41 protein-coding genes and 1 riboswitch are annotated in these 42,210 nt (G+C 71.9%); of the genes, 11 read left to right on the forward strand and 30 right to left on the reverse strand.

Annotated features, from left to right (window positions below; genetic code table 11):
* Positions 1-24 precede the first annotated feature (24 nt).
* Together ACFOVU_RS10640 and ACFOVU_RS10645 are read right to left on the reverse strand one after the other, a co-directional pair.
* Positions 25-363 carry a hypothetical protein gene (locus tag ACFOVU_RS10640; RefSeq protein WP_378532356.1) on the reverse strand — a complete coding sequence of 113 codons (339 nt, stop codon included), beginning with the start codon at positions 361-363 and terminating at the stop codon, positions 25-27.
* The gene (locus ACFOVU_RS10645; protein ID WP_378532358.1) at positions 360-1,082 is read right to left on the reverse strand and encodes a (Fe-S)-binding protein; all 723 of its coding nucleotides are present in this window, start codon (positions 1,080-1,082) and stop codon (positions 360-362) included. The genes ACFOVU_RS10640 and ACFOVU_RS10645 overlap by 4 nt, the downstream gene beginning before the upstream one ends.
* A 281-nt stretch (positions 1,083-1,363) precedes the next feature.
* Between ACFOVU_RS10645 and ACFOVU_RS10650 the strand changes: the two genes are divergently transcribed.
* Both ACFOVU_RS10650 and ACFOVU_RS10655 read left to right on the forward strand, forming a co-directional pair.
* Entirely contained in the window at positions 1,364-2,053 is a 690-nt protein-coding gene (locus ACFOVU_RS10650) for an endonuclease V (protein ID WP_378532360.1), read from the forward strand.
* A 243-nt stretch (positions 2,054-2,296) separates the two neighbouring features.
* Positions 2,297-2,494 (forward strand): DUF5999 family protein, encoded by a 198-nt coding sequence (locus ACFOVU_RS10655; RefSeq protein ID WP_378532362.1) that lies wholly within the window; start codon positions 2,297-2,299, stop codon positions 2,492-2,494.
* Between the two features lie 138 nt (positions 2,495-2,632).
* On the opposite strand, the gene ACFOVU_RS10660 is transcribed toward ACFOVU_RS10655, so the two are convergent.
* The 6 genes from ACFOVU_RS10660 to ACFOVU_RS10685 all read right to left on the reverse strand — a co-directional run bounded on the left by ACFOVU_RS10660 (position 2,633) and on the right by ACFOVU_RS10685 (position 11,035).
* Entirely contained in the window at positions 2,633-2,884 is a 252-nt protein-coding gene (locus tag ACFOVU_RS10660; RefSeq protein ID WP_378532364.1) for a type II toxin-antitoxin system Phd/YefM family antitoxin, read from the reverse strand.
* A gap of 30 nt (positions 2,885-2,914) precedes the next feature.
* Positions 2,915-4,171 carry a tetratricopeptide repeat protein gene (locus ACFOVU_RS10665; RefSeq protein ID WP_378532366.1) on the reverse strand — a complete coding sequence of 419 codons (1,257 nt, stop codon included), beginning with the start codon at positions 4,169-4,171 and terminating at the stop codon, positions 2,915-2,917.
* 249 nt (positions 4,172-4,420) lie between these two features.
* Positions 4,421-7,309, reverse strand: coding sequence for an aminomethyl-transferring glycine dehydrogenase (gcvP, locus tag ACFOVU_RS10670; protein ID WP_378532368.1), 2,889 nt, complete (start codon positions 7,307-7,309; stop codon positions 4,421-4,423).
* 104 nt (positions 7,310-7,413) lie between these two features.
* A riboswitch (glycine riboswitch) is annotated at positions 7,414-7,503 on the reverse strand.
* Positions 7,504-7,650: 147 nt separating this feature from the next.
* Positions 7,651-8,253, reverse strand: coding sequence for a MerR family transcriptional regulator (locus ACFOVU_RS10675; RefSeq protein ID WP_378532370.1), 603 nt, complete (start codon positions 8,251-8,253; stop codon positions 7,651-7,653).
* A 335-nt stretch (positions 8,254-8,588) separates the two neighbouring features.
* Positions 8,589-9,431, reverse strand: coding sequence for a polysaccharide lyase family protein (locus tag ACFOVU_RS10680; RefSeq protein ID WP_378532373.1), 843 nt, complete (start codon positions 9,429-9,431; stop codon positions 8,589-8,591).
* A complete protein-coding gene (locus ACFOVU_RS10685; RefSeq protein ID WP_378532375.1) occupies positions 9,428-11,035 on the reverse strand; it encodes an alkaline phosphatase D family protein in 1,608 nt (535 codons plus the stop codon). The genes ACFOVU_RS10680 and ACFOVU_RS10685 overlap by 4 nt, the downstream gene beginning before the upstream one ends.
* A gap of 382 nt (positions 11,036-11,417) precedes the next feature.
* Here ACFOVU_RS10685 and ACFOVU_RS10690 point away from each other — a divergent pair, with 382 nt between their 5' ends.
* Positions 11,418-12,833, forward strand: coding sequence for an FAD-binding oxidoreductase (locus ACFOVU_RS10690; protein ID WP_378532377.1), 1,416 nt, complete (start codon positions 11,418-11,420; stop codon positions 12,831-12,833).
* A 15-nt stretch (positions 12,834-12,848) separates the two neighbouring features.
* Here the strand turns inward: ACFOVU_RS10690 and ACFOVU_RS10695 are convergent, their stop codons facing one another.
* From ACFOVU_RS10695 to ACFOVU_RS10710, 4 genes are all read right to left on the reverse strand, one after another.
* On the reverse strand, positions 12,849-13,079 hold the full coding sequence (locus tag ACFOVU_RS10695; RefSeq protein WP_378532379.1) for a hypothetical protein: 231 nt from the start codon (positions 13,077-13,079) through the stop codon (positions 12,849-12,851).
* A 55-nt stretch (positions 13,080-13,134) separates the two neighbouring features.
* Entirely contained in the window at positions 13,135-13,302 is a 168-nt protein-coding gene (locus ACFOVU_RS10700; protein ID WP_378532381.1) for a DUF397 domain-containing protein, read from the reverse strand.
* Between the two features lie 114 nt (positions 13,303-13,416).
* Positions 13,417-13,596 carry a DUF397 domain-containing protein gene (locus ACFOVU_RS10705; protein WP_378532383.1) on the reverse strand — a complete coding sequence of 60 codons (180 nt, stop codon included), beginning with the start codon at positions 13,594-13,596 and terminating at the stop codon, positions 13,417-13,419.
* Positions 13,590-14,252, reverse strand: a complete 663-nt coding sequence (locus ACFOVU_RS10710; protein WP_378532385.1) for a DUF5753 domain-containing protein — start codon at positions 14,250-14,252, stop codon at positions 13,590-13,592. The genes ACFOVU_RS10705 and ACFOVU_RS10710 overlap by 7 nt, the downstream gene beginning before the upstream one ends.
* A 62-nt stretch (positions 14,253-14,314) precedes the next feature.
* Between ACFOVU_RS10710 and ACFOVU_RS10715 the strand changes: the two genes are divergently transcribed.
* On the forward strand, positions 14,315-14,764 hold the full coding sequence (locus ACFOVU_RS10715; RefSeq protein ID WP_378532387.1) for an ATP-binding protein: 450 nt from the start codon (positions 14,315-14,317) through the stop codon (positions 14,762-14,764).
* Between the two features lie 49 nt (positions 14,765-14,813).
* Here the strand turns inward: ACFOVU_RS10715 and ACFOVU_RS10720 are convergent, their stop codons facing one another.
* The 4 genes from ACFOVU_RS10720 to ACFOVU_RS10735 all read right to left on the reverse strand — a co-directional run bounded on the left by ACFOVU_RS10720 (position 14,814) and on the right by ACFOVU_RS10735 (position 18,519).
* A complete protein-coding gene (locus tag ACFOVU_RS10720) occupies positions 14,814-15,770 on the reverse strand; it encodes a hypothetical protein (RefSeq protein WP_378532389.1) in 957 nt (318 codons plus the stop codon).
* 337 nt (positions 15,771-16,107) lie between these two features.
* Positions 16,108-16,965 (reverse strand): SDR family NAD(P)-dependent oxidoreductase, encoded by an 858-nt coding sequence (locus ACFOVU_RS10725; protein WP_378532390.1) that lies wholly within the window; start codon positions 16,963-16,965, stop codon positions 16,108-16,110.
* A 37-nt stretch (positions 16,966-17,002) separates the two neighbouring features.
* On the reverse strand, positions 17,003-17,764 hold the full coding sequence (locus ACFOVU_RS10730) for an NADPH-dependent F420 reductase (RefSeq protein ID WP_378532392.1): 762 nt from the start codon (positions 17,762-17,764) through the stop codon (positions 17,003-17,005).
* Between the two features lie 134 nt (positions 17,765-17,898).
* Positions 17,899-18,519, reverse strand: a complete 621-nt coding sequence (locus tag ACFOVU_RS10735; protein WP_378532394.1) for a TetR/AcrR family transcriptional regulator — start codon at positions 18,517-18,519, stop codon at positions 17,899-17,901.
* A 217-nt stretch (positions 18,520-18,736) separates the two neighbouring features.
* On the opposite strand from ACFOVU_RS10735, the gene ACFOVU_RS10740 reads away from it, so the two are divergent.
* Together ACFOVU_RS10740 and ACFOVU_RS10745 are read left to right on the forward strand one after the other, a co-directional pair.
* Positions 18,737-19,936, forward strand: coding sequence for a cytochrome P450 (locus tag ACFOVU_RS10740; protein ID WP_378532396.1), 1,200 nt, complete (start codon positions 18,737-18,739; stop codon positions 19,934-19,936).
* A gap of 38 nt (positions 19,937-19,974) precedes the next feature.
* Positions 19,975-20,172 carry a ferredoxin gene (locus ACFOVU_RS10745; protein WP_378532398.1) on the forward strand — a complete coding sequence of 66 codons (198 nt, stop codon included), beginning with the start codon at positions 19,975-19,977 and terminating at the stop codon, positions 20,170-20,172.
* Positions 20,173-20,247: 75 nt separating this feature from the next.
* Here ACFOVU_RS10745 and ACFOVU_RS10750 read toward each other — a convergent pair whose 3' ends face one another.
* Together ACFOVU_RS10750 and ACFOVU_RS10755 are read right to left on the reverse strand one after the other, a co-directional pair.
* The gene (locus tag ACFOVU_RS10750) at positions 20,248-21,915 is read right to left on the reverse strand and encodes a SulP family inorganic anion transporter (RefSeq protein ID WP_378532820.1); all 1,668 of its coding nucleotides are present in this window, start codon (positions 21,913-21,915) and stop codon (positions 20,248-20,250) included.
* A 68-nt stretch (positions 21,916-21,983) separates the two neighbouring features.
* A complete protein-coding gene (locus tag ACFOVU_RS10755; protein ID WP_378532400.1) occupies positions 21,984-22,331 on the reverse strand; it encodes an ArsR/SmtB family transcription factor in 348 nt (115 codons plus the stop codon).
* A 173-nt stretch (positions 22,332-22,504) separates the two neighbouring features.
* Between ACFOVU_RS10755 and ACFOVU_RS10760 the strand changes: the two genes are divergently transcribed.
* Positions 22,505-23,134: a TetR/AcrR family transcriptional regulator gene (locus tag ACFOVU_RS10760; protein ID WP_378532402.1), complete on the forward strand. Its 630-nt coding sequence runs from the start codon at positions 22,505-22,507 to the stop codon at positions 23,132-23,134.
* Positions 23,135-23,215: 81 nt separating this feature from the next.
* Here ACFOVU_RS10760 and ACFOVU_RS10765 read toward each other — a convergent pair whose 3' ends face one another.
* The 4 genes from ACFOVU_RS10765 to ACFOVU_RS10780 form a co-directional block, all read right to left on the reverse strand.
* A complete protein-coding gene (locus ACFOVU_RS10765) occupies positions 23,216-23,983 on the reverse strand; it encodes an SDR family NAD(P)-dependent oxidoreductase (protein WP_378532403.1) in 768 nt (255 codons plus the stop codon).
* A gap of 1 nt (position 23,984) precedes the next feature.
* On the reverse strand, positions 23,985-25,682 hold the full coding sequence (locus ACFOVU_RS10770; protein ID WP_378532405.1) for a hypothetical protein: 1,698 nt from the start codon (positions 25,680-25,682) through the stop codon (positions 23,985-23,987).
* The gene (locus ACFOVU_RS10775) at positions 25,679-27,505 is read right to left on the reverse strand and encodes a flavin-containing monooxygenase (RefSeq protein ID WP_378532407.1); all 1,827 of its coding nucleotides are present in this window, start codon (positions 27,503-27,505) and stop codon (positions 25,679-25,681) included. Before ACFOVU_RS10775 ends, ACFOVU_RS10770 begins: the two co-directional genes overlap by 4 nt.
* Before the next feature lie 201 nt (positions 27,506-27,706).
* Positions 27,707-28,330, reverse strand: coding sequence for a TetR/AcrR family transcriptional regulator (locus ACFOVU_RS10780; protein ID WP_378532409.1), 624 nt, complete (start codon positions 28,328-28,330; stop codon positions 27,707-27,709).
* A gap of 177 nt (positions 28,331-28,507) precedes the next feature.
* Between ACFOVU_RS10780 and ACFOVU_RS10785 the strand changes: the two genes are divergently transcribed.
* Positions 28,508-29,803 carry an aspartate aminotransferase family protein gene (locus tag ACFOVU_RS10785; RefSeq protein ID WP_378532411.1) on the forward strand — a complete coding sequence of 432 codons (1,296 nt, stop codon included), beginning with the start codon at positions 28,508-28,510 and terminating at the stop codon, positions 29,801-29,803.
* A 77-nt stretch (positions 29,804-29,880) separates the two neighbouring features.
* Here the strand turns inward: ACFOVU_RS10785 and ACFOVU_RS10790 are convergent, their stop codons facing one another.
* Positions 29,881-32,169, reverse strand: coding sequence for a glycoside hydrolase family 2 protein (locus tag ACFOVU_RS10790; RefSeq protein WP_378532413.1), 2,289 nt, complete (start codon positions 32,167-32,169; stop codon positions 29,881-29,883).
* Between the two features lie 142 nt (positions 32,170-32,311).
* On the opposite strand from ACFOVU_RS10790, the gene ACFOVU_RS10795 reads away from it, so the two are divergent.
* On the forward strand, positions 32,312-33,529 hold the full coding sequence (locus tag ACFOVU_RS10795; RefSeq protein WP_378532415.1) for a helix-turn-helix transcriptional regulator: 1,218 nt from the start codon (positions 32,312-32,314) through the stop codon (positions 33,527-33,529).
* A gap of 64 nt (positions 33,530-33,593) precedes the next feature.
* On the opposite strand, the gene ACFOVU_RS10800 is transcribed toward ACFOVU_RS10795, so the two are convergent.
* Both ACFOVU_RS10800 and ACFOVU_RS10805 read right to left on the reverse strand, forming a co-directional pair.
* On the reverse strand, positions 33,594-35,090 hold the full coding sequence (locus ACFOVU_RS10800; RefSeq protein ID WP_378532417.1) for an MFS transporter: 1,497 nt from the start codon (positions 35,088-35,090) through the stop codon (positions 33,594-33,596).
* 181 nt (positions 35,091-35,271) lie between these two features.
* Entirely contained in the window at positions 35,272-35,523 is a 252-nt protein-coding gene (locus ACFOVU_RS10805) for a helix-turn-helix domain-containing protein (protein WP_378532419.1), read from the reverse strand.
* Positions 35,524-35,544: 21 nt separating this feature from the next.
* On the opposite strand from ACFOVU_RS10805, the gene ACFOVU_RS10810 reads away from it, so the two are divergent.
* Positions 35,545-35,847 carry a hypothetical protein gene (locus tag ACFOVU_RS10810; protein ID WP_378532421.1) on the forward strand — a complete coding sequence of 101 codons (303 nt, stop codon included), beginning with the start codon at positions 35,545-35,547 and terminating at the stop codon, positions 35,845-35,847.
* Here ACFOVU_RS10810 and ACFOVU_RS10815 read toward each other — a convergent pair.
* Entirely contained in the window at positions 35,784-35,987 is a 204-nt protein-coding gene (locus tag ACFOVU_RS10815; RefSeq protein ID WP_378532422.1) for a hypothetical protein, read from the reverse strand. The two genes, ACFOVU_RS10810 and ACFOVU_RS10815, sit on opposite strands and share 64 nt — an antisense overlap.
* Before the next feature lie 242 nt (positions 35,988-36,229).
* On the opposite strand from ACFOVU_RS10815, the gene ACFOVU_RS10820 reads away from it, so the two are divergent.
* Positions 36,230-36,613, forward strand: a complete 384-nt coding sequence (locus tag ACFOVU_RS10820) for an MmcQ/YjbR family DNA-binding protein (protein WP_378532424.1) — start codon at positions 36,230-36,232, stop codon at positions 36,611-36,613.
* A 532-nt stretch (positions 36,614-37,145) separates the two neighbouring features.
* Here the strand turns inward: ACFOVU_RS10820 and ACFOVU_RS10825 are convergent.
* The 4 genes from ACFOVU_RS10825 to ACFOVU_RS10840 all read right to left on the reverse strand — a co-directional run bounded on the left by ACFOVU_RS10825 (position 37,146) and on the right by ACFOVU_RS10840 (position 42,048).
* Positions 37,146-37,616 (reverse strand): bifunctional nuclease family protein, encoded by a 471-nt coding sequence (locus ACFOVU_RS10825; RefSeq protein ID WP_378532426.1) that lies wholly within the window; start codon positions 37,614-37,616, stop codon positions 37,146-37,148.
* Between the two features lie 285 nt (positions 37,617-37,901).
* Positions 37,902-38,441, reverse strand: coding sequence for an FHA domain-containing protein (locus ACFOVU_RS10830; RefSeq protein WP_378532428.1), 540 nt, complete (start codon positions 38,439-38,441; stop codon positions 37,902-37,904).
* Between the two features lie 360 nt (positions 38,442-38,801).
* Complete coding sequence (locus tag ACFOVU_RS10835; protein WP_378532430.1) at positions 38,802-41,300, reverse strand: sugar phosphate nucleotidyltransferase; 2,499 nt, start codon at positions 41,298-41,300, stop codon at positions 38,802-38,804.
* A gap of 55 nt (positions 41,301-41,355) precedes the next feature.
* Entirely contained in the window at positions 41,356-42,048 is a 693-nt protein-coding gene (locus tag ACFOVU_RS10840; RefSeq protein WP_378532821.1) for a CDP-alcohol phosphatidyltransferase family protein, read from the reverse strand.
* Positions 42,049-42,210: the final 162 nt, after the last annotated feature.

A 42,210-nucleotide genomic window follows, 5' to 3' on the forward strand; every position in this document is an offset into this window, starting at 1 on the left:
GCCCCTCACTCCATCCGGGGTGGCCTACTCCTCCACCTTGATGTGCGAGGTGTCGCCGTGCACGCCGGCCTCCTCGGCGCGCTTCTCGAACTCGGTCAGGTGGCGTTCGAGGCCGGCCAGGGCGCGTTCGCGCACGGCGGTGGCGTGCCGGCGCAGGGCCGCCCAGTCGGGTTCCGCCGCCCGGCCGCGTGCCCGGGAGGGGCGCAGCGGCGCCGACGCGGCCGCCCGGGAGCCGCGCACACCGGTCTCGGCGAGGGTGCGGCGGGCGGTGTCGGCAAACCGGGGCGGGCCCGGCGGCCGGGCGGCCGGCCCGCGGCCCAGCAGGTACGACCACGGGTGGGCGGCCCCCGCAGGCCGGCTCACCGGTCGCCCGCGGGGTCGCCTGCGGCCAGGATCTCGGCCAGGTGCAGGGCGCGCACCCCGCCGCGCAGCCGCGACAGCGCGCCGTCGATCTGGGTGAGGCAGGCGTCGTCCAGGGCGCAGACGACGTCGGCGCCGGTCGCGCCGATGTGGCGGATCTTGTCGGCGACGATGGCCACGGAGGTGTCGGCGTTCTTCCAGGCGAACGTGGTGCCGAAGCCGCAGCACTCGTCGGCCGCGGGCAGTTCGGCGAGCTCCAGTCCGCGGACCGCCCGCAGCAGGCGCAGGGGGCGGTCGCCGACGTCCAGCGACCGCAGCGCATGGCAGGTGGGGTGGTAGGTGACGCGGTGCGGGAAGTGGGCGCCGACATCGGTCACGCCCGCGACGTCCACCAGGAACTCGCTCAGCTCCAGCACGCGGGGGGCGTCGGCGGCTCGGGGCTCACGCGCGGCCAGCCGCGGGTAGCCGGTGCGGACCATGGCGGCGCACGACGCCGAGGGGGTCACCACCAGCTCGCACCCGGAGAAGACATCGGCGAAGCGCCCCGCGAGGGAAGCGGCCTCGCGGCGGTAACCGGAGGTGTAGTGGACCTGGCCGCAGCAGGTCTGTGCAGCGGGGTAGACGACCGTGTGGCCCAGCCGCTCCAGCACCCGGACGGTGGCACGCGCGGTGGCGGGGTAGAGGGAGTCGGTGATGCAGGCGACGAACAGTCCGATGCGCAACGCTTCCTCCGCCCGCGCGGGGCCACGGAGATCACAGCGGGACACACCGGCCCCGGAGGGCCCCGGTGCCCCATTCGCCGCCATCCTAGACACCCGCCCCGCGGGCGCGCCGCCGTTCTCCACAGACACCATGGCCGCCTGTGGCCACGGCGCGTCACCGGCGGCGGCCGTGCCGCGGGCCCGGGCGTAGGCTTCTTCGCAGGCCCGGCACGCCGCACCCGCACCCGTATCCGTGTCCGCGCCCGTGGTCCGTTCGTGCCGATCGATGTTCTGGAGCGTCCATGCCCGCCCGCCCCCTCTTTCCCTCCGCCGGTTCCTGGCCTTCCGGGCCGGAGGAGGCACGGGAGGAGCAGGTGCGGCTGGCTCCGCTGGTGCGGGCCGAACCGCTCGATGCGGAGCGGGTGGGGCTGGTCGCCGGGCTGGATGTCACCTATGCCCCGGGCGAGGACCGGCTGGTCGCCGCGGCCGTGGTGCTGGATGCGGGGACGCTGGAGGTCGTGGAGTCGGCCACCGCAGTGGCGCGGCCGGCGTTCCCCTACGTTCCGGGGCTGTTCGCCTTCCGTGAGGTGCCGCCGCTGGTGGAGGCGGTCGGGAAGCTGCGGAGCGCGCCCGACGTGTTCGTCTGCGATGGATTCGGCCTGGCCCATCCGCGGCGTTTCGGGCTCGCCTGCCACCTGGGCGTGCTGCTGGACCGGCCGGCGCTGGGCGTCGGCAAGTCGCCGTTCGTGGGGACGGCGGAGCCGCCCGGTGAGCGGCGCGGGTCGTGGGCGCCGCTCGTGGACGGCGGCGAGGTGGTGGGGCGCGCGCTGCGGACCCGTGACGGGGTCAAGCCCGTGTACGTGTCGGTGGGGCACCGCACCGATCTCGACGGCGCGACGGAGCTCGTGCTGCGGCTCGCCCCGCACTACCGGCTGCCCGAGCCGATCCGGCGGGCCGACCGGCTCTCGCGCGACGTGCTAGCGGGTCTCTAGGCGGACGTGCTCGCGGACCTGTGACGGGACGTGTTCTCGGGCCTTTGATGCACGCCGGACCGCAGGAGTTGGGCCGGCGGCCGGACCCGGCCGAATTCGCGTCCGCAGTGGGCCGACACGATGACTTCACGCGTCCTACTCGAGGAAAATGTGAAACGGTGTGACCGCCGACACGCACGCACTAGAGTACGAACGGCGCCCCACGGCCGACCCGAGTACCGACGATCGAACCGGAGGCACGGCATGTGCCAGCACCAACCCCCCTGTCCGACACCCGGCGACCCTGACCGTGAGGCCGCCCGGGTCATGGCAAGCCACCCTGAGCAGGGGTGGAGCCTTTTGTGCAACGGCGTCGTGGTCTTCGACGACACCGGTGAACTCCTTCCCGACGGAGGCGTGATCGCCCCCAACCGCTTCGGCTACATCCCCACCGCGGCCTGACCGGCCCAGCGGCGCCGCGCCCCGGCCCCGCCCGCCACTTGCCCGGCCGGCGACCCCGGAACCCCGCGGCGCCGCGCTCCCCGCGCGGCCTCCGCGCAGGGGGCTCCCGGTCCGCGCACGCACCCTGCGGGCACGGCGTCACTCGACGAGGCCGTGCACCTCTCCGCGGCCGGATTCCAGCTGTCCGATCGCCGCGATGATGCACCGCGCGTTCTCCGGCTCGCCGAGCAGGTACGCGGCCTCCTTGAGCGCCGTGTATTCGGATAGGGCAACCAGCACTACGGGCTCGTGCCCGGTGCGGGTGATGACGACCTCTTCCCGGTCGTCGGCCACGGAGTCGAGGAGCTCGGCGTAGTCGGCGGCGGACTCGGTGAAGGTCACGGTTCTCATGGTGTCTCGGCTTTCACGCCCGGTGCGGACTCAGTCCGCGTCGGGCCAGTTCGCGGGGAGGATGTCGGCGTCGGATCCGGCCGCGAGGCGGAGGCGTTCGCGGAAGTCGTCGTGGAGTGAGCGGCCCCAGACGTAGTCGCTGGGGGTGCGCACGGCCTCCTCGACCGTGCGGCGCAGTGCCGATGCGTGGGACTCGTTGCCCGCCAAGGCGACCGCAAGTCCGCTGTACATCCGGTTGAGCGCGAGGAACAGCTCGCCGGTGAGCATGGGGGCGCTGTCCTGGGCCACGGCGGCCTCGACGTAGGGGTCCCACCAGGCGGTCTCGCCGGGATCGGCGGCATCGGTGCCGCCGTCCTCGGGGCCGGGGGCCAGGAAGCCGCGGCGCAGGCGGCCGCGGACCTCCTCCCCGACCGCGTCGCCGCTGTGCAGCAGCCCCTGCTCCCAGACGCGTTCGGCGGCGTCGGCGTCGCCGCGGACGGCGAGCAGGCGGGCGAGGAGCTCGATGGCGGTGGCCGCGGTCGCCGGGTCGGCGACCGGTCCCGGGTACGCGGCCCTGTCCGCACGCCCATCGGCCCCGGCCGCGCGCCCTCCAGCCCCCACCGCACGCCCTTCGGCCCCCGCCGCGGACCCTTCCGCGACCGCCGCGAAGGCCTCGATGGCGCGCTCGACGTGCACGGCGCCCAGCAGCAGGCGCAGGCCCGGGTGCTCCCCCACGGCCAGGCCCCGTTCGACCACGCGGGCGGCGTCCTCGGCGCGGCCGCGGGCCAGCAGGCGTTCGGCGAAGTCGCGGGCGGCCTCGGGGACGGTGTCGGGGTCACCCCCCGCCAGGGCGTTCTCCCAGTGGGTGTCGGCGGTCTCGGTGTCGCCGCGCGACTCGGCGATGCGGGCCAGCCCGTATTCGGCGGCGGACGCGTAGCGCTCGTTTCCGGAGCCGAGCACTCTGTGCCAAGCCGCGGCCGCCTCCTCCAGCAGCCCCTCGCCCTCGTAGGACAGCGCCAAATGGTAGGCGGCGCGCGGGGCGAACTCGGCGTGGCCGGTGTCGATGGCGGTCTGCGCGGCGGTGCGCGAGGCGCGGATCTCGCCGAGGTCGTGGCGGACCACGGCCAGGCCGAGGGCGGCCAGCGCCCGGTACCGCTGCGACCCGCCGTCGAGCACCTGTTCGTACACTTGCGCGGCGCGTTTGGAGTGGCCGGCTTCGGCAAGGTCCCGCGCCTGGTCGCACAGGTCGGCGAACGCGGATTCATCCCCTGCGGCGTCGAAGGTGGAGGTTCCGGACGTCGCGGTCATACTCGCCACTTTCCACAACGGGGGCGGTCACCCGCCGACGGCCGACGGAGCGTCCGGCGCGGGTTTTCTCCCTGGGAGGGTAGCGCCTCCGGGCCCTTCCCCAGATGTCCCCCGCCCGGGTGTCCGCGATCGCCGCGGGGCGCCCGCACAGACCGGCGCCCTCACGCCGCGCCGGCCCTTCCCCGGAGACGGGGTCCGCCGCGCCGGCCCCTCGGCCCGTTCGGGCGGGGACCGGCGCGGCGGCGGGGCTCAGACCTCGAACGCCTCGGGCGGCGGGCAGGCGCACACGAGGTTGCGGTCGCCGTAGGCCTGGTCGATGCGGCCCACCGGCGACCAGTACTTGTGCTGCCGCAGCTCCGGCAGCGGGTAGGCGCCCTCGCTGCGCGGGTAGGCGCGCTTCCAGTCGTCGGCGGTGAGCGCCTCGGCGGTGTGCGGGGCGTTCTTCAGCGGGTTGTCCTCGCGGTCGTAGCCGCCGTCGGCGACCCGGTCGATCTCGCCGCGGATCGCGATCATCGCCTCGATGAACCGGTCCAGCTCCGCCAGGTTCTCGCTCTCGGTCGGCTCCACCATGAGCGTCCCCGCGACCGGGAACGACATGGTCGGCGCGTGGAACCCGTAGTCGATGAGCCGCTTGGCGACGTCCTCGTTGGTGATGCCGGTCTTCTTGGTCAGCGCCCGCAGGTCGATGATGCACTCGTGGGCGACCAGGCCGCCCTCGCCGGTGTAGAGCACCGGGTAGTGCGGTTCCAGCCGCTTGGCGACGTAGTTGGCCACGAGCACGGCCGCCTCGGTGGCGGCGCGCAGGCCGTCGCCGCCCATCATCCGGATGTAGGCCCAGGAGATCGGCAGGATCCCCGCCGAGCCGAACGGGGCGGCCGAGACCGGCCCCACCCCGGTGTAGGGCCCGGCGTCGGGCTGGCCGGGGTGGTTGGGCAGGAACCCGGCCAGGTGCGCGCGCACCGCGACCGGGCCCACGCCCGGCCCGCCGCCGCCGTGGGGGATGCAGAAGGTCTTGTGCAGGTTGAGGTGGCTGACGTCGGCGCCGAACTCGCCCGGCTTGGCCCAGCCCAGCAGCGCGTTCAGGTTGGCGCCGTCGACGTAGACCTGGCCCCCGGCCTCGTGCACCAGGCGGCAGACCTCGGTGATGGTGTCCTCGTAGACCCCGTGGGTGGAGGGGTAGGTCACCATGATCGCGGAGACCCGGCCCTCGTGCTTGGCGATCTTGGCGCGCAGGTCGCCGAGGTCGATGTTGCCGCCGTCGTCGCAGGCCACGACCGCGACCCGCATCCCCGCCATCACCGCGCTGGCGGCGTTGGTGCCGTGCGCGGAGCTGGGGATCAGGCAGACGTCGCGCTCGATGTCGCCGCGCCTGCGGTGGTAGCCGCGGATGGCCAGCAGCCCGGCCAGCTCGCCTTGCGATCCGGCGTTGGGCTGGAGCGACACCGCGTCGTAGCCGGTGACCTCGGCGAGCCACTTCTCCAGGTCGCGCACGAGCGCGACACTGCCCGCCGCCTGGTCCAGCGGCGCCAGCGGGTGCAGCCCGGCGAACTCCGGCCAGGTGATGGACTCCATCTCCGCCGTGGCGTTGAGCTTCATGGTGCACGAGCCCAGCGGGATCATGGACCGGTCCAGCGCGAGGTCCTTGTCGGCCAGGCGGCGCATGTAGCGCAGCAGCGAGGTCTCGCTGCGGTGGGTGGTGAACACCGGGTGGTCGAGGTAGTCGACGTCGCGGCGCAGCGCATCGGGCAGCGTGGCGCCGCGCTCGGCCGCCCCCGGGCGGGTCGCGCCCTCGGTGCCGCCGAAGGCGGCCAGCACCAGCCCGATGTGGGCGGAGGTGGTGGCCTCGTCGCAGGAGATGCCGACCGTGTCGTCGTCGACCCGCAGCACGTTGACCCCGCGCCGGCGCGCCTCCCCGACGACGGAGGCCGCCCGGCCGCGCACCCGCACGCGCACCGTGTCGAAGAACTCCTCGTGCAGCACCTCCAGGCCGCGGGCGCGCAGGCCGTCGGCGAGCCGGGCGGTGTGCCCGTGTACCCGCTCGGCGATCGCGCGCAGGCCGTGCGGCCCGTGGTAGACCGCGTACATCCCGGCCATGACCGCCAGCAGCACCTGGGCGGTGCAGATGTTGCTGGTGGCCTTCTCGCGGCGGATGTGCTGTTCACGCGTCTGGAGGGCGAGCCGGTAGGCGGGCCGGCCCGCGTTGTCCACCGACACCCCCACCAGCCGGCCCGGGAGCTGGCGCTGGAGCCCTTCGCGCACCGACATGTAGCCGGCGTGGGGGCCGCCGAACCCCATGGGCACGCCGAAGCGCTGGGTGGAGCCCACGGCGATGTCGGCGCCCAGGTCGCCCGGGCTGCGCAGCAGGGTCAGGGCGAGGATGTCGGCGGCGACCACGGCCAGCGCGCCCCGCTCGTGCGCGGCCTCGATGACGGCGCGCGGGTCGCGGACGGCGCCGGTGGCCGCGGGGTACTGCACCAGGACGCCGAACGCGTCGGCGTCGGGCAGCCCGGCGGAGAGGTCGGCCACCACGATGTCGATGCCCAGCGGCTCGGCGCGGGTGCGCAGCACCGCCAGGGTCTGGGGGAAGACGTCGGAGTCGACGACGAAGGCCGCGCCCTTCCCGCGCGAGGCGCGGCGGGCCAGCGTCATGGCCTCGGCCGCGGCGGTGGCCTCGTCGAGCAGCGAGGCGCCGGCGACCGGGAGCCCGGTGAGGTCGGCGACCATCGTCTGGAAGTTCAGCAGCGCTTCGAGGCGCCCCTGGGAGATCTCGGGCTGGTAGGGCGTGTAGGCCGTGTACCAGGCGGGGTTCTCCAGGATGTTGCGCAGGATCACCGGCGGGGTGATGGTGTCGTAGTACCCCTGGCCGATCATCGAGGTGAGCACCTGGTTGCGGTCGGCCAGCGCGCGCAGTTCGGCGAGGGCGCCGGTCTCGTCGGCGGCCTCGGGCAGCCGCAGCGGGGCGGAGCCGCCGGGGGCGGAGAGGATGGACGCGGGCAGGGCCGCTGTCATCAGCTCGGCCGTGGACGCAAAGCCCACGGTCGCCAGCATCTGCTCCAGCTCCGACGGGTCGGGCCCGATGTGCCGGTCGGCGAACCTGCGCGCGGGTTCGGTTCCGGGACGTCTGGGCTGCTCCGGCATGGAGACCTCCTCGCATGGGCCGAAATTCTCGGCTGCTCTTGGTCTCCCCCTCTGTCACGCACGGTCGCGGCGCGGAAGCGACGCGCCCACCGTTCCAGAGTGGCCTTCTCCACGCGGTCCCTGGTGCCTGAGAGGTTACTGGGGAGTATTGCCCCGTCGGCGCCCCGCTAAGGGGTCTCTCCCGCGTGGTATCGGCGGCCGGTTCTGATTTTCGGTCACTGCATTGTCCACGGGCCGCCGCGCCCCGGCGTGGCCGGGGTGGGTTCCCGGCCGTGCAAGTGCGGCGTCCTCACCGAACGGTACTGGATGGATCCACCCATTCGGCGCAGAGGAGGCGCAGGTCACCCGGTCTTGCGTTCGCGGCGGCGCCGGGCGAGCTCGTCGGCGGGGTGGGAGTCGGCGGGCAGCGGCTCGGCCAGGCGCTCGCCGGGGAAATCGCTCAGCGCCCCTTCGAGTTCGCGCCACACGCGGCCCAGCGCGATACCGAACACGCCCTGGCCGCCCTGGAGGAGGTCGACCACCTCGCCCGGGGAGGTGCACTCGTAGACGCTGACGCCGTCGCTCATGAGGGTGATCTGGGCGAGGTCGGCGGTGCCGCGGCACCGGAGGTGGTCGATCGCCGTGCGGATCTGCTGGAGCGAGATCCCGGTGTCGAGCAGCCGTTTGACGACCTTGAGCACCAGGATGTCGCGGAAGCTGTACAGCGGCGCCGCACCGCTGCCGTCGTCAGGGATGACACTGGGGCGCACCAGGTTCGTGCGGGCCCAGTAGTCGAGCTGGCGGTAGGTGATTCCGGCGGCCGCACATGCCGTGGGGCCGCGATAACCGACGTCCATAGGCAGCGCCACCACGTCCTCTTCGCACAGCAGGCCCTGCTCTCCAGCTCGCCGTATAGCTGATCGCGTGAGAGCGGAGGTCTGTTGCTTGCCGCTAGTAACCGCCACGCCGAACCTCCGGCTCCTCGGCCCGCGGCGGTTTGACAGGGGGGTCGAAGGGTTGCGCCGCGGGTGCCTTCGACAATGAAGGTAAGCCGGTCGGATGGACAGCGTCAACGACACCCATCGGCGCGTCGTGGAACGTCTTCGACAGGTTTCCGGCCGCCGGGCCGCCCATCCGCAAGCCCCACGTCAGGGGCGGGTCGATCACCCTCGATTCCGGTTCTCGGACACGTCTCCCGGGCGTGTCGGCGGTCCGCGCGTGCGCGTTCCACGGTAAGCGATGACGGCGGTAGCGTCACCCGCCCGGGGGCGGGCGACGCTACCGGGGCGGGGGGCGCCGGTCAGGAGGGGCGGAACACCCCCACGGCGTCGTAGGCGTGCCAGGAGCCGTCACTCTTGGTGATGTCGAGCGTGTTCTGCCCGGCGCGGAAGAGCGCGGCGTCGAGGACCGGCTCGACGAACGACGGCACCAGCGCGGTACCGGGGACGGTGGCGTCGCCTTCGAGCGACCCGCGGGTGGCCCCGCGCCGGAAGGCGATCTCGCCCGCGGGGGCGTCGTTGACCGCCAGGCGGGCGGTGCCCGGGCGGCTCGCGTGGGTGTCGATGAGCCAGATCACCACGCCCAGGCCGGAGCCGGGCGCCTCCTCCAGGTCGAACCGCAGCCGGAAGGTGTGCTCGCGCTCGCCGCCCCACCCGTCCTCGGGCCCGGGGTGCAGGTAGCACCAGTCGGCGGCGGGGTCGCTGCTGCCATAGGTGAAGTCGACGCCGTCGGGGAAGGCGTCGCGGAACCGCGACTGCCCACGGGAGGGGGCCAGGGCCAGCTCCAGGCTCTTGGAGTCGAACTCCCCGACCGTGGCGATCGGTTCGCCGGCGACCACCAGCGATTCGGTGGAGGTGGCGCCGACCACGGCGGAGGGGCTGCTGCGCCGGCCCGAGGCGTCCACGGTGACGACCCGGTAGTAGCGCGTCTGCGCCTCGGGGCCGAGGGTGTCGTGGGTGATGCGGCCGTAGACGGTGGTGCCGATCAGGGTGTCGGGGGTGGTGGCGACGTCGCGCGTGGTCGCGGCGTGGACGGCGTAGTGGTCGACCAGCGGCTCCCAGGGGGCGTGCTCCCAGGTGACGTCGATGGCGCCGATGCGGCCGCCCGCGGCCAGACCGGTCACGGGCCGGGGGTGGGGGCTCATTGCTGTCCTCCGCTCACGGGGTTCAGGCCGGGCCGGCCGGCCTCGGTGACGAAGCGGGCGGCCGTGCTGACGGTGCCGGCGTCGTCGGCCTCGATGTGGTCGAGGACCTTGAAGTCCGAGGTGGCCTCGGTGGGGGTCAACTGCACCTGCACGTAGCCGCGCCGGGCGTTGTAGAGCCGGACGTGCGGGTTGCCCAGCCAGATGGGTTCGAGGTCGTCGGTGTCGGAGCCGTCGCCGTCGGAGGCGACGGAGGTGGCGATCAGCTCGGTGCCGATGGTGGGCGAGTCGGGGTCGGCGAAGTCCGCCTTCAGCTCGGCCGCGGCGTGGCGGTGGATGTCGCCGGTCAGGACGAGCGGGTTGGCCACGTCGTGCCCGGTGAGGGTGTCGAAGAGGCGCCGGCGGTTGGCGGTGAACCCGTCCCACTGGTCCATGCTGTATTCGACGCCGTCGCCGGTGTCGCGGTCGATCTCGGCCATGACCACCTGCTGGGCGAGCACGTTCCAGGTGGCGGCGCTGGCGCGCAGCCCGGCGTAGAGCCACTCCTCCTGCTCTGCGCCCAGGATCGTGCGCGCGGGGTCGGTGTGGTCTCCGCCCGGTACGCCGCCGTCGGCGGGGACGTCGTGGCGGTACTGGCGGGTGTCGAGCACGTTGAACTCCGCCAGGCGGCCGAACGGGGCCCGCCGGTAGAGCAGCATGTCGGGGCCCGAGGGCAGCGATCCCTCCCCCAGCGGCTGGTTCTCGTACCAGGCCCGGTAGGCGACCGCGCGGCGCCGCCGGAAGTCCTCGGGGGTGGCGCCGTACTGCGAGGCGTCGGCCGCGTAGTTGTTCTCGACCTCGTGGTCGTCGGTGGTCACCAGCCAGGGGGCGCGGGCGTGGGCGGCCTGGAGGTGGGGGTCGGACTTGGTGAGGGCGTAGCGCAGCCGGTACTGCTCCAGGGTGACGACCGCGGCGGCGTGCGCCGGGCCGAGGTCGCCGGCGCCCCCGCGCAGGAGGTTGGCGTCGGTGATGCCGTACTCGTAGATGTAGTCGCCGAGGAACAGCACCAGGTCGATGTCCTGCTCGGCGATGTCGCGGTAGGCGGAGTAGTGGCCCTGGTACCACGCCTGGCAGGAGGTCATGGCGAAGGAGAGCCGGTCGGGCGCGGAGTCGGGGGCGGGCGCGGTGCGGGTGCGGCCGGCCGGGCTGATCTCGCCGCCCGCGCGGAACCGGTAGTAGTAGTCGCGCCCGGGTTCGAGCCCGGTGACGTGGGGGTGGACGGCGTGGGCGAGTTCGGGGACGGCGACGGCCCGGCCCCGCTGGACCACTCTGCGGAAGCGGGCGTCGGTCGCCACCTCGTACTCGACGGCGAGGTCGCGGCGCGGCATGCCGCCGTGGCCGTCCTCGGCGAGGGGGTCGGGGGCCAGCCGGGTCCACAGCACGACACTGTCGTGGGTGGGGTCGCCGGAGGCCACCCCCAGCCGGTAGGGGTCGGCGGGTACCGTTCCGCCGGCGGGGGCGGCGTGCGCGGGGACACCGGTGCCCATGGTGAACGCCGCCGCACTGATTCCGGTCAGGGCGAGGAAGCCCCGGCGGTCGAGGGATGAGTTCCGGTCGGTTGTGGGCATGCTCTGCGTCCATCCACTCAGGGACATGGCACCACGATGGTGCGCCGCATCCCTGGAGTCCGGATGGCCGCGATGTGTGCCGAAGGTGGACGTTGGAGAACTTCGCCCCACGACGTCCCAGCTCAGACGGCATGTCCCGCGTCGCCGCAGATGGGACGCGCACCGCAGCTCATGGGGCTGGTGGGGCGCCGCCCGCTGCTGCGAGGTCCGCGTCGTGGGCCCGCGCTCGCGATGCGGGCACCGCCTGGCCAAGGCCTGAGGCGGGTTCACACGGGGCGACGAGGACGCGATGCCGGGGGCCGGTGACCCATTGTCACTCCGGCCGGCCGCGGGCACCCTGGGAGGGGCCCGACCACCGACCGGGCGGAGAGTGGGGAACGGCATGGTCCGACCGAGCACCACCGCGCAGCCCGTGACGGGCGACGACCTCGCACACATGCTCGCCTCCCGCCTGGAAACCGGGACGGTGACCGCCGATCCCGGCATCCTCGCCGCATACCGGACCGACCACGCCACCTTCACACCGGCGGGGGAACCCGCCGCCCTGGTCCGCGCGCGCACGACCGCCGACGTCGCGGCGACCCTGCGGCTGGCCACCGAGCTGGGCGTCCCCGTCGTCCCCCAGGGCGCCCGCACCGGCCTGACCGGCGGCGCCAACGCGGTCACCGGATGCGTCCTGCTCAGCCTGGAGAAGATGGACCGCATCATCGGCATCGACCCGGTGGAGCAGATCGGCACGGTCCAGCCCGGCGTCGTCAACGCCGCCTTCTCCCGCGCGGCGGCCGGCGAAGGGCTCTTCTACCCGCCGGACCCCGCGTCGTGGGAGTCCTCCACCCTGGGCGGCAACATCGCCACCAACGCGGGCGGGTTCTGCTGCGTGAAGTACGGGGTCACCCGCGACTACGTCCGCGGGCTGGAGGTCGTCCGCGCCGACGGCTCGGTCATGCGCACCGGACGGCGGACCGCCAAGGGCGTCGCCGGCTACGACCTCACCGGCCTGTTCGTGGGGTCGGAGGGCACCCTCGGGGTGATCACCGAGGCGATCCTGGCGCTGCGCCCCGCGACGGCCGAGCCGCTGACCGCGGTGGCGTTCTTCGCCACGGCCGTCGACGCGTGCAGGCTCATCGTGGAGCTGATGGCCGGCACGCCGCGGCTGTCGATGGTGGAGCTCATGGACGCCCCTTCCATCGAGGCGGTGCGCACGTTCCGCGACCCCGGGTTCCCGCCCGGCATCGGTGCGGCGCTGCTGGTGCAGTCGGACACCGAGGCCGCGGTCGCCGAGCTGGCGGGGTTCGCCGCGCTGTGCGCGCGCCACGGCGCGGAGGTCCTCACGGCGAGCGACCGCGAGGAGTCGCGCATGCTGCTGGAGGCGCGGCGCATGGTCGGCCCCGCGGTCGAAAGCCTCGGGACCATCCTCCCCGATGACGTGTGCGTCCCCCGGCGGGCCCTGCCCGACCTGCTCGCCGCGGTCGGCGCCATTGCCGAGCGCACCGGGCTGACCATCACCTGCGCCGGCCACGCCGGCGACGGCAACATGCACCCCACCATCATCTTCGACGCCGGCGACCCCGATCAGACCGCCCTCGCCCGGCAGGCGTTCGACGACATCATGCGGCTGGGGCTGGACCTCGGCGGCACGGTGACCGGCGAGCACGGGGTCGGCCTGCTCAAGCGCGGCTGGCTGCGCACCGAACTGGACCCGGTGGCGGCCGCCACCCACGACGCGCTCAAACGCGCCCTCGACCCTCAGGGGATCCTCAACCCCGGCAAGGTCATCGCCGCCCCCGAAGGGGGCTGACCCGGGCGGGCGCCCTCAGGACGTCGGCTCGCCCGGTGTCCCCGAGCCGCGCCAGTCCCGCAGGGCGGCGGCGAGCACCTCGCCGACGGTGATATCGGGGGCGCTCCCTGCGTAGTCGCCCCACTCCAGCTCCATCCACACCGCAAAGGGCGTCCGCGCCGCGTCCAGGGGCAGGTACGGCGCGACCGCCTCTTCGATGTCGTCGTAAGTGGGCGTGGTATCGGATGCGACGGCGTCGAGGTCCATGCCCCCAGCATGCGACGCCGCCCCGCCGACCGGCGGGATCCCTCGCCGATGGCCCCTACAGGCTGTCGATGTCGGCCAGCAGGGCCCGCCACTCCGAAGCGGGGAAGGCCAGGTGGCCGAGGTCCCTCCGCTGGGAATCCCGCACGAGCGTGGTGCGCCCCTCCGCGACCTCGACGCACTCAGAGTTCGCAAGGCTGTAGCTCGACTTATGGAACTCGCCCATTCTCAATCTCCTCCAGCATCTTCAACGACTCGTCCGGTCCCATCGACCGCGCTTGCAAGACGGATAGGACCGGGCCCCTGCCCGCTTCGGAGAGGGAGGCAGGGTCCTTGGGTCCTACAGGCTGTCGATGTCGGTGAGCAGGGCTCGCCACTCCGAGGCGGGGAATACCAAGCTTCCGCGCTCTCTGTTCTGAGTGTCCCGGATCTGAACTTGTACCCCTCTGTCGGTTCGGGCTTCCACGCAGGAGCCGCCCGCGTTGGATCTGGACGACTTGATCCACTTCTCATTCAGCACGTGATCACCTTTCTGACCAGCTCGATTGATTGAGCGGGGGAGAGAGCCCAGGCTTGCAGGAGCCCGTACACGCTCTGGATGCGCTGAGCCTCGCGAGGATCGTCGACCAATTCTCCGCCGCTCACATGTTCTGCGTGGACCAACGGAAGTCGGTCTACGAACGTGAGGAGTTCGAAGGCGCCCGTGGACGCACCGATATGCGTCGGGTAGCCGCTGGGCACGATCTGTAGACCGAGTGGCCCTGATTCTGCCAGGTCTACGAGGTGCTGAAGCTGCCGGGCGGCCGTCTCCGCATCTCCCAGACAGCCACGCACCACATGTTCAGGGAGCACAGCCGAGATGGTCAGCGTGCTGAGCGCCAGCAACCGCTCCGCTCTTGCGCTCTTGAAGGCCGTCAGATCCTGGATGTCGGTCGGGGAATCGTGTGGTCGGCCATAGGTCAAGACCGTTTGTGTGTATTCAGGTGTCTGCAACGGTCCCGGGATGAGAACCGGGTGGTGCATCCGAAGCGCACTGGCCGCGTTCTCGGCGTCTTCGACGCGCCGATACCAGTCCGGATCCGCGACCTTGCGCGAGACGTCGGACCAGCGCCTGAGGAGGGCCCCCTTTGTATTGAAGGTCCTGTCGAGTTCGGCCAGCTGATGACATTGATCCACCCTAAGAACGGGCGCCGAAGCGCCCGAATTCGTCCCTAGCTGTTCCGAATCCAGGGGCGGTGATGGCCGTGGTCTACCACGCGCGGTTCCCCGGCTGGGCCGAGCAGGTGAAGAAGGCGCGGGACTGGTGTGAGGACCTGCTGACCGTCCACTCCGCGTTCGAGATCCCCGACGACACCGTCGCCTCGGCGATCCTGCTGCTGAGTGAGGCGTCCACCAACGCAATCCGCCACACCGCCTCCGGGCGCGGCGGGCAGTTCGACGTCACCCTCATGGTCGAACACCGGACGATCACCATCGAGGTCGCCGACGAAGGCCACCCCGACCCCGGAGCGGTCCCGTTCATCCGCCCCCTTACGCCCATGGCGCAGAACGGGCGCGGCGTGACTCTGATCGACTACCTGGCCGACACCTGGGGCCCGCTCGCCCCGCCCCGCTTCGGCGTCGGGTTCACCCTCACTTGGGGCGGCCCGCTCCCACGGCGCTTCAGCCGCCGGCCCGCCACCGCCTGACTGCGCGCGGCCCTGCCCCGATCGATGAGGGGGCGGGACAGGGCCGCGCCTACGCGGTGGGCCGCTCCCGTTCGCGCGCGTGCAGGTGCACATAGAGGAGGGGCAGTGCCAGGCCCGAAGGCACCAGCACGGCCACAGGCAGCAGGGCGAAGGCGACCGCGAACGGTGTGACGTGGACCAGCGTCGCGGTGGTGTAGACGTTACCGCCGCTGAGCCACATCATGGCCGGGCCCAGGGCGTCGCCGATCGGCAGTGCCGCGTACCGGAGCAGGGCGAACACGAGCGCGACGGCCGCCGTGATCACCAGCCAGGCGCCGACCACCCTCCCCTGCGCGCCGCCCCGGGTCAGCCGCCACGAACGGCGCAGCGCGGCGCCGACCGGGGCGTCCTCGAACACCGCCGCGGAGCCCGCCAGCGAGAACCGCGCATAGAGGTAGGGGCCGACACACGCCGCCAGAAGCGGCAGCCCCAGGCCCGCCACCCAGTCCAGCGCGCTGAAGCCGGTGAAGGGGGACTGCGGCCGCTCGATGCCGGGGATCAGGCCGCCGTCGGCGAGGGAGTCGAACAGCATGACGCCCACTAGGGCGGTAACGGCGACGCACAGCAGGGTCGGCACCTGCGCCCCGAGTCCCCGGAGGAAATAGGGGCGGGCGCGCCGCCACAGCCCGGCGGCGCCGAGGCGCCCGTGGCCGCCCAGGGCATGGCGGACGGCGGCGGCGTGCGCGGTGTCCAGGAGGGCGAGGACCACGGCCAAGAGCAGGAGCAGCAGGAGCGCGACCGGGGCGCCGGCCCAGAAGAACATGACATCGGCGTCGCCCGTGTTGGAGAACCGAGGCTCCTCCCTGGACATGTTGCCCTTGACCAACTCGCGGAGGACCACGAAGCCCTCCCACGCCAGCGCGAACCCGAGCACCCCGATCACGCACACGACGCCGGCGGTCAGCGCGGACACGGCGAGGGCGAACCCGTAGAGGGGGCGCCGGAGGTGACGGGTGACCGCCACCATCCCACTCAGGAGCCCCGAAGCACCGACGACATCAGGCCCGCCGCCGACCGGTCGCGTGCCACTGCTCCGTCCGGACGCCACAGCGTCACCGCCCTCGCACATCGTTCCGCTTCCCGCCTCCTCGGGTCTAACGGCCCCCCGGACCGTACCGGTTCGGCGCCTGGGCGGCGGGATCGGGCGCACGGCAGGGCGGCCCGGTGGAGCCGGTATCGCGCTCCACCGGGCCCCGGCCGGTTCCGGTCCCGGGACGTTCCGCCGTCCGCGCCGAGGCACGGGGGCGATGACCGTGCCAGCGGGGACGCGGGGACGGGCCCGCGACCGGCGGCCGGTTCCCTGGTCAGGGCGACGCGGCCAGGCCGGTCAGTTGTGCCGACCGCTCCCACAGCAGCCTGGCCAGCCGGGGGTCGCGGGCCTGCGGGTTCTTGGGGTCCTCGCGGGTGAGCCGGTCGAAGTAGGCGCCGTTGACCGCCTGCGGGTCGGCCACCGTTGCCAGGTGCAGCAGGGGTTCGGCGCCCTGCTCGGGGCTGAGCAGCACGGCCCTGCCCAGCCGGGAGGTCATGAAGTACCGGAGCAGTGCATTGTCGCGGGTGACATCGGTGGAGACGTCCCCGGGGTGGAAGGCCGAGGTCGTGACGCCGGTGGCCGATGTGCGGCGCGCGAGCTCCGCGGTGAACAGGACCGTCGCGAGCTTGGCCGCCCCGTAGACCCGGCCGCCGCGGAAGGGGCCCCGGGTGGCATCCAGGTCGTCCAGGTCGAGGCGCCCCATGCGGTACATCCGGCTTCCGGTGTTGATCACCCGCGCGTCCGGGGCGGCGGCCAGCCGCTCCAGCAGCAGGTTCGTCAGCAGAAAGGGCGCAAGGTGGTTGACCTGGAAGGTCATCTCGTGGCCGTCGACGCTGACCGCACGCCGGGCGAGCCGGACGCCGGCGTTGTTGGCCAGGAGGTCGATCCGCTCGTAGGCGGCCAGCAGGTCGGCGGCGAGTGCGCGCACGCTCTCCAGCGACCCGTAGTCCACCAGGTGCGCCCGGCCCCCGATCCGGGCCGCGACCTCGGCCGTCTTGTCCCGGGACCGGCCGACCACCGCGACGGTGGCGCCCAGTTCGGCGAAGAGCCGCGCCGCCGCGGCGCCGATTCCGGCGCTGGCCCCCGTGACCACGACCGTCCTACCGCTGAGGTCCCGCGTCGCGCCGCTCACCGCTGCCACCGTCCGCCTGCCCTTGCGCGGGCCCGCCTCACTCCGCGCCCACCTGCCGCGGGAACCGCCCGCCCGCGGTGCCCCGGACGGTGCCGTCGGCCAGCTCCTTCACCCGGTCGGCGGGCACCGCGACACTGGGCGTCTCCACGAACCAGCGGTACAGCTCCTCCTCCTTGGTGATCCCCGCGGGCGCGTCATAGGGGAAGTAGGGCCGGGTGTAGACCGGGGTTCCGGGCTCGCTGCGCCAGCTGTCGGCGAGGGGGCCGATGTCGACCGCGTCGTAGCCGAGGGCGTCCAGCAGCCGCGCCGCCTCCGCCTTGGCGGCGGGGTCGTCACCGGCGATGGGCAGGGCGGTGCGGTCGTCGGCTCCGGCCGGGCGGGCGAGGGTGAGCAGGCTGTTGAAGTCGATGTTGTTGAACGCCTTGACGAGACGCGCGCCGGACAGGTGCCGCTGCACCAGCTCGCTGGAGGTCAGTTCGCCGGTGTCCAGTTCGGCGATGCCGCCGTCGCGCTGGGGGTAGTAGTTCATCGTGTCCAGCACGGTCTTTCCCGCGAGGTCGGCTGCGGGGAGCCGGTCGTAGGCGTGCAGCGGGATGGTCGCCACCACGAGGTCGCCGGCCTGCGCGGCTTCGGCGGGTGTGGCGGCGCGGGCGTGCTCGCCGAGTTCGGCGACGAGGTCGGCGAGGGTCTCGGGGCCGCGGGAATTGCTCAGCACGACGTCCAGGCCGGCGGCCACCGCGAGCCGGGCGAGCGTTGCGCCGATCAATCCGCTGCCGATGAGGCCGAGGGTCTGCGTCACGGTGTCACGTCTCCTGAGTGCGTGGGCGGACAGAGAACCGATATTCGACTATCGGTATCTTTCGAAGGAGACACTAGCAGGTATTGATAGCCAACTATCAACTATTGATCGCCGCCGACCCCGTGCGCGCCGGCTCACCCCGGCCGCAGCAGGTCGCGCATGAGGTCGTGCTCGAACTTGGCCAGCACTGCCTCATTGGCCTCGGCGTAGTGCGACGGCAGCGCGTGCCACAGGGTGTACTGGCCGTGCATCCCGGTCCACACCAGCACACCGAGGGTCTCGGCCTCGTCCTGGCGCTCGGGCGAGACCGCCGCCAGGTACCGGCCGACGACGCCGACCCAGATGTCGAGCAGCCGGGCGAGCGGGTCGACGTCGGCGACCCGGTGCTCCGCCGATACCTGCTGGGCGACGTTGAACATCAGCCGGTAGCGGCCGGGGTTGTCGACGGCGAACCTGCGGTAGGCCGCCGAGGTGGCCAGCAGCTGCCCCCAGTGGTCGGCACCCTCGGCCTCGGCGGCCCGGCCCGCGGCCTCCATCGCTCCGGCGAGCTGGGTGTAGGCGTCGGCGAGCACCGTCCACAGCAGGTCGGCCTTGTTCTTGAAGTGCAGGTAGATGCTGGGGGCGGCGATCCCCACCTCGCGGGCGATGCCCCGCAGCGACAGGGCGTCCTCGCTCCCGGACTCCTCCAGGATCCGGGCCGCCGTGTCCAGGATCTCCTGCCTGAGACGCTCGCCTTCGCCGAGGCGATTGGGCACGCGCCTTTCCTGGGGCCCCGAGACCACGCGGTCCTCCTCCGTCGGCCCCGCTTCCGAGAAAAGTGGGGTCTGCGTCATTGACAGGGCCCATGTTCGCAGAGTTTCGGGAGATCGCTTTCCGCAATCCACCTAACGGTGTTAGCATCTCGACCGAGCGCCTAACGGCGTTCATCGCTAACGGAGTGTCAGTGTTCTGCTACACGTAAGGACGACGTCGATGGTCACGGCCCCCGCCCCCGGCCTCCCGCTCGACCGGCCGAAGGACGCCCCCCTCGATCCCCCGCCCCTCTATGCCCTGCTGCGCACCGAGCAGCCCATCACCCGCGTCTCCATCTGGGACGGGCAGCTCACCCCGTGGCTGGTCACCCGCTGGGCCGACGCCCGCGCCGTGCTCGGCGACCGCGCGTTCAGCAGCGAGGACTCCCTGTCCGGTTTCCCCAACCTGCGCCCCGGCATGGCGCCCTCCCCGCCCGGCGCACTCCAGGCCCACGACGCCCCCGTGCACACCACGATGCGCCGCGCGCTGACCCGCGAGTTCATCGTCAAGCGGATCGACGCGCTGCGCCCGTCCATCCAGGACACCGCCGACCGGCTCATCGACGGCATGACCGCCCTCGACGCACCGGCCGACCTGGTGGAGCACCTCGCCCTGCCGCTGCCCACCGAGGTGGCCTGCGACCTGCTCGGGGTGCCCTACGAGGACCACGCGTTCTTCCAGGACAAGGCCAACACCCTCGTCGACATCGCCCACACCGCCGACCAGGTGGCCGAGGCCGAGCGGTCGATCTCCGCCTACCTGCTGGACCTGCTCCTGGAGCGCCGCCGCAGACCCCGCGGCGACCTGATGAGCCGGCTCGCCCGCAAGGTCGACGGGGAGTCCATCACCGACGACGACGCCGCCGAACTCGCCGCCTTCCTGCTCCTGGCCGGGCACGAGACCACGGCGAACATGATCGCGCTGAGCACCATCACCCTGCTCCGGCACCCCGATCAGATCCCCCGCCTGTTCATCGGCCCGGAGCAGACCGCGCTCGCGGTCGAGGAGCTGCTGCGCTTCGTCACCGTCATCCAGGCCGGGCTGCGCCGGCGCGCCCTGGAGGACGTGACCATCGGCGGCGTCACCATCCGCGCCGGCGAGGGCGTGATCGTCCCGCTGAACGTGGCCAACCGCGACCCGGAGACCTTCCCCGACCCCGACCGCCTCGACCTCGCCCGGCCCAACGCCCGCCGTCACGTCAACTTCGGCTACGGCGTCCACCAGTGCCTGGGCCAGTCGCTGGCGCGCGCCGAGCTCCAGATCGCGCTGCCCGCGCTCTTCCGGCGTCTGCCGGACCTGCGGATCACCGTTCCCATCGAGGAGCTCCCCTACAAGCAGGCGTCGATCTACGGCGTGCATCGGCTGCCGGTCGCCTGGTGACCGGCCCTGTGACGACCGGACCGAGGAGGAGGAACCACATGCGGGTGGAAGTCGACGAACACCGCTGTGTGGCGTCGGGCCAGTGCGTGCTGATCGCGCCGGAGGTGTTCGACCAGCGGGACGAGGACGGGACGGTGGTGCTGCTGGAGAGCGCCCCCGCCCCCGATCGCCGGGCCGGGGCGCGGGAGGCGGCGATGCTCTGCCCCGCCTCGGCGATCCGCGCACTCCAGGGGTGACGACGGGGGCGCGCGCCCGGGCGCGCGCCGCCGGCCGCCGCGCCACTGCGGCGGCCGGCGTCCCCGGCGCGACGGTCAGGGCGTCGTGGGCGCCGGGCCGTCGGCCGCGGCGCCGGGTGCCGCGGGCCCGGCCGGGGCGAGCACGCCCGTTGCGTGCAGCAGGGCGCGGGCGTGGGCGATGGCCTCGGGGGTGGTGTCCAGGACCCGCCCGGCCGCTTCGAGCCGGGCGATGGCCCCGAGCGCCTCCAGGGGCCGGTGGTGGCCGTCGCGGATCCCGGAAACGTAGACGGTGACGCCCCGCTTCTCCAGCCGCTCGATCACCTCGCCCAGCACCAGGGCGCCGCTGGCGTCGATGGTGGTGACCCGCGACATGCGCAGGATCACCACCGAGATGTCGGCGACCTCGGACAGTTGGAGCAGGAAGCGGTGGGCGGCGGCGAAGAACAGCGGGCCGTCGATGCGATAGGCCACGATGTGCTCGGCCAGCAGCGCCCGCTCCTCCGCACTGTGGTCATCGGGCAGGTCCGGGCGCACGTCGACCCGGTCCAGCCGGGCCTGGCGGGCCACGGCGCTCAGCGCCAGGGCGCCCGCGGCGGCCAGGCCGATGAGGACCGCGACGACGAGGTCCAGGGCGAGGGTCGCGGTCGCCGTCACGGCCAGGACGACGGCGTCGGAACGGGTGGAGCGGGCCATGGCCCGCAGCGAGCCGACCTCGACCATGCGCACGGCGGTGGCGATCAGCACCCCGGCGAGGGCGGCCAGGGGGATCGCCGACACCAGCGGGGCCGCGGCGAAGACGACGAGGGCGAGCACCGCGGCGTGGGTGAGCGCGGCCAGCCGGGAGGCCGCGCCGGTGCGGACGTTGACCGCGGTGCGCGCGATGGCCCCGGTGGCGGGCACGCCCCCGAACAAGGGGGCGGCGATGTTGGCCAGGCCCTGGCCGAACAGCTCCTTGTCGGGGTCGTGCTTGTGCCCGACGGTCATGCCGTCGGCGACCTGCGCCGACAGCAGGGACTCCAGTGCCGCCAGCGCCGCCACGGCCGCGGCGGGCGCCAGCAGGGCGGGCAGGGCGCCGGGGTCGAGGAAGCCGAGGGAGGGCGCGGGCAGGCCGGCGGGCAGGTCGCCGATGGGGGTGGCGTCGAGGTCGAGGACGTAGGCCGCGAGGGTGGCGGCGGCGATCGCGAGGATGGAGAAGGGGACGGTGGGCCGCCAGCGGGCGCCCAGCAGCATCACCGCGGCCACCCCGCCCGCCAGGGCGGGCGCGGTCCACTGGGGGGACGCCGCGAAGTCGCTGAGGGCCTGCCAGGTCACCGGCAGGATCCGCTCGCCCTCGGGGACGGCGACGCCAAGGGCGCTGGGGACCTGCTGGAGGGCGATCACGCAGGCGATGCCGAGGGTGAACCCCTCCACCACGGGGGCGGGGACGTAGCGCATGACGCCGCCGGCCCGCGCCAGGGCGAGGCCGACCAGCATCACCCCGGCCAGGAGCCCGACCGCCAGCACACCGGTGGGGCCGTGCTGGGCGGTGATGGGCACCAGGACGACGGTCATCGCGCCGGTGGGGCCGCTCACCTGGAGGTGGGAGCCGCCGAAGATCGCGGCGAGCGCACCGGCGACCACGGCGGTGGCCAGGCCCGCCTCGGCGCCGAGCCCGGAGGAGACGCCGAACCCCAGAGCGAGCGGCAGGGCGACGATGGCGACGGTGATCCCGGCGAGCAGGTCGCGGCGAGGAGCGCGGCCCATGGCGGCGAGGTCGTCGCGGCCGGGCAGCAGGGAGAGCACCCCGGGCCGGGCGCGGGGGGTGGGGGTGGTCACCGGGCGTCGACCTCGGCCTCTCTGAGCTGGGCGAGCAGCTCGTTCTGCCCGGCGAGCATCTGGGTGAGGATGCGCCGCGCGGCGCGCATGAGCTCGGCGACGTCCCCGCCGGCCAGGGCGTAGACGACGGTCGAGCCCTCGCGGGTGGCGGTGACGATGCCCGAGCGGCGCAACACCGCGAGCTGCTGGGACAGCGCCGACGGCTCGATCTCGATGTCGGCCAGCAGGTCGCGCACGGGCATCGGCCCGCCCTGGAGGAGTTCGAGCACCCGGATGCGGACCGGATGGCCGAGCATCCGGAAGAACTCCGCTTTGACCTGGTAGAGGGGGACCTGCCCGGACATCTGCCCTGCTTTCGTCGACCGTGCCCCGGGGCACGCGCCTGCCGTCCGGTGCCGACCGTGTCCCGGGGGCACGATGATCCATGATGTGAGGAATTGAAGAATTGTGCAACTCGTGGACGCCGTACCACCCCGGCTCGTAGTGAGAGTCGGCTATCAGACGCTAGTCTGAGCCCATGACCACCGACGCCTCGCGGCCGCTGAGGGCCGACGCCGCCCGCAACTCCGCGAAGATCCTGCGGGCCGCCCGGCAGGTCTACGCCGAGAACGGGCCCGACGCGATGCTCGAGGACATCGCCCGGCGGGCCGGGGTGGGCATCGCCACCCTCTACCGGCACTTCCCCAGCAAGGAGGCCCTGGTCCGCGCGGCCCTGGAGCAGAGCGTCGCCGAACGGCTCTGCCCCGCCATCGAGCAGGCCCTGGCCGGCGACGACCCCAAGCGCGGCCTGGCGGCCCTGATGGACGCCACCCTGGAGCTGGCGGCACGCGAGCGCAATACCTTGGCCGCGGCCGGCAACTCCGGCGCCCTGACCGCCGAGATCTCCGCGCCCTTCCTGGACTCCCTGGCCGAACTCACCCGGCGCGGCCAGGACGCCGGCGTCATCCGCGCCGACATCCTGGCCGAGGACATGCACAAGATCATGGGCATGCTCACCGGGCTCCTGTGGTGCACCGAACCCGAGGGCGGCGGCCGGAACCGCTACGTCGCCCTCATCATGGACGCCCTGTCCCCCGAGGGCGCCAGCCCCCTGCCGGAGATCGCCCCCGCTACCAGGTCACCGGCGGCTCATGGACGCCGTAGCTGAAAGCGTCGTCCGTGAACGGGATCCGGCCCAGGCCTGCGGCGAGCCGCCGACAGGCCTCGACCGGTCCCGGACCGCCCGGCGTCAGACGGCGGCCCAGCCGTCGTCGACCGGGAGGACGGCGCCGTTGACGAACGAGGCGGCGTCGGAGGCCAGGAAGACCGCGGCGGCGGCCTGTTCCTCCGCCGTTCCCAGCCGGCCGATGTTGGCGCCGATGAGCTGGCCCACCACCGCCGGCCCCTGCGCCTCGCTGTCGGCGTCCACGGCGATGTTGGTCGCGGTGGGGCCCGGGGCGATGGCGTTGGCGCGGATGCCCTGCTTGCGGTACATCACGGCAAGGTTCTTCACCAGGCCCACGATGCCGTGCTTGGAGGCGGTGTAGGCGGCGCCCGCCGCGCCGCCGCGCAGGCCCGCCTCGGAGGCGGTGAAGACGATCGAACCGCGCCCGGCCGCCAGCATGTGCGGCAGGGCCGCCCGGGTCAGCAGGAACGGCGCCGTCAGGTTGATGCGGATGACCCGCTCCCACTCGGCGTCGCCGGTCTCGCCGAGTGCGGACATGCGGTCCATGATCCCGGCGTTGTTGACCAGCACGTCCAGCCGGCCGAAGGCGTCGACGGCCTGCGCGACCACCGCGTCCACGACCTGCTGGTCGCTGAGGTCGCCGACGGCCGCCACCGCCGTGCCCCCGGCGGCGCCGATCTCCTTGACGGTCTCCTCGGCGCCCGCCTGGTCGAGATCGGCGGCCAGGACCCGGGCGCCCTCCTGCGCGAACCGCAGTGCGGTCGCCCGCCCGATCCCCGATGCGGCGCCGGTGACGATGACGCCCCGGCCCTCCAGACCCGTCTCACTCATGTCATGCCCCTTCGCTTTCCGTGGATTCTCCGCGCTCTGACCGCGCGTCCGTGTGCTGCACCGGCCCCGCGGTCAGCCGCCACACGCTCGCCTCGCCGTTGGCGGCGAGGAGGAGGGAGCCGTCCGGGGCGACGGCGAGGCCGGCGAACGGGCGCGGCGCGCCCCGCATACCGTGGGCGAACAGCGCGGGCTCGGTGCGGGCGGCGGTGCCGGGGGCCGCCCCGACCGGCAGGTCCTCGGCCGCCACGCGGGCCTCCCCCGTGGCCGGCGAGACCGCCCGCAGCCGCCGGTGCGCGACGTCCACCGTGAACAGCTCGCCGTTGTGGACCGCCAGCCCCTGCGGCGCACCGAGACCGTCGGCGACGACTTGCGGCGCACCGTCGGGCCCGATCCGCAGGACGGCCCCGCGCCGGTCGTCGCTCACGTGGCAGCGCCCTTCGGCATCGAAGGCCACGTCCACGGGGTGCTCCAGCCCCTCGGCGAGGAGGGTCACGCTGTCGTCCGCGCCGATGGCGACGACCCGCCCGGCGCCCGCCTCGGCGACGACGAGCGCGCCGTCGGGGCCCACCGTGATCCCGACCGGCTCGTTCAGCCCCGTCGCCCGTTCCCGGGTGGTCCCGTCGAGGGGGTCGTAGGTGTGCACGTCGCCGTACTGGGAGGTGGTGTGCACGAGGCCGGCCGCGTGGGCCACGCCGTGCACGACCGGCGCCAGCAGGGTGAGCGGGGTGACGCCGCCGTCGCCCCCGGCCGGGCGGTCGGCGGCACGCTCGCCGTCCCCGGTGGGTGCCGCGCTGGTCAGCCGGTAGTGGTCGCCCGCGTAAACCGTGCCGCCCGGGCCGGGCGCGACACCGTAGGGCCCGGTCAGGCCGCGGGGGACGATCTCGCGGGTGCGGCCGTCGGGGTGCAGTTCGGTGATGCCGCCGCCGGCGAAGCTGGAGACGAACATGCGGTTGTCGGCGTCGAACGCGGCGTTGTCCAGGCCCCCGAGGCCACTGGCCACGAGCGTGCGCGCACCGGTGCCGTGCAGGTCGATGCGGGTGACGATGCCCTCCGCCCCGCAGGACAGGACGTGCAGGACGCCGCCCTGGTCGAAGCGCACCGCCACCGGCAGGTGCACGTCCCCCGCGACCGGCTCGGGCACGCCGCCGTCGGGCGGGATGCGCCAGACCTCGCCCGTCATCATGTGCGGGTAGTAGAGGTGGCTGTCCGGGCCCAGCTGCATGGCGTTGCCCAGCGCGAGCCCGTCGGTGAGCACCACGGCCTCGCCGCCGCCGGGGAACAGCTCCACGAGGCGGCCGCCGGGCCGCATCTCGTTGACGAAGAGCCGGTCGCCCACGCAGGCGATGCCGTTGGGCACCTTCACCTCGTCCGACACCAGCGTGAACGCGCCCTCCGGGCTGCGCCGCCACACGCGGCCGGGGACCAGGTCGGCGATGTACATGGAGCCGTCCGCGCCGAAGGCGAGGTCGTCGGGCGACTGGACCGGGCCGTCCTCCGGCACGACCACCTCCACGTCGCCGGTGGCGGGGTCGACGGCGCTGATGCGCCCGGCGAGGAACTGGGCGACGTAGAGCCGCCCGTCGGGCCCGAAGGCGACGCCGTTGGAGCCCGGCAGCCGGCCGGGCGGGGTGAGGCGCTCGGCGCGCCAGCGGGTGGCGGAGCCCGTCGGGCCCGGCCGGGTGGGAGAAGAGGTGCTCATGCCTCCTCCGCCCCGACGAGCACGTCGTCCATGCCGCCATTGGCGCGCCAGCGCCGGAGCATGTCGTGGAAGGCGACCGGCCCGTCGGCGTAGCGCTCGTTGCCCTTGGCGGGCTTGCCCTCGTTGTTGTAGTACCCGGGCGTGCACTCCTCGTGGAAGGCGTACAGGTCGGGTGCGTTCTCCCGGAGTGCCGCCACCCACGCTTCCTGCGCCTCCGACGTCGGTTCGACGTAGCGGGCCCCGCGCCTGCGCGCCTCGGCGACCACCTCGGCAACGTGCCGGGCCTGCTCGTCGAGGATGTGGACGAAGTTCACGGAGGAGGCGTTCTGCAACGGGCCGAGCTGGAAGAGGTTGGGGAAGCCGTGGGTGTAGAAGCCGTGGAGCGTCTTGGGGCCCTGTGCCCAGGCCTCGAAGAGGTGGACGCCGTCCCGGCCGTAGACCGGGAGCCGCCCCGAGAGGATCCCGGAGATCCCGGTCTCGAAGCCGGTCGCGAAGATGACGCAGTCCACCTCGTACTCGGTGTCGCCGACCACGACGGCGGTCTCGGTCATCCGCTCCACGCCGTGGGTGTCGGCGGTGTCGACGAGGGTGACATTGGGCCGGTTGAAGGTCGGGAGGTAGGCGTCGCTGAACGTGGGCCGCTTGCACATGTAGCGGTACCAGGGCTTGAGCTTCTCGGCCGTCTCCGGGTCCTCGACGATCCCCTCCACGCGGGCGCGGATCTCGTTCATCTTCTGGAAGTCGGCGATCTCGTAGGCACGCTCGCGCTCCTCCGCTGGCACGTCGGCGTAGGCGTTGGAGGGGATGAGCTTCTCCTGGAGCCGGGCGCTGCCGGTCCAGGCGTCGCCCACCAGGTCCTCATCCGTACGCACACCGGTGACCACCTTGAGGAAGTTGTCCCGGCGGTGGCCGTGCCAGCCCGGCTCCAGCGACCGCGCCCACTCGGGGTCGGTGGGGCGGTTGTCGCGCACGTCGACGGAGGAGGGGGTGCGCTGGAAGACGTAGAGGTGCCCGGCGTCCTGGCCGAGGTGCGGCACGATCTGGATGGCGGTGGCCCCGGTGCCGATGACGGCGACGCGCTTGTCCGCCAGCCCGGTCAGGCCGCCGTTCGTGTCCCCGCCGGTGTAGGCGTAGTCCCAGCGGCTGGTGTGGAAGGTGTGGCCCTTGAAGGTCTCGATGCCGGGGATCCCGGGCAGCTTGGCCTGGCTGAGCGTTCCGGTGGCGACGACCACGTGGCGGGCGCGCATCAGGTCGCCGCGGTCGGTCGCGACGGTCCACTCCGACTCCGCCTCGTCCCAGCGCAGTTCGGTGGCCTGCGTCTGGAAGCAGGCGTCGTCGTAGAGGCCGAAGTGGCGCGCGATGGCCAGGGCGTGCTCGCGGATCTCCTCCCCCGGTGCGTACCGCCAGCGGGGGACGTAGCCGACCTCCTCCAGCAGCGGCATGTAGACGTGCGACTCGATGTCGCAGTGGATCCCGGGGTAGCGGTTCCAGTACCAGGTGCCGCCGAAGTCGCCGCCCTTCTCGATCACCCGGATGGACTCCACGCCCGCCTGCCGCAGCCGGGCGGCGGCGAGCAGGCCGCCGAACCCGCCGCCGACGACGGCCACCTCGACCCGGTCGTGCAGCGGGGCGCGGTCCGGGTCGGGTTCGGCGTAGGGGTCGTCGGCGTAGTAGCCGAACTCGCCGCCGACGCCGTGGTACTGGGCGTTGCCGTCGGGGCGGATCCGGCGGTCGCGTTCGGCGCGGTAGCGGGCGCGCAGGGCGTCGGGGTCGAAGCCGGGGTCCTGCGTGGGGCCGGTGGGGCGGCCGGGGGAGGCGGGCACGTGTCGCCTTCCTCTCTGTTTCCTTCGGGGCATGGCGCTGGCTGCCGCCGCCGGCTCATGGGCACCACGGCGGGCATTTGAAAATCTATCATCCAAAAAATTTGCAGCCCACGGACCCGCATTCATACCCTGCGCATCAAGTCGATCGCACTCCGTAACCGTCGGCGGGCGCAAAGCGCCACATGCGGTACGTGTGCGCCGTCAGCCCTCCCGCTGCTCCCCGCCGTCGGCGCCGGCCGGGGGCACGAGCATCCGCGTGAACGTCTCGGCGATCCCCACCATGTCCACAGTGGGGTCGTGCATCCACTGCATCTGGAGGCCCTCCAGCACCGCCACCACCGCCCGCGCCAGGTGCTCGGCCGGCTGGTCGGCCCGGAACACGCCGGCCCGCTGCCCCTCTTCGACCGCCTGGATGACCTCGGCCGCAAGGGCCCGGTAGCGGTCGGCGAAGTAGCCGTGCGCGGGGCTCTCCGGATCGGTGGCCGCCGCCGCAAGCGTGACGTGGAGCTTGGCGATCCCGGGGTGGTCGGTGACGAAGCGCGTACCGGCCACCACGGAGTCGACGATGGTCTCGCGCTCAGCGACGGCCCGGCCGAACGCCTTGCCCAGCACGTCCCGCCGCTCCAGGACGGCGAGCAGCAGGTCGTCGCGCGTGGGGAAGTAGTACGTGAGCGCCGGCTGCGTGACCCCCACCCGCTGGGCGATGTCGTGCAGCGAGGCGCGCTCCCCGTGCTCATCGACCGCCTCGTAGGCGGCCTGGAGGATCTGCTCCCGCCGTTGCGCGCTCTTACGGTAGGGTCCGCGCGGCTTCCGCTCGTTCGTCACCCGTCAGAAGGTACTGCACGGCCGTTCACCGGCGAGTCCGCGCGGGGCCTGCGCCGCGGGCCTGCATGTAGTGACCACTGAGGCCGGTTACATCCACCCCGCCGACACAAGACGACAAGGCCTCCGGTATCGGTGTGGATTGCGACGAACACGCCGACCGCCGAGATGGAGTCGAGGATGGACCAGAGGCTCTGGCAGAACGCCGCCGACCACCTGATCAGGTACGGGGCGGACTTCACCCCCCGCATCATCGAGCGCGCCGCCGGCGCGTACGTATACGACACCGATGGGAGGGCCATCCTGGACTTCACCTCCGGGCAGATGAGCGCGCTGCTCGGGCATTCGCACCCCGACATCGTCCGGACGGTCGCCGAAGCCGCGGGAACCCTCGACCACCTCTATTCCGGAATGCTGAGCCGGCCCGTGATCGAACTCGCCGGGCGGCTCGCCGGGACTCTTCCGGCACCGCTGAGCCGGATGATGCTTCTCAGCACCGGGGCGGAGTCGAACGAGGCCGCCATCAAGATGGCCAAGCTGTACACCGGCAACCATGAGATCGTCGCGTTCGATCGCTCGTGGCACGGGATGACCTCCGGCGCGGCGGCGGCCACCTTCTCGGCGGGCCGGCGCGGCTACGGGCCCCCGGTGCCGGGGAACCTCACCCTGCCCACGCCTGACGCCTACCGTTCTCCGTTCCGGCACCCGGACGGCTCCTACGACTGGGAAACCGAACTCGACTACGGGCTCCGGCTGGTCGACCAGCAGTCCTCCGGCAGCCTCGCGGCGTGCATCGTCGAGCCGATCCTGTCCTCCGGCGGCATCATCGAGCTTCCTGAGGGCTACCTCGCCCGCCTGAAGGAGTACTGCGCGGCGCGGGGGATGCTGCTGATCTTCGACGAGGCGCAGACCGGCCTCGGGCGCACCGGAACGATGTACGCGTTCGAGCGCGACGGCGTGGTCCCGGATCTGCTCACGTTGTCGAAGACCCTGGGCGCCGGACTGCCTGTTGCGGCGGTGCTGACGTCAGCGGAGATCGAGCAGGCCTGCCATGACCGCGGTTTCCTCTTCTTCACCACCCATGTCTCCGACCCGCTCGCGGCCTCCGTGGCCCTGGCCGTGCTGGACATCGTGGAGCGCGACGCCCTTGTGCAGCGGGCAACATCGCTCGGGAAGGAGCTGACAGCGCGTCTGCTGGATCTACGCGACCGTTTCGAAGCCGTCGGTGACGTGCGCGGTCGCGGCCTGCTCCAGGGGATCGAGCTGGTGACGGATAAGGAGAGCAGGTCGCCGGCCGACCGGCTCGGCCGGGCGGTGACGACCGCGTGCCTGGAGCGGGGGCTCCACGTCAATATCGTGCAGCTGCCCGGTATGGGCGGCATCTTCCGCATCGCTCCGCCACTGACGATCGAGACGGCCGACCTGCATTCCGGCGTGGACATGCTGGAGTCGGCATTGCGCAGCGTGCTGTCGTAGAGCGGGTTGGGAGCCGGGCGGGCGGCAGCGGCTCACCGGCATCCCGGCGTGTTCTCGCCGCTCTCATGGGTCCAGGGTCACTTGGCGATGAGGTTGAGCCGGGCGTTCAGCGCAGCGATCCGGTCGGCGGGCACGCTGTCGCCGGACCGTCGGATGAGCTTCTCCACGCTCATCCGGCCGACGATGGCCTGCATCGCCGGCGGGATCTCGACGCCTTTGCCTGCGTCCCCGTAGCCGGTCGAGACGGCGTCGAACAGGGAGGCGATCAATCGGGCACCGTCCTCGGTCTGCACGATGTCGTTGACGGTGTCGCGGATGGAGAAGAAACCATCGGGGGCGGGCAGATCAGCGTCCTCGAACCAATTGGCCGTGGCATCGGGCATGACGGTCGCTTCGGGCACTTCATCCACCTTGCGCAGGGTGACGGTGTCGGTGAGGTCGCCGGAACGGGCGGTGATCTCGTGCTCGCCGATCAGGGGAACCTGAAAGCGAAAGGTCCGGCGACCCTCGACGGTCGCGTGCTCCGCGCCATCGACGACCAAAGAGACGTGCTCCCGGTTGGAATAGACGATCACCTCGGTCACGTCCTCCACCCGCTCGGCCCTCCGCCGACCCGCCACGTGCACGAAGGGTTCGCTCGACCACGCTGCCTTGTACAGGTAGAACGCGTCCTTCTTCAGGGTGCGGTCAAAGGAGACCAGGCCCTTCTGGTTACGGCCGGGCGCCCCGCCCTCCAGGCGGCCGGCGGATCCGAAGTCCGCGAGGTTCCACACGTGAGTGGCCCACAGCCAGGGCCTCTGCTCGATCATCGTGAGCATGTGCTCGTGGTACAGCGCCTGGTAGCCCTCGGTGCAGTCACCCTGGGCCGGCTCGGCCGACTGGAACCGCGGGTTCGCGTCCGCCCCGTACTCGGACAGCCCGATCGCCACCTCGGGGTAGGCGGCATGGAAGTCGTCGAGCCAGGTGTCGTTGTCGCGGGTCTCGCCCACATACCAGCCGAAGTAAAGGTTGTAGGACATGACGTCCGCCACGGTGACCAGCGGATCGTCGGTCTCCAACAGGAACAGGTTCGCCATCGCGGTCAGGCGGGTGGGGTCGAGCCGGTGGGCGAGGTCGTTCAGCTCACGGTGGGCCGCCAGCACGTCCTCGCCCGCGCCGGCGAGGGTGATCTCGTTGGAGAGCCCCCAGCTGACGATGCTCGCGTGGTGCCGGTTCTGGACGATCAGCTCGGTGAGCTGGTCACGGGCGTTACCGGTCGCCCCGGGCAGGAACACCGTGATCTGCGGGATCTCCGCCCACACCACGATCCCCGCTTCGTCGCACAGGTCGTAGAACCGCTGGTCGTGCTGGTAGTGGGCGAGCCGCACCGTTGTGACACCCAGTTCCCTGAGCAGGGCGAGGTCCCTCTGCTTCATCTCCTCCGTGATCGCGTTGCCGACACCCTCGTGATCCTGGTGGCGGGACACGCCGCGCAGCGGATACTCCTCGCCGTTGAGCAGGAAGCCCCGCTGCGGATCGACCACGAACTCGCGGCAGCCGAAACGCAGCTCGACCGCGTCGAGAACGGTTTCGCCCGCGAGGAGCTCGGCACGGGCGTTGTAGAGGTGGGGGTCGCGAAGGCCGTGCCAGCGGCGCACCGGCTCGATGGGCAGGGCAGCGATCGCCTCGCCGTCGACGACAGGCACGGTCGCGGTGGCCTCGCCGTCGATGGTGAAGCGCACCGTGACGGCCGGGCCGGAGGCACCGACGGGTGTGCCCTCCTCCGACCTGGGCCCGGCGCCGGCCGCTCCGACGATGCTCGCGCTCAGCGCCACATCGGCTCGGTCCCCGTCCAGCGTCGGAGTCACTGTCAGGCCCGGGCCGCCGTGGTCGTCGAGCGCGAAGTGCGCAGACCCGACCCTGATGAGCCGAACATCGCGGTAGATGCCGCCGTAGAAGGTGAAGTCCGCCTGCTGCGGGTACACCCGCGCGTTCGCCGCGTTGTCCACGATGACCAGCAGGGTCCCCGTGCCCTCGAGGAGATGGTCGGTGAGATTCACCCGGAAGGTCGAATAGCCGCCGTCGTGCCGGGCGAGCGGTTGCCCGTCCAGGTACACCTCGGCGGTGGAGTTCACTCCGGCGAACTCCACCCAGGTCTCCGCGGCAGCGCCGTCGGACTCGACGATCCGCGCGTAGGTGGAGCGGCCGCGGCGGTACTCGCCGCCCGCCTGACCATCGACCGCGTTCCAGGAGTGCGGCAACGTGACCTGCTCGCCCGCCGCTACGACATCCTCCCAGCCTGTCGCGGGCGGGAGCTCGACAGGGGCGAACGCCCAGCCGTCCAGGATCGGCATGACCTGCCGGAGGCTGGCCAGGGGTGGTGTCATGGAAGTCTCCTCCGACGGGATGGTGTCGGCTGCGCCGGGCCCTGACACGATACGAATCGTCATCGCCAGGGTGATAGAACTGGCCGCGCAGGATCAGAATCGATCCAGCACCCGCTGTGCTGCCGGACCAAGGGGACCTGCAATGGCACTGACGTCGGATGTCACACCCGTCGCCTGCCTCGAGACGGTCCGCGCCGCGCTCGCCGAGGTGCTCGGCTGCGCCGTGGTCCTGACGGCCGATGTCCCGTCGGCCCTCGCCGGCTTCGAGACCGCACATTGCCTGGACCCGCATGTGCAGCCCGCATTCACCGCCGCCGCGCTGCGCGCGTTCACGCACGAGATGGAGCCGCAGGTCATCCACGAAGTCGTGGAGCCGCTCGGGATGGCCGTGGCCCTGGTGCGCTGGGACGAGCAGCTGCTGCTCATCGGCCCGTACACGCATGAGCCGATGCATCCGGGTGTCGCGGAGGAGGTGATGAGCCGGCTCGGCATCCCGACTGCGCATCTGCGGCTCTACAAGCTGTACCGCACCCGATATCCGATCGTGGACGCGGAGTATGTGTACCGGAGTGCCGTGGCGCTGCTGCGCGCCGCCGGAAGCGAGGATGTGCAAGGCCACCTCCAGCGGGTCAAGGCCGAGGACGGAACGATCGCGCCAGGACGAGGCGAGGCTCCGCAGTCCGCGTCCTTCACGGTGATCGAAGAGCGATACCGTCTGGAGCGGGAGTTCATGGATGGAATCGCCGACGGCTCGGTCGAGCAGGCCAGGGCCGCTCTACAGCGCCTGGCCGGCAGGCCGCAGACCCTCAACTACCTGGGCACGCCCTTTCTCGGCACGACGATCCTGCGGATCATGGCTCGGGTTGCAGCGCAGCGCGGCGGCCTCCCCCCGGTGACGATCGACGCGATCTCCCAGGAGTACGCGCAACGCCTGCACCGCATCGGCCACACCGCCGATGTACGGCGCACCGTCAACTTCACGACACAGATGGTCACCGACTTCTGCCTGCATGTTCGACGTCACCGCCAGCACAATTATTCGCCGCTCGTGCGGCGGATGACCGACGAGATCGACCTGCACCTCAGCCAGCACGTCTCCACCCCGGAGCTCGCCGCACGACTGGGGGTCTCCGCATCCACGCTCGCGCGCCGCTTCAAGGCGGAGACGGGGATGACCGTCGCCGCCTATGTCGCCCGGCAGAGAGCCGAGCGGGCGGCGCGGCTGCTCGCCACCACCTCGCAGAGCGTGCACGACATCGCCCTGTTCGTGGGGTACGACGACGCGAACTACTTCGTGAAGGTGTTTCGCGCCGCGTACGGGATGACCCCCACGGCATACCGCGCCGCCCACGCGGGATAAGGTGCGTGGCCCGCCGAACTCACGGCACGAGCGGAGTCGACGCAGCGCACCTGCCCCGCCCCGGTCATGGGACGGAAGTCGCCGGCCCGGCCGCTTCCAGCCCCGACTTCCTGTCCGCCACGCGCTTTTGCACCTCGATCATTTCGCTGCGAGTGAGCTTGTAGCCGCGCATCGCGAACAGGGTGCATACGGAGCCGAGCATCGGCAGCCCGAAGAACAGCAGCAGTGTCATCAGCAGGATCGGGGTGGACGGAGCGTCCGTGGGTTGCGGCATCACGGTGGTGAACCCGATCAGCGCCACCGCCCCAAGGGCGAGCGTGGAACCGAGCGAGGAGATGATCTGATCGATGAGGCCGTACGTCGCGCTGACGGTGGCTGGAAGATACTTGCCGGAACGGTCCAACTCGTAGTCGACGATGTCGGCCCGCATGGCGCCCGAGGCGACGGTGCCCACCATCGACGCGCCGTTCAGCAGCAGGTACAGGGCGAAGAAGGCGATCGTGAGCGGCAGGCTGCCGAGGACCGACCGCATGTCCACCACCAAGCAGAACACGGTGAGCAGCGTCGCGAAGATCAAGCCGACCCACGTCCAGGTGACCGTTGCGGCCTTCGACCCGTGCTTGCCGCTGTAGCGAGCTCCGATGATCGCGAACAGGATGCCGGGCAGTAGCGTGATCACGCCGAGCGTCGTGCCGAACTGCATGTCGCCCTGCAGGATGCCCCACATGAGGGTGCCGATCACGGCCTGCGACTTCACCACCTGAGCGATCTTGTCGGCAGCACCGCTGATCAGGTAACGCTGGAACGGGCCGTTCCTGGTCAGCAGGTCCCACATGTCGCGCATAGAGACCTCGGCCTTGATGCGCCTGTCCGAGAGGTGCGCGAAGCTCTCCGGCTTGTCGATCCTGGACACACCGATCAATGCGAGGATCTGGAACACCAAAGAGCAGGCCACGTAGGTGATCGCGGTTTCGCTGAGCATCTCCACCGTGAATTCGTTTCCGTGCCGGGGAAGGAACACCACCGCGGAGAGGATCGAGAAGATCGCAGGTACGAAATAGGCGTAAACAGTCGCCCACACCTGCACCATCGGCCGCTGACGGGGATCGTTGGTGATCACGGCACTGGACATATTCCCAGCGATGTCATTCATCGATGATCCGATGATGTACACGACATAGATCGCAATGAAGATTCCGGCACCGAGCCCGGCGTCGGCCCCCCACACGAAAAGCGCGAGGATCGCGAACGATCGGATCAGCCAGCCACCGAACATGAAGAACCGCAGCTTGCCGAACGGGAAGTTCATTCTGTCGATGACCAAGGCGAGCACGGGATCGATCAGGCCGTCGAATACGCGGGTCGCGGTGAGGATCACGCCCGCCACAGCCACCGCAATGCCGTAGCCGACGTTCTGTAGGTAGCTCATGAGGCCGACGAGAGTGTAGAAGATCATCGCCGAGCCGTTGTTCATCTGGGAGAAGGCGATCTCCCATGTGCGTGCACGGCGGTAGGTCACGCCGTCGGTCTCGCTCGCCGTCTGCTTCGATGTACGCGCCATCGCGATCACGCTCCCAGAGGGGGCAAGCCCTAGGCAGGCGGCCGACGGGGCGTTCCGCCGGTAATACCCCGAGATGACGGCAAGGTTAAGACGGGGTAAGTCCCACGGGGTAGAAACGGTACGGCGACAGTAGGCGGGAATCGGCGAGAACCGGGGATCTCCCGCGCAAGACCACCGCGGGTCAGGAATCGAGGGCCGCTCGATGCGCCGTGTAGGCGGCTGGGGTGAGGCCGACGTGGTGGTGGAAGAAGCGACCGAAGTTGGCGGTGTCGGTGAAGCCGAGGTGAGCGGCGACCGCGCGGGCGGTCCACTGGTCATGTCCGAGGAGGCGGCGCGCTTCGAGGAGGCGCCGGTCGTTGATGACCTCGCGTGTTCCCTTGCCGGTGGCGGCCCGCGCGGCGCGGCTGAGGGTGCGGACCGAGCAGCCGAGCAACCGGGCGTAGTCGTCGGCGCGGTGCAGCTCGCGGAAGTGCAGCTCCAGGGCGTCCAGGAACCGTTCGTAGACGGGGCGGCGGCCGGTGGCGGGTCCCGGGTGGATGCCCAGGGAGAGGGCGAGGCGCAGCAGCAGGGCTTCGAGGAGGCTGCGCCGCAGGGCGTGGTGGGCCGCGAGTGGGCGGCGTCCCCGTGCGCGGTGTTCGCCGAGGAGCTGGAGCGCGGTCTGCTCCAGCCAGGGGGCGTCGTCGGGGTGCGGGGTCAGGACGGCCAGTCGTCGTGGTCGGTGTGGAAGTCCTCGACGGTGGTGACCTCCAGGCCGTAGGGCGTGCCTGCCGGGGGCTGGAAACCGTACAGGGGGACGGCGTCGGCGGGCTCGGCGGGTACGGAGGAGCCGGACCGCTCGGCCGAGGTGAGGGAGATCGCCCGCCCCGGCCGCGCGGAGTGTCGCCTGTCGACCATCATGTGTCCGCAGCTTACCGTGGGGATCGGCCGTCTCCGGGGGAAGATGGCGAGTACGACGGCCAACGCCGCCTTGATCGGGTTCGCCCTGCTCCGCACAGGAGCCGATCGGGGTGGCCCGCTGGGGGCCGGATCCGTCGGCAGGTACCGCCGGCGTCGTGTGGCCGGCGCTGCTGTTCGTGCCGGGTCGCCTGTGGCCTGGATCGCCGGCCTGGGCGCCGGCACCGTTGGAGGAGCTGATCGTCGTGAATGGAAGCGCGTTGCAGAAGATCGCGGCCGGCCGCGCCGAGGAACTGCCCGGGAGCGGGCTGGAGCATCCCTTCGGCGACGACTGGGAGGTCTTCAAGGTGCGCGGCAAGGTCTTCATGCTGATCACCGAGGTTCCGGGGCGCCCGGTCGTGATCCTCAAATCGGCCCCGGCCGAGGCCCGCGCCCTGTGTGCGGAGAACGCGGACATCACCCCCGGCTACCACATGAACAAGAAACACTGGATCACGCTGGAGGGCGGGGGCGCGATCGATGAGGAGCTGGTCACCGAGCTCGTGACCGAGTCCTACCGGCTCGTGGTCGGTAACCTGCCCGGGGCGCAGCAGCCCGTCGACCCGCACACCTACGGCCGCCGCGCCTGAACCGCACCATGCCTCTCAGCGGCCACGAACTCCAGGACACCGCACGCACCACGGCCCTCGCGCTGTCGGGAACGGACCACGGCAGGCCCGCCACGGACAAAGACCACCCCATGCACACGATGCCGACCGTCGCCACCCGGGCCGGCGCCCGGTACATGGGCCCCGGGCAGGCCGAGGCATTCGGCGTTGTCGCAGAAGAGGGTCGAGGTTCTGCTGCGGAGGAAGCAGTCGACCGCGGCGTGCGGTTCCGGCGGGGCACCCCGGTCACCGACGTGCAGACAAGCCCCACAGGGGCGGTTGTGACACTCGCCTCCGGCGAGCAGATCACCACCCCGTACGTGATCGGCGCCGACGGCGCCCGATCCGTTACGGCCGGTGGAACCTCTACTGACCCCCACGCCGGGGGCACGGTGAGCCCCAGACGGTCTGCACTGCCTGGGCGACGCGCAAGGAGCGCCCCGTCCACGTCGATGCCTCACCGGAGGGGTGGCACTCCAGAGTGGCGTGCCCCCCTGACCTGCGCCAATGACCCTCAGGTGGTGCGCCCGAAGTCCTCCGGGGTGATCTGGTCGAGGAACTCGCGGAACTTCTCGACCTCGTCCTCCTGCTCGTCGGGGATGGGGACCCCGGCTTCGTCGACGACGTCGTCGTGCGCGTAGATGGGTGTCCCCGTGCGCAGGGCGAGGGCGATGGAGTCGGAGGGGCGGGCGCTGACCTCGATGCCGTTGGAGAACACCAGCTCGGCATAGAAGATGCCGTCGCTGAGCGAGGTGATGTTCACGGTGCTCAGGCTGGCGTCGAGCGCCTCGAGGACGTCGCGGAACAGATCATGGGTGAGCGGCCGCGCGGGGGCGACCCCCTGCTGGGCCAGCGCGATCGCGGTGGCCTCGACCGCACCGATCCAGATCGGCAGGTAGCGTTCGCCGTCGGACTCCTTGAGCAGGACGATCGGCTGATTCGAGGGCATCTCGACCCGGACGCCGACAACCTCCATGTGCTTCACTGCGGCTCCGTCCCACGACTCGTCGTGCCGGATGGGCACTCGCCCGGATGTGCGCGTATTAGTCCCATTCACGGTACACCGCCGAGGCGGGGTTCCGCCGGATCGGGTACCGGCGCCTTTGCGGCGCCGGGCCGAACCGGCGGCCCTGCCGAGCGATCCGCGGTCCGCGGTCCGCGCCATGGCACCACGCCCCGGACCGCGCCGCGGGTCGGCGGTCTTGCTTACAAGGCTGTCCGGTCCCGGGGGGGACGCAAACCTTCGGGCCGGCCCGGGCCGGGCGGGCCCTCAGCGGCGCGGCTTGGTGAGCAGCACCAGGCGGAACTTGCCGATCTGGACTTCGTCGCCGCCCCCGAGCTCGGCCTCGTCGATCCGCTCGCGGTTGACGTAGGTGCCGTTGAGGCTGCCGACATCGCGCACGCCGAACCCGTTGCCGCGGCGGAAGAACTCGACGTGGCGGCGGGAGACCGTGACGTCGTCGAGGAAGATGTCGCTGTTGGGGTGCCGCCCGGCGGTGGTGACGTCGCTGTCCAACAGGAACCTGCTGCCGGCGTTGGGACCGCGCTTGACGACCAGCAGCGCCGTTCCGGCCGGGAGCGCGTCGACGCTCCCGTGGTCGGCGGGCAGGTCGTCGCCGGCTTCGGCCTCGGCCTCGAGGGCCTGGATCCCGGAGATGGAGATCGTCGACGTGGTCTCGCCGACGGAATCGCCGCGCCGCTCGGAACGCGGTGCCTCCTGGCCCGCGCGGATGGGGGACCCACAGTTGGAGCAGAAACGGGCATCATCCGCAACGGCGTGACCGCACTTCGTGCAGTAAACGCTCGACATAGGTCGGCTCGGCCTCCTACCGCACGGGGCGGTGCTTGAATCGTCTGGTGGTCATGGCCCCGGATGGTCGGCTTTACCTTCCGTCCACCCACACTGCAAACGGGGCTGACGGGTGTGATGTTCCCGGCGGCCTCGTGGTTCTTACATCCTGCGTGTCATCCCCCACATCCGGCGCTTTCCACACGTTCGGGGTGATCGGTCGCGCGGGGGCCGCGCTCGCCGCCCGACCACGGCGGTGCGGGAACACTCGACTCTAAACCATAGCGACGTCCGGCAGCAGTCTCCGCCCGCGTTCAGCAGGCAGATCGGCCCCGGACACGCCGGGAGCGCCCCGCTCGGGGGCGCTCCCGGCAGCCGGGCTCAGCCCTCGGCTTGCTCGACCACCGCGGCCCATTCGTCCAGCAGCCGCTGAGCGGTGTCGGACTCGGGACCTTCGGCCCAAAGATGGGTCACGGCCTCGGAGGTGTCGGGCAGGACCAGCGCCCACGCCCCTCCCGGCTCGATGACGCGCACGCCGTCGGTGGTGTCGATCTCGCGGCCCTCCGCGGCCTCGACCACCGCCCGCATCACGCTGCCCTTGACCGCCCACGGCGTGGGCACCGAGCGGCGCAGCAGGTGCGCCTGGGGGATGCGCCGGTCGATCTCGCTGACCGACAGCCGGGTGCGCGCCACCAGGCCCAGCAGGCGCACGAAGGCCGCGATGCCGTCGCCGGTCCGGGAGAACTCCGGCAGCACGTACCCGCCGCGGCCGTCGCCGGCGAACACGATGTCCTCGGCATTGGCGGCCTTGGTGAGCTCGTCGGTGGCCGTGGGGGTCCACTGCACCTGGACGCCGTGGGCGCCCGCCACCTGCTCGGCGATGCGGGTGGTGGTGACCGGCAGCGCCACCCGGCCGCTCTTGCGCTCGGCCGCCACGAGGTCCAGTACCACCAGCAGGGCGCGCTCGTTGTCGACCACCTCGCCGTGGTCGTCGACCAGGGAGAGGCGCTCGGCCACCGGGTCGAACCGCACGCCGAAGTCGGCCCGCGAGGAGCGGACCAGCTCGCCCAGGCGCTGGAGGTCGCGCATCTGCTCGGCCAGGGTGTCGGTGGGCGAGGCCTCGTCGAGCCGGTTGTTGACCGTGAGGACATCGACCCCGATGCGGCCCAGCAGCGACGGCAGGATCAGCGACCCCGTGCCGCCCGCGCAGTCGATGACGACCTTGAGCCCCGCCTCCTCCACACCGGAGGTGTCGATGCAGCGCAGCAGCTCGTGGGAGTAGTTCTCCACGCCGCGCGAGGGGAACGACAGCTCGGCGATCTCGCCGGGGAACGCGCGCCGGTACTCGGCCCGGGAGAACACGCGCTCCAGCTTGCGCTGGCCGGCCGGGGAGAGGTCGGCGCCGCGCTCGTCGAAGAACAGGATGTCCACCGACTGCGGGGCACCGGGGGTGGTGCGCAGGCTGATCCCCCCGCTGACCCCGCTCTGGGAGGTGTGGAACCGCGCCACCGGCAGCGGCACCACCTCAAGGTCGCGGACGTCGATCGCGCTGGCGGTCAGCGCGCTGATCACCGCCCGCTTGAGCGTGCGCGCCGCCCGGGAGACGTCGCGCGAGGTGGTGACCACCGACCCCTTCTTCAGGGTGGTGGCATAGGCGCTGGCGATGCGCACCGCCAGCTCGGGGGTGATCTCGACGTTGATCAGGCCCGAGACGCCGCGCGGCCCGAACAGCGACCGCTGCCCGCGCGACTCCCAGATCACGTTGGTGTTGACGACCGCGCCGGCCTCGATGGTCTTGAAGGGGTAGACCTTGATGTCGTTGGAGAGGTAGGCGTCGGACTCGATGACGCACTCCTCGCCGACGATCGCCCCCTCCTCGACCCGGGCGCCCGACATGACGTCGGTGTTCTTGCCGATGACGCAGCCGCGCAGGTGGGTGCTGGCGCCGAGGTAGACGTTGTCGTGGACGACGCTGCGGTGCAGGAACGCCTCGGAGCGCACGACGACGTTGCTGCCGAGCACGGTGTACTCGCGCAGTTCGGCACCGGCCTCGACCTTGGCGTAGTCGCCGATGTAGAGGGGGCCCTTGAGGACGGCGTCGGGGTCGACCTCGGCGCCCTCGGCCACCCACACACCGGGCGACAGCTCGAACCCGTCGATCTCGACGTCGACCTTGCCGGAGAGCACATCGGCCTGGGCGCTGAGGTAGCTCTCGTGGGTCCCGACGTCCTCCCAGTAGCCGTCGGCGATGTAGCCGTACAGCGGGGCGCCGTCCTTGAGCAGCTTGGGGAACACGTCCCCGGACCAGTCGACGACCTCGCCCTCGGCGACCTCGTCGAGTACCTCGGGCTCCATGATGTAGATCCCGGTGTTCACGGTGTCGGAGAAGACCTGCCCCCAGGTGGGCTTCTCCAGGAAGCGCTGCACGCGCCCCTGCTCATCGACGATGATGATGCCGAACTCCAGCGGGTTGGCCACCCGCTTGAGCCCGATGGTGACCATGGCGCCGTTCTCGCGGTGGAAGCGCACCATGTCGGAGAGGTCGATGTCGGTGAGCGCGTCGCCGGAGATCACGATGAACGGCTCCCCGCGCAGGTGCTCCTCGGCGTTCTTCACGCTCCCCGCGGTACCGAGCGGCACCTCCTCGGCGACGTAGTGCAGGTTCATGCCGAGTTCTTCGCCGTCGCCGAAGTAGTTCCGGATCAGCGTGGCAAGGAACTGGACGGTCACGACGGTGTCGTCGAACCCGTGCCGCTTGAGCAGCCGGAGCACGTGTTCCATGATCGGTCGGTTGACGACGGGCAGCAGCGGCTTGGGCTGGTTGGCGGTCATCGGGCGCAGGCGGGTGCCCTCGCCGCCGGCCATCACAACGGCCTTCATCGGGGCCACCCCCAGACCCCGGTCGGTAGTCGGCGAAACGCCCTGGGGCGCGTGCTCATGGTGGGGACGTCGCTCCCTTCCTGTCGCTGGACGGTGGCCCGGAGTGACCGGATCGGGGGCCGTCCGGCGCGTTTGCCGCACGGTCGCCGTGGTCCGGACCGGGATCGCCTTTCGTGGCCGCCGGCCGCACCGCGGGCCCATGGCCCGAGCCGGAGCGGCGGTCGGCCCGACGGGCCTCGCGGATCAACCGCTGGCCCTGCACTGCATAGAGCAGGCCGGCCCACCAATAGATAGCCGTTCCCCAGATCGCGAACGCCCAACCCACAATTTGAGCGACATCACCGGCGAAACCGTCATATACCGCAATGAACAGCAACGGGAAGGAGTAGAGGAGGCACAGGGTGGCGGCCTTGCCGGCGAAGTTGACCGGCAGCGTGCCGTAGCCGTGGTGGCGCAGCACCGGAAGGGCGATCACGATGAGGACGTCGCGCAGCACCAGGATGGCCATCAGCCACCACGGCACGATGCCGCGGACCACCAGGCCCAGCAGCGCCGCGAAGATGTAGAGGCGGTCGGCCAGCGGATCGAGCAGCACACCGAGGCGGCTGGTCTGGTTCCAGGCCCGGGCGATCTTGCCGTCGAGCCAGTCGGAGATCCCCGCGAACGCGAGCACGCCCAGCGCCCACCAGTCGGCCCGCGGGCCCAGCACGAGCCACAGGAACAACGGCACACCGGCCAGCCTGAGCATGCTGAGCAGATTCGGGATCGTCCAAATGCGATCGCGCGCCGGACTCTCTTGGATCGCCACCCCACCTCCCCTGTGTCCCGGATAGCGAGCCTACCCGGCGGCGCACCGCATCATGCCGATGCCGGGGCCGCCACCAGCGCGTTGATCGGGCCCGGGGCCCCG

The organism is Nocardiopsis sediminis (assembly GCF_042650565.1).
GTDB classification, from domain to species: Bacteria; Actinomycetota; Actinomycetes; order Streptosporangiales; family Streptosporangiaceae; genus Nocardiopsis_B; species Nocardiopsis_B sediminis.

What these genes read in the sequence shown, in the direction of transcription:
- ACFOVU_RS10690 (WP_378532377.1), top strand. Translation starts at nt 11,418, where the DNA reads ATGGTCCGACCGAGCACCACCGCGCAGCCCGTGACGGGCGACGACCTC.
- ACFOVU_RS10815 (WP_378532422.1), bottom strand. Translation starts at nt 35,987, where the DNA reads ATGATGGTCGACAGGCGACACTCCGCGCGGCCGGGGCGGGCGATCTCC.
- ACFOVU_RS10700 (WP_378532381.1), bottom strand. Translation starts at nt 13,302, where the DNA reads ATGGGCGAGTTCCATAAGTCGAGCTACAGCCTTGCGAACTCTGAGTGC.
- ACFOVU_RS10800 (WP_378532417.1), bottom strand. Translation starts at nt 35,090, where the DNA reads ATGGCGCGTACATCGAAGCAGACGGCGAGCGAGACCGACGGCGTGACC.
- ACFOVU_RS10795 (WP_378532415.1), top strand. Translation starts at nt 32,312, where the DNA reads ATGGCACTGACGTCGGATGTCACACCCGTCGCCTGCCTCGAGACGGTC.
- ACFOVU_RS10740 (WP_378532396.1), top strand. Translation starts at nt 18,737, where the DNA reads ATGGTCACGGCCCCCGCCCCCGGCCTCCCGCTCGACCGGCCGAAGGAC.
- ACFOVU_RS10655 (WP_378532362.1), top strand. Translation starts at nt 2,297, where the DNA reads ATGTGCCAGCACCAACCCCCCTGTCCGACACCCGGCGACCCTGACCGT.
- ACFOVU_RS10685 (WP_378532375.1), bottom strand. Translation starts at nt 11,035, where the DNA reads ATGCCCACAACCGACCGGAACTCATCCCTCGACCGCCGGGGCTTCCTC.
- ACFOVU_RS10665 (WP_378532366.1), bottom strand. Translation starts at nt 4,171, where the DNA reads ATGACCGCGACGTCCGGAACCTCCACCTTCGACGCCGCAGGGGATGAA.
- ACFOVU_RS10760 (WP_378532402.1), top strand. Translation starts at nt 22,505, where the DNA reads ATGACCACCGACGCCTCGCGGCCGCTGAGGGCCGACGCCGCCCGCAAC.
- ACFOVU_RS10650 (WP_378532360.1), top strand. Translation starts at nt 1,364, where the DNA reads ATGCCCGCCCGCCCCCTCTTTCCCTCCGCCGGTTCCTGGCCTTCCGGG.
- ACFOVU_RS10785 (WP_378532411.1), top strand. Translation starts at nt 28,508, where the DNA reads ATGGACCAGAGGCTCTGGCAGAACGCCGCCGACCACCTGATCAGGTAC.
- ACFOVU_RS10720 (WP_378532389.1), bottom strand. Translation starts at nt 15,770, where the DNA reads ATGGTGGCGGTCACCCGTCACCTCCGGCGCCCCCTCTACGGGTTCGCC.
- ACFOVU_RS10695 (WP_378532379.1), bottom strand. Translation starts at nt 13,079, where the DNA reads ATGGACCTCGACGCCGTCGCATCCGATACCACGCCCACTTACGACGAC.
- ACFOVU_RS10660 (WP_378532364.1), bottom strand. Translation starts at nt 2,884, where the DNA reads ATGAGAACCGTGACCTTCACCGAGTCCGCCGCCGACTACGCCGAGCTC.
- ACFOVU_RS10830 (WP_378532428.1), bottom strand. Translation starts at nt 38,441, where the DNA reads ATGTCGAGCGTTTACTGCACGAAGTGCGGTCACGCCGTTGCGGATGAT.
- ACFOVU_RS10680 (WP_378532373.1), bottom strand. Translation starts at nt 9,431, where the DNA reads ATGAGCCCCCACCCCCGGCCCGTGACCGGTCTGGCCGCGGGCGGCCGC.
- ACFOVU_RS10715 (WP_378532387.1), top strand. Translation starts at nt 14,315, where the DNA reads ATGGCCGTGGTCTACCACGCGCGGTTCCCCGGCTGGGCCGAGCAGGTG.
- ACFOVU_RS10750 (WP_378532820.1), bottom strand. Translation starts at nt 21,915, where the DNA reads ATGGGCCGCGCTCCTCGCCGCGACCTGCTCGCCGGGATCACCGTCGCC.
- ACFOVU_RS10765 (WP_378532403.1), bottom strand. Translation starts at nt 23,983, where the DNA reads ATGAGTGAGACGGGTCTGGAGGGCCGGGGCGTCATCGTCACCGGCGCC.
- ACFOVU_RS10770 (WP_378532405.1), bottom strand. Translation starts at nt 25,682, where the DNA reads ATGAGCACCTCTTCTCCCACCCGGCCGGGCCCGACGGGCTCCGCCACC.
- ACFOVU_RS10745 (WP_378532398.1), top strand. Translation starts at nt 19,975, where the DNA reads ATGCGGGTGGAAGTCGACGAACACCGCTGTGTGGCGTCGGGCCAGTGC.
- ACFOVU_RS10840 (WP_378532821.1), bottom strand. Translation starts at nt 42,048, where the DNA reads ATGCTCAGGCTGGCCGGTGTGCCGTTGTTCCTGTGGCTCGTGCTGGGC.
- ACFOVU_RS10755 (WP_378532400.1), bottom strand. Translation starts at nt 22,331, where the DNA reads ATGTCCGGGCAGGTCCCCCTCTACCAGGTCAAAGCGGAGTTCTTCCGG.
- gcvP (WP_378532368.1), bottom strand. Translation starts at nt 7,309, where the DNA reads ATGCCGGAGCAGCCCAGACGTCCCGGAACCGAACCCGCGCGCAGGTTC.
- ACFOVU_RS10790 (WP_378532413.1), bottom strand. Translation starts at nt 32,169, where the DNA reads ATGACACCACCCCTGGCCAGCCTCCGGCAGGTCATGCCGATCCTGGAC.
- ACFOVU_RS10835 (WP_378532430.1), bottom strand. Translation starts at nt 41,300, where the DNA reads ATGAAGGCCGTTGTGATGGCCGGCGGCGAGGGCACCCGCCTGCGCCCG.